At 68.8% G+C, this 55,203-nt stretch carries 59 protein-coding genes, 1 tRNA gene and 2 pseudogenes (2 of these 62 running past the window's edge); 33 read left to right on the forward strand and 29 right to left on the reverse strand.

Features of this window, described 5'->3' with window-relative positions:
• From JI752_RS13725 to JI752_RS13735, 3 genes are all read right to left on the reverse strand, one after another.
• Window positions 1-180, reverse strand: partial view of a pseudouridine synthase gene (locus JI752_RS13725; RefSeq protein ID WP_216964994.1) — the 5' portion only. It extends 354 nt beyond the left edge of the window; the window shows 180 of its 534 coding nt (coding positions 1-180); the start codon lies at window positions 178-180; the stop codon falls past the left edge of the window.
• A 106-nt stretch (window positions 181-286) separates the two neighbouring features.
• A complete protein-coding gene (locus JI752_RS13730; RefSeq protein WP_216964997.1) occupies window positions 287-1,138 on the reverse strand; it encodes a methyltransferase in 852 nt (283 codons plus the stop codon).
• A gap of 76 nt (window positions 1,139-1,214) precedes the next feature.
• Window positions 1,215-2,186 carry a LysR substrate-binding domain-containing protein gene (locus tag JI752_RS13735; protein WP_216964999.1) on the reverse strand — a complete coding sequence of 324 codons (972 nt, stop codon included), beginning with the start codon at window positions 2,184-2,186 and terminating at the stop codon, window positions 1,215-1,217.
• Window positions 2,187-2,350: 164 nt separating this feature from the next.
• On the opposite strand from JI752_RS13735, the gene JI752_RS13740 reads away from it, so the two are divergent.
• From JI752_RS13740 to JI752_RS13810, 15 genes are all read left to right on the forward strand, one after another.
• On the forward strand, window positions 2,351-2,563 hold the full coding sequence (locus JI752_RS13740; RefSeq protein ID WP_216965001.1) for a hypothetical protein: 213 nt from the start codon (window positions 2,351-2,353) through the stop codon (window positions 2,561-2,563).
• Window positions 2,564-2,924: 361 nt separating this feature from the next.
• On the forward strand, window positions 2,925-5,039 hold the full coding sequence (locus JI752_RS13745) for a TonB-dependent siderophore receptor (protein WP_216965004.1): 2,115 nt from the start codon (window positions 2,925-2,927) through the stop codon (window positions 5,037-5,039).
• A gap of 14 nt (window positions 5,040-5,053) precedes the next feature.
• Window positions 5,054-5,332 (forward strand): hypothetical protein, encoded by a 279-nt coding sequence (locus JI752_RS13750; protein ID WP_216965006.1) that lies wholly within the window; start codon window positions 5,054-5,056, stop codon window positions 5,330-5,332.
• Window positions 5,332-5,595 (forward strand): hypothetical protein, encoded by a 264-nt coding sequence (locus JI752_RS13755; protein ID WP_216965008.1) that lies wholly within the window; start codon window positions 5,332-5,334, stop codon window positions 5,593-5,595. The genes JI752_RS13750 and JI752_RS13755 overlap by 1 nt, the downstream gene beginning before the upstream one ends.
• 21 nt (window positions 5,596-5,616) lie before the next feature.
• The gene (locus tag JI752_RS13760; RefSeq protein WP_216965010.1) at window positions 5,617-7,224 is read left to right on the forward strand and encodes a PepSY-associated TM helix domain-containing protein; all 1,608 of its coding nucleotides are present in this window, start codon (window positions 5,617-5,619) and stop codon (window positions 7,222-7,224) included.
• 65 nt (window positions 7,225-7,289) lie between these two features.
• Complete coding sequence (locus tag JI752_RS13765) at window positions 7,290-8,114, forward strand: AraC family transcriptional regulator (protein WP_216965012.1); 825 nt, start codon at window positions 7,290-7,292, stop codon at window positions 8,112-8,114.
• A 237-nt stretch (window positions 8,115-8,351) separates the two neighbouring features.
• Window positions 8,352-9,320 (forward strand): DMT family transporter, encoded by a 969-nt coding sequence (locus tag JI752_RS13770; protein ID WP_216965014.1) that lies wholly within the window; start codon window positions 8,352-8,354, stop codon window positions 9,318-9,320.
• Between the two features lie 118 nt (window positions 9,321-9,438).
• A complete protein-coding gene (locus JI752_RS13775) occupies window positions 9,439-10,473 on the forward strand; it encodes a DUF4344 domain-containing metallopeptidase (RefSeq protein WP_216965016.1) in 1,035 nt (344 codons plus the stop codon).
• Between the two features lie 100 nt (window positions 10,474-10,573).
• A complete protein-coding gene (locus JI752_RS13780; protein ID WP_216965018.1) occupies window positions 10,574-10,912 on the forward strand; it encodes a YciI family protein in 339 nt (112 codons plus the stop codon).
• A 63-nt stretch (window positions 10,913-10,975) separates the two neighbouring features.
• On the forward strand, window positions 10,976-11,302 hold the full coding sequence (locus JI752_RS13785; protein WP_216965020.1) for a ribonuclease E inhibitor RraB: 327 nt from the start codon (window positions 10,976-10,978) through the stop codon (window positions 11,300-11,302).
• Window positions 11,303-11,327: 25 nt separating this feature from the next.
• Window positions 11,328-12,050 (forward strand): hypothetical protein, encoded by a 723-nt coding sequence (locus JI752_RS13790; RefSeq protein WP_216965022.1) that lies wholly within the window; start codon window positions 11,328-11,330, stop codon window positions 12,048-12,050.
• A 250-nt stretch (window positions 12,051-12,300) separates the two neighbouring features.
• Complete coding sequence (locus JI752_RS13795; protein ID WP_216965024.1) at window positions 12,301-12,558, forward strand: hypothetical protein; 258 nt, start codon at window positions 12,301-12,303, stop codon at window positions 12,556-12,558.
• A gap of 135 nt (window positions 12,559-12,693) precedes the next feature.
• Window positions 12,694-13,143, forward strand: coding sequence for a hypothetical protein (locus tag JI752_RS13800; RefSeq protein WP_216965026.1), 450 nt, complete (start codon window positions 12,694-12,696; stop codon window positions 13,141-13,143).
• A gap of 38 nt (window positions 13,144-13,181) precedes the next feature.
• Window positions 13,182-13,571 carry a DUF6869 domain-containing protein gene (locus JI752_RS13805; protein WP_216965028.1) on the forward strand — a complete coding sequence of 130 codons (390 nt, stop codon included), beginning with the start codon at window positions 13,182-13,184 and terminating at the stop codon, window positions 13,569-13,571.
• Between the two features lie 51 nt (window positions 13,572-13,622).
• The gene (locus JI752_RS13810) at window positions 13,623-14,144 is read left to right on the forward strand and encodes a demethoxyubiquinone hydroxylase family protein (RefSeq protein WP_216965030.1); all 522 of its coding nucleotides are present in this window, start codon (window positions 13,623-13,625) and stop codon (window positions 14,142-14,144) included.
• A 40-nt stretch (window positions 14,145-14,184) separates the two neighbouring features.
• Here JI752_RS13810 and JI752_RS13815 read toward each other — a convergent pair whose 3' ends face one another.
• The 3 genes from JI752_RS13815 to JI752_RS13825 all read right to left on the reverse strand — a co-directional run bounded on the left by JI752_RS13815 (window position 14,185) and on the right by JI752_RS13825 (window position 19,060).
• Complete coding sequence (locus JI752_RS13815; protein WP_345777356.1) at window positions 14,185-15,351, reverse strand: oxidoreductase; 1,167 nt, start codon at window positions 15,349-15,351, stop codon at window positions 14,185-14,187.
• A 461-nt stretch (window positions 15,352-15,812) separates the two neighbouring features.
• On the reverse strand, window positions 15,813-18,038 hold the full coding sequence (locus tag JI752_RS13820; RefSeq protein WP_216965032.1) for an NADP-dependent isocitrate dehydrogenase: 2,226 nt from the start codon (window positions 18,036-18,038) through the stop codon (window positions 15,813-15,815).
• A 314-nt stretch (window positions 18,039-18,352) separates the two neighbouring features.
• Entirely contained in the window at window positions 18,353-19,060 is a 708-nt protein-coding gene (locus JI752_RS13825; protein ID WP_216965034.1) for a UPF0149 family protein, read from the reverse strand.
• Between the two features lie 96 nt (window positions 19,061-19,156).
• On the opposite strand from JI752_RS13825, the gene JI752_RS13830 reads away from it, so the two are divergent.
• Complete coding sequence (locus tag JI752_RS13830; RefSeq protein ID WP_216965394.1) at window positions 19,157-19,549, forward strand: YchJ family metal-binding protein; 393 nt, start codon at window positions 19,157-19,159, stop codon at window positions 19,547-19,549.
• Window positions 19,550-19,628: 79 nt separating this feature from the next.
• Here JI752_RS13830 and JI752_RS13835 read toward each other — a convergent pair whose 3' ends face one another.
• The 3 genes from JI752_RS13835 to queF form a co-directional block, all read right to left on the reverse strand.
• Complete coding sequence (locus tag JI752_RS13835; RefSeq protein WP_216965036.1) at window positions 19,629-20,126, reverse strand: hypothetical protein; 498 nt, start codon at window positions 20,124-20,126, stop codon at window positions 19,629-19,631.
• A gap of 44 nt (window positions 20,127-20,170) precedes the next feature.
• A complete protein-coding gene (locus JI752_RS13840) occupies window positions 20,171-20,482 on the reverse strand; it encodes a LysM peptidoglycan-binding domain-containing protein (protein ID WP_216965038.1) in 312 nt (103 codons plus the stop codon).
• Window positions 20,483-20,582: 100 nt separating this feature from the next.
• A complete protein-coding gene (queF, locus tag JI752_RS13845; RefSeq protein ID WP_216965041.1) occupies window positions 20,583-21,404 on the reverse strand; it encodes an NADPH-dependent 7-cyano-7-deazaguanine reductase QueF in 822 nt (273 codons plus the stop codon).
• A 222-nt stretch (window positions 21,405-21,626) separates the two neighbouring features.
• Here queF and JI752_RS13850 point away from each other — a divergent pair, with 222 nt between their 5' ends.
• The 3 genes from JI752_RS13850 (at window position 21,627) to JI752_RS13860 (ending at window position 23,817) form a co-directional block, all read left to right on the forward strand.
• Window positions 21,627-22,184 (forward strand): diffusible signal factor-reguated Ax21 faimly protein, encoded by a 558-nt coding sequence (locus JI752_RS13850; protein WP_216965043.1) that lies wholly within the window; start codon window positions 21,627-21,629, stop codon window positions 22,182-22,184.
• Window positions 22,185-22,395: 211 nt separating this feature from the next.
• Window positions 22,396-23,046 (forward strand): hypothetical protein, encoded by a 651-nt coding sequence (locus tag JI752_RS13855; protein ID WP_216965045.1) that lies wholly within the window; start codon window positions 22,396-22,398, stop codon window positions 23,044-23,046.
• Window positions 23,047-23,178: 132 nt separating this feature from the next.
• Window positions 23,179-23,817, forward strand: coding sequence for an outer membrane beta-barrel protein (locus JI752_RS13860; RefSeq protein WP_216965047.1), 639 nt, complete (start codon window positions 23,179-23,181; stop codon window positions 23,815-23,817).
• Between the two features lie 75 nt (window positions 23,818-23,892).
• Here the strand turns inward: JI752_RS13860 and JI752_RS13865 are convergent, their stop codons facing one another.
• The 5 genes from JI752_RS13865 to JI752_RS13885 form a co-directional block, all read right to left on the reverse strand.
• Complete coding sequence (locus JI752_RS13865) at window positions 23,893-24,921, reverse strand: NAD(P)H-dependent glycerol-3-phosphate dehydrogenase (protein WP_216965049.1); 1,029 nt, start codon at window positions 24,919-24,921, stop codon at window positions 23,893-23,895.
• Between the two features lie 13 nt (window positions 24,922-24,934).
• Window positions 24,935-25,447, reverse strand: a complete 513-nt coding sequence (gene secB / locus JI752_RS13870; RefSeq protein WP_216965050.1) for a protein-export chaperone SecB — start codon at window positions 25,445-25,447, stop codon at window positions 24,935-24,937.
• Between the two features lie 195 nt (window positions 25,448-25,642).
• Window positions 25,643-26,080 carry a rhodanese-like domain-containing protein gene (locus tag JI752_RS13875; protein ID WP_216965052.1) on the reverse strand — a complete coding sequence of 146 codons (438 nt, stop codon included), beginning with the start codon at window positions 26,078-26,080 and terminating at the stop codon, window positions 25,643-25,645.
• Window positions 26,081-26,158: 78 nt separating this feature from the next.
• The gene (locus JI752_RS13880) at window positions 26,159-26,587 is read right to left on the reverse strand and encodes a hypothetical protein (protein WP_254200782.1); all 429 of its coding nucleotides are present in this window, start codon (window positions 26,585-26,587) and stop codon (window positions 26,159-26,161) included.
• Between the two features lie 27 nt (window positions 26,588-26,614).
• Window positions 26,615-27,136, reverse strand: coding sequence for a YiiD C-terminal domain-containing protein (locus JI752_RS13885; RefSeq protein WP_216965054.1), 522 nt, complete (start codon window positions 27,134-27,136; stop codon window positions 26,615-26,617).
• 85 nt (window positions 27,137-27,221) lie between these two features.
• Here JI752_RS13885 and JI752_RS13890 point away from each other — a divergent pair, with 85 nt between their 5' ends.
• From JI752_RS13890 to JI752_RS13900, 3 genes are read left to right on the forward strand one after another with little or no spacing between them, the layout of a single operon-like run.
• Window positions 27,222-27,959: a uroporphyrinogen-III synthase gene (locus JI752_RS13890; RefSeq protein WP_345777357.1), complete on the forward strand. Its 738-nt coding sequence runs from the start codon at window positions 27,222-27,224 to the stop codon at window positions 27,957-27,959.
• A gap of 49 nt (window positions 27,960-28,008) precedes the next feature.
• Window positions 28,009-28,989 carry a uroporphyrinogen-III C-methyltransferase gene (locus JI752_RS13895; protein ID WP_345777358.1) on the forward strand — a complete coding sequence of 327 codons (981 nt, stop codon included), beginning with the start codon at window positions 28,009-28,011 and terminating at the stop codon, window positions 28,987-28,989.
• Window positions 28,990-29,038: 49 nt separating this feature from the next.
• Window positions 29,039-30,289, forward strand: coding sequence for a heme biosynthesis HemY N-terminal domain-containing protein (locus JI752_RS13900; protein ID WP_216965057.1), 1,251 nt, complete (start codon window positions 29,039-29,041; stop codon window positions 30,287-30,289).
• Window positions 30,290-30,829: 540 nt separating this feature from the next.
• On the opposite strand, the gene JI752_RS13905 is transcribed toward JI752_RS13900, so the two are convergent.
• Together JI752_RS13905 and JI752_RS13910 are read right to left on the reverse strand one after the other, a co-directional pair.
• Window positions 30,830-31,387, reverse strand: coding sequence for a hypothetical protein (locus tag JI752_RS13905; RefSeq protein ID WP_216965059.1), 558 nt, complete (start codon window positions 31,385-31,387; stop codon window positions 30,830-30,832).
• Window positions 31,388-31,657: 270 nt separating this feature from the next.
• Window positions 31,658-32,950 (reverse strand): acetyl-CoA C-acetyltransferase, encoded by a 1,293-nt coding sequence (locus tag JI752_RS13910; RefSeq protein WP_216965401.1) that lies wholly within the window; start codon window positions 32,948-32,950, stop codon window positions 31,658-31,660.
• Between the two features lie 112 nt (window positions 32,951-33,062).
• Between JI752_RS13910 and JI752_RS13915 the strand changes: the two genes are divergently transcribed.
• Entirely contained in the window at window positions 33,063-33,980 is a 918-nt protein-coding gene (locus JI752_RS13915) for a hypothetical protein (protein ID WP_216965061.1), read from the forward strand.
• Window positions 33,981-34,236: 256 nt separating this feature from the next.
• Window positions 34,237-34,863: a DUF938 domain-containing protein gene (locus JI752_RS13920; RefSeq protein WP_216965063.1), complete on the forward strand. Its 627-nt coding sequence runs from the start codon at window positions 34,237-34,239 to the stop codon at window positions 34,861-34,863.
• Window positions 34,864-34,870: 7 nt separating this feature from the next.
• Here JI752_RS13920 and JI752_RS13925 read toward each other — a convergent pair whose 3' ends face one another.
• The 7 genes and pseudogenes from JI752_RS13925 to bioB all read right to left on the reverse strand — a co-directional run bounded on the left by JI752_RS13925 (window position 34,871) and on the right by bioB (window position 41,070).
• Window positions 34,871-35,473, reverse strand: a complete 603-nt coding sequence (locus JI752_RS13925; RefSeq protein ID WP_254200784.1) for an HAD family hydrolase — start codon at window positions 35,471-35,473, stop codon at window positions 34,871-34,873.
• Window positions 35,474-35,553: 80 nt separating this feature from the next.
• The gene (locus tag JI752_RS13930) at window positions 35,554-36,546 is read right to left on the reverse strand and encodes a multidrug resistance efflux transporter family protein (RefSeq protein WP_216965065.1); all 993 of its coding nucleotides are present in this window, start codon (window positions 36,544-36,546) and stop codon (window positions 35,554-35,556) included.
• The gene (gene bioC, locus JI752_RS13935) at window positions 36,543-37,463 is read right to left on the reverse strand and encodes a malonyl-ACP O-methyltransferase BioC (protein ID WP_216965067.1); all 921 of its coding nucleotides are present in this window, start codon (window positions 37,461-37,463) and stop codon (window positions 36,543-36,545) included. The genes JI752_RS13930 and bioC overlap by 4 nt, the downstream gene beginning before the upstream one ends.
• A 113-nt stretch (window positions 37,464-37,576) precedes the next feature.
• Window positions 37,577-38,338, reverse strand: a pseudogene (gene bioH / locus JI752_RS13940) (pimeloyl-ACP methyl ester esterase BioH); the annotation flags it as partial.
• 51 nt (window positions 38,339-38,389) lie between these two features.
• Window positions 38,390-38,797 carry an ACT domain-containing protein gene (locus tag JI752_RS13945; RefSeq protein ID WP_216965071.1) on the reverse strand — a complete coding sequence of 136 codons (408 nt, stop codon included), beginning with the start codon at window positions 38,795-38,797 and terminating at the stop codon, window positions 38,390-38,392.
• A complete protein-coding gene (gene bioF / locus JI752_RS13950; RefSeq protein WP_216965073.1) occupies window positions 38,794-40,017 on the reverse strand; it encodes an 8-amino-7-oxononanoate synthase in 1,224 nt (407 codons plus the stop codon). The genes JI752_RS13945 and bioF overlap by 4 nt, the downstream gene beginning before the upstream one ends.
• 18 nt (window positions 40,018-40,035) lie before the next feature.
• Window positions 40,036-41,070, reverse strand: a complete 1,035-nt coding sequence (gene bioB, locus JI752_RS13955; RefSeq protein ID WP_216965075.1) for a biotin synthase BioB — start codon at window positions 41,068-41,070, stop codon at window positions 40,036-40,038.
• A gap of 130 nt (window positions 41,071-41,200) precedes the next feature.
• Between bioB and JI752_RS13960 the strand changes: the two genes are divergently transcribed.
• Window positions 41,201-41,860 (forward strand): ComF family protein, encoded by a 660-nt coding sequence (locus JI752_RS13960; protein WP_216965405.1) that lies wholly within the window; start codon window positions 41,201-41,203, stop codon window positions 41,858-41,860.
• 190 nt (window positions 41,861-42,050) lie between these two features.
• On the opposite strand, the gene JI752_RS13965 is transcribed toward JI752_RS13960, so the two are convergent.
• On the reverse strand, window positions 42,051-42,545 hold the full coding sequence (locus JI752_RS13965) for a Rid family hydrolase (RefSeq protein WP_216965077.1): 495 nt from the start codon (window positions 42,543-42,545) through the stop codon (window positions 42,051-42,053).
• Window positions 42,546-42,757: 212 nt separating this feature from the next.
• Here JI752_RS13965 and JI752_RS13970 point away from each other — a divergent pair, with 212 nt between their 5' ends.
• Window positions 42,758-43,309 carry a DUF308 domain-containing protein gene (locus tag JI752_RS13970; protein ID WP_216965079.1) on the forward strand — a complete coding sequence of 184 codons (552 nt, stop codon included), beginning with the start codon at window positions 42,758-42,760 and terminating at the stop codon, window positions 43,307-43,309.
• Between the two features lie 3 nt (window positions 43,310-43,312).
• Here JI752_RS13970 and ubiA read toward each other — a convergent pair whose 3' ends face one another.
• Window positions 43,313-44,221 (reverse strand): 4-hydroxybenzoate octaprenyltransferase, encoded by a 909-nt coding sequence (gene ubiA / locus JI752_RS13975; RefSeq protein ID WP_216965081.1) that lies wholly within the window; start codon window positions 44,219-44,221, stop codon window positions 43,313-43,315.
• A gap of 160 nt (window positions 44,222-44,381) precedes the next feature.
• Here ubiA and JI752_RS13980 point away from each other — a divergent pair.
• The 6 genes and pseudogenes from JI752_RS13980 to JI752_RS14005 all read left to right on the forward strand — a co-directional run bounded on the left by JI752_RS13980 (window position 44,382) and on the right by JI752_RS14005 (window position 49,673).
• A tRNA-Arg gene (locus tag JI752_RS13980) sits at window positions 44,382-44,458 on the forward strand.
• A gap of 112 nt (window positions 44,459-44,570) precedes the next feature.
• The gene (locus tag JI752_RS13985) at window positions 44,571-45,086 is read left to right on the forward strand and encodes a c-type cytochrome (protein ID WP_216965083.1); all 516 of its coding nucleotides are present in this window, start codon (window positions 44,571-44,573) and stop codon (window positions 45,084-45,086) included.
• Between the two features lie 171 nt (window positions 45,087-45,257).
• Window positions 45,258-46,949, forward strand: a complete 1,692-nt coding sequence (locus JI752_RS13990) for an ExeM/NucH family extracellular endonuclease (RefSeq protein ID WP_216965085.1) — start codon at window positions 45,258-45,260, stop codon at window positions 46,947-46,949.
• 54 nt (window positions 46,950-47,003) lie between these two features.
• Window positions 47,004-47,663, forward strand: a pseudogene (locus JI752_RS13995) (alpha/beta fold hydrolase); the annotation flags it as partial.
• 119 nt (window positions 47,664-47,782) lie between these two features.
• A complete protein-coding gene (gene zapE / locus JI752_RS14000) occupies window positions 47,783-48,988 on the forward strand; it encodes a cell division protein ZapE (protein ID WP_216965089.1) in 1,206 nt (401 codons plus the stop codon).
• 58 nt (window positions 48,989-49,046) lie between these two features.
• Window positions 49,047-49,673, forward strand: coding sequence for a DUF2569 domain-containing protein (locus JI752_RS14005; RefSeq protein ID WP_216965091.1), 627 nt, complete (start codon window positions 49,047-49,049; stop codon window positions 49,671-49,673).
• Between the two features lie 6 nt (window positions 49,674-49,679).
• Here the strand turns inward: JI752_RS14005 and JI752_RS14010 are convergent, their stop codons facing one another.
• The 3 genes from JI752_RS14010 to tssI form a co-directional block, all read right to left on the reverse strand.
• Window positions 49,680-51,029 (reverse strand): amino acid permease, encoded by a 1,350-nt coding sequence (locus tag JI752_RS14010; RefSeq protein ID WP_216965093.1) that lies wholly within the window; start codon window positions 51,027-51,029, stop codon window positions 49,680-49,682.
• A gap of 320 nt (window positions 51,030-51,349) precedes the next feature.
• Complete coding sequence (locus JI752_RS14015; RefSeq protein WP_216965095.1) at window positions 51,350-51,658, reverse strand: hypothetical protein; 309 nt, start codon at window positions 51,656-51,658, stop codon at window positions 51,350-51,352.
• Entirely contained in the window at window positions 51,636-54,149 is a 2,514-nt protein-coding gene (gene tssI / locus JI752_RS14020; RefSeq protein ID WP_216965097.1) for a type VI secretion system tip protein TssI/VgrG, read from the reverse strand. Before tssI ends, JI752_RS14015 begins: the two co-directional genes overlap by 23 nt.
• Before the next feature lie 186 nt (window positions 54,150-54,335).
• Between tssI and JI752_RS14025 the strand changes: the two genes are divergently transcribed.
• Complete coding sequence (locus JI752_RS14025) at window positions 54,336-54,932, forward strand: hypothetical protein (protein ID WP_216965099.1); 597 nt, start codon at window positions 54,336-54,338, stop codon at window positions 54,930-54,932.
• Here JI752_RS14025 and JI752_RS14030 read toward each other — a convergent pair.
• Window positions 54,899-55,203, reverse strand: partial view of a glycosyltransferase family 39 protein gene (locus tag JI752_RS14030; RefSeq protein WP_216965101.1) — the 3' end only. It continues 1,204 nt past the right edge of the window; the window shows 305 of its 1,509 coding nt (coding positions 1,205-1,509); its start codon lies off the right edge, out of view — the gene reads right to left on this strand; the stop codon is at window positions 54,899-54,901. The two genes, JI752_RS14025 and JI752_RS14030, sit on opposite strands and share 34 nt — an antisense overlap.

The raw sequence follows: 55,203 nt of genomic DNA on the forward strand, positions 1-55,203 counted from the left end.
GCGATGCGCGAGCGTGCCGTCGTCGGTGAGCAGCAACAGCCCCTCGCTGTCGTGGTCGAGGCGACCGGCCGCGTACACATCCGGCGGCAGGCCGAACTCGGCCAGCGTGCGCCGCGGCGGCGTGCTGCGGTCGGTGAACTGGCACAGCACGCCGTAGGGTTTGTTGAAGGCGATGAGCATGGAAAGCCGGGATTCGGGAATCGAGATTCGGGATTCGTAAAAGCAGGCTTGCCGCGAGGGGGATCCGCTCTTGCGAATCCCCATTCCCGAATCCCGAATCCCGTTTTTACGGCTTCACAAACCGCAACGTCATCCGGTCGCTCTCGCCGATCGCCTTGTACTTCGCATCGTCCTTGGCGTCGTGCTGGTTGGTCGGCGGCAGCGTCCACACGCCGTTGGGATGGTCGGCGGTGTCCTTCGGGTTCGCGTTGATCTCGCTCTTCGCGTCGAGCTTGAAGCCGGCCTTCTGCGCCAGTTCGATCACCAATGCTTCGGTGAGATAGCCGGAGGTCTTCATCTTCTCCAGGTCCGTGCCCGGCTTGGCGCGGTGGTCGACCAGGCCGAGCGTGCCGCCCGGCTTGAGCACGTCGAAGAACGCCTTGAAGTACGCGTCCGCCGTGCCGTCGTCGACCCAGTTGTGGGCGTTGCGGAAGGTGAGCACGACATCGGCCGAACCGGCCGGGCCGAAGTTCGGTGCCTTGGGATCGAAGTTGCGGACTTCCGGTTTGCCGTACACCTGCGTGTTGGCGAAGCGCTCGCCCATCGCCTTGCTCTGGCGGTAGCGGTACTGCGGCTGGTTCGGGATCGCGGGGTCGTACATGGCCGCGACGTACTGGCCGCTGTCCTTCAGGTAGGGCGCGAGGATTTCGGTGTACCAGCCGCCGCCGGGGGTGATCTCCACGACGGTCTGGTTCGGCTTCACGCCGAAGAAGCTCAGCGTCTGCGCCGGATGGCGGTACTGATCGCGCAGCACGTTCTTCGGATCGCGCGTGGTCGAGGCCAGTGCGGCCTGCAGGGCCGGATCGACGGCGGCGCTCGCGGCGGCCTTCGCTGCGGGCTTGGCTTTGGGCTGCGCGGCCATGCCGGCGTGCGCGACGAGCAGGGCGGGAACGAGTGCGGCGAGAAGCAGGCGTTTCATGCGGATCTCCATGCGGTGGACGGGGGCGACCGGTGAACGGGGCGCCAGACTACCGCCAACGCCGTGGCCGCCACCATCAACGGACGGCACGGGGGCGGCGTTTGGGCGGGGCGGGCTTGCGCGACGCCGGTTTGCGCGCGGGCTTGGCGACGCGTGGCGTCATCGCGTCGCTGGTCGCGTATTGCGCGGCTTCTTCCAGGAGCCAGTCGCGGAACAACGCCAGACCGCGGTGATCGCGCGAACGCGACGGGTACACGAGGTAGTGGGCGAACTCGGTCTTCAGCCGCTCGTCGAACAGCTCCACCAGCCGCCCGGCCTCCACCAGCGGCCGTGCCAGCGTCACGCGGCCGAGCACGATGCCCATGCCTTCGGCGGCGGCACGGTGCAGGTTTTCCGAGTCGTCGAAAATCGCCACGAACCGCGCCGGCGGTGTGCCGCCGTAGCGCGCGAACCACTCGCTCCAGCGCCCGCCGGGCGCGCCGAGCAGCGGGAACTCGCTCAGGTTCGCCAGGGTCGGGCGGCCGAGGCGTTCGATCAGCGCCGGGCTCGCGGTCGGGGTCATCCAGTCGTCGAACAGGTGCACCGCTTCCAGCCCCGGCCACTTGCCCGGGCCGAAACGGATGCCGGCGTCGATGACGGTTTCGCGCGCGAAGTCGATGGGATCGACGTTGGATTGCAGGCTGATCTCCAGCTGCGGATGCGTGGCGAGGAAGCGCGGCAGGCGCGGCACCAGCCAGCTGGAAGCGAAGGAAGGCATCAGCGTGAGGGTGAGCGCGTCGTCGCGGCGCACGCGGCGCGGCGCGAGCGCCTGTTCGATCGCCTCCAGGTGCGGCGCGATGCGGTCGTACAGCGCCTGGCCGTGCTCGGTGAGTTTCACGCCGCGCGCGCCGCGCACGAAGAGACGACGGTCGAGGCGTTCCTCGATCGCACGGATCTGATGGCTCAAAGCGCTGACGGTGAGGTGCATCGACTCGGCCGCGCGGGTGAGGTTCCCTGCGCGCGCGGCGGCGATGAATCCCAGCAACGCCTGCAACGGCGGACGACTCATTCGACCTCCTCCCGGGAACCCTGCGCGGGGCTTCAATCCTTGAGCCAGATTCAACGCTGGCTTGCAGAACCGTCGCTTTTTCAGGCCCTGGCGCGGGCGTATCTTGCAACTCAATCAAGGAAGTTGTCCACGCCAGGCAGGCCATCGCACACCGGGAGTACGCCATGAACGTCTTTACCAATCTGCTGTTCCCGCAGGACAACCACGCCGAGCCCCGCGCCTTTGACGAGGGCGACGATCGGTATTCCACCGGTTACGGCAACCGCATCGCTTCGGCGCGCTTCTTCGGCCATCTCGGCCACGCGAAGGCGGCGCGCGGCGAGAAGCCGGCAGTGTTGCCGTTCGACGCCGGTCTCGCGCTGGGCGGCTGCCGCTGACGCGCCTTTTCCGGCGTACGGCGGGAGTGATTCGTCCAATGCATCCTGCCGCGTGAATGCCTCCGCTGATCCGCTCGCTCAACAAAGTCCACCAGATCCGCTCGAACCTTCCCGATCGCCCTGACCTTCCGCGGGCCGGCAAGGTTCATAGCCCAGTCCCCCAGCAGTCCGTTTCCTTCCCCCAACGCCGCCCCCCGGGCGGCGTTTTTTTGTCTCCTACCAGCGCCCGAGACAACGGCTCGATTGTTCGCGCGGGGTGAAGGCCCTACAATCGCGAACGATTCTCATTTTGCTGGCCACCGGTGTCTTTCCACCGGCGCTCCATGGACGGGGTCCAGCTCCCAGACGCCACAGGTCGCCGATGCGCCCCTTCCGCTCCTCCGTCCGGTCGCTGCCGGTCTCGATCCGCCACGTCCTCGCCCTCGCGCTGCTGGCCGGCGCGGCCACGCCCGCCCTCGCCCAGGACGCTACCGATCTGGACGCCGTCCAGGTGCGCGCGCCGATCGCCCGCAGCGCCGGCACGGCCACCAAGACCGACACCCCGATCCGCGAGATCCCGCAGTCGATCTCCGTCGTCACCGACCAGCAGATGAAGGACCGCGCGATCCACGGCATCGAGGAGGCCGTGTGGTACACGGCCGGCGCGCAGGGCGGCGGCTACGGCGGCGATCCGCGCAGCGACTGGCTCCTGCTGCGCGGCTTCACGCCGGCGCGCTACATGGACGGCCTGTCGTTGGCGGAAGGCTCCGGCACCGGCATCACCCGCGTCGAGCCCTACGGCCTGGAGCGCGTGGAAGTGCTGAAGGGCCCGGCGTCGGTCGCCTACGGCGCGATGCCGCCCGGCGGCATGCTCAACTACGTCAGCAAGCGCCCGACGCAGGAAACCCTGCGCGAAGTGGAAGTGCAGGTCGGCAACTACGATCTGTTCCAGGTCGCCGCCGACTTCGGCGGCAAGCTCACCGACGACGGCGTGTGGACCTACCGCCTGACCGCGCTGGCGCGCAACAGCGACGACGTGACCGACTACGTCCACGACGACCGTTACTTCATCGCCCCGGCGCTGACGTGGAAGCCGGACGAAGCCAACTCGCTCACGCTGCTCGCGCGCTACCAGAAGAACGACACCGTCGCCGGCGCCGGCTTCCTGCCGCAGGAAGGCACGCTGCTGCCGAACCCGAACGGCAAGATCCCGCAGAACCGTTTCACCGGCGAGCCGGGCTTCAACGACTACGACAAGACGATGACGTCGTTCGGCTGGGAGTACTTCCACGACTTCGGCGGCGGCACCACCTTTCGCCAGAACCTGCGCTATGGCGTGACCGAGATCGACCCGAGCACGTCGGTCGGTGCGTTCGGCCTGCTCGCCGACCAGCGCACGCTGTTCCGCTACCTGTGGAAGACCGAGGAAGAGAGCAAGACCTTCGGCGTCGATAACCAGCTGCTGTTCCATTTCGACACGGGTGCGGTCGAGCACACGCTGCTCACCGGCCTGGACTTCCGCCGCGCACGCAACGACTACGCGTCCGCCTTCACCTTCGCCGGTGCGCCGACGCTCGACATCTTCAATCCGGTCTACGGCGCGCCGATCGTCGAACCCGACTACACCTCGCGCACGCGCCAGGAGCAGTCGCAGTTCGGCCTGTACGCGCAGGACCAGATGAAGCTGGACCGCTGGGTGGTCACGCTGGGCGCGCGCCAGGACTGGGTCGGCACCGATACGCATGAAGTAATCGGGGGCGCGCAATCGCACCAGAGCGACGACAAGTTCTCCGGCCGCGTCGGCGTGAATTACCTGTTCGACAACGGCCTGGCGCCGTACATCGGCTGGTCGCAGTCGTTCCAGCCGACGGTGGGCACGGACTTCAACGGTCGCGCCTTTGTGCCGACGACCGGCGAGCAGACCGAGGTCGGCATCAAGTATCAGCCGGACAACAACCGCATCCTCGCCACGCTGGCGGTGTACGAGCTGTTGCAGGAGAACACGCTGGTCGTCGATCCGAACCACACCTTCTTCCAGATCCAGCAGGGCGAGATCAAGGTGCGCGGCGTCGAACTGGAAGGCCGCTGGAACATCGGCAACGGCCTGAGCGTGTTCGGTGCCTACACCTACGCCGATTCGGAAGTGACCAAGACCACCGACCCGCTGTCGCTGGGTGCGGAAATCCCGCTGCAGCCCAAGAACGTCGCCTCGCTCGGCGCGGACTACACCATCACCGCCGGCACGCTCGCGGGCCTGGGCTTCGGCGCGGGCGTGCGCTACACGGGCGAGCATTACGGCGACGCGTACAACCTTTACCAGACGCCGTCGTACACGCTGTTCGACGCCTCGGTGCACTACGACATCGGTGCGTGGCGCCTGCAGCTCAACGCCGCGAACGTGGGCGACAAGGAATACATCGCCACCTGCAACAGCGCGGCCTGGTGCTACTACGGCTACCCGCGCACCGTCACCGCCACCGCGCGCTTCCAGTGGTGAGTTGAGGCCGCGCCATGATCGCCACGCTCGCCGCCATCATCGCTTCGCTGCTTTCGGCGGCGGCGCTGTACGCCGCATCGCCGCACTGCCGCTGGCCGTCGTGGCGGCAGCGCGGACGGCGCGGCAACACGATTGGCGCGGTGCTGGCCGTGCTGGCGCTGGCGTTGTGGATCGCGCAGCTCGGCGTCGGCGCCGGGTTGTGCGCGATGCTCGGTACGTGGATGGGCGGGCTGATGGCGCTGCCGTACCTTGCCTGGCGCACCGCGCCGCAGAGCAACGGAGGATCGCACTGATGTGGGCGCGCGCATTCGCCGGCATCGTGCCGGGCTTCCTGCTGTCGGCAGGGCTCGTCGGGCTGTTCTCCTTCGCGCTGCCGGGCCCCTGGCAGGGCACGTTGGTGGCGGGGATCATCGCGTTCTTCGTGGTGTGGATGGCGGTGATGGGCGCGAGCTTCCAGTTCGCCAACGGCAAGCGTGCGTGGGCGTGGCTCAGCGGCCTGGCCGTAGCGACGCTGGGCGCGCTGTGGCTGCTGCAATGGCTGGGCGTGCTTGAGTAAGCACGATCAAGTGAGGCCGCGATGAAGATCTCCTCCAACACGCTGCGCACCTTCACCACGTTGCATACGTGGGTGGGCCTGGTCGCGGGCTTCGCACTGTTCGTCGCGTTCTATGCCGGCGCGATCACCATCTTCCACCACGACCTGCAGGCGTGGCAGTCGCCGCATGGCGTGAACGCGAAAGCGCAGACGCTGGACGATGCGCAGCGCCTGCTCGACGAAACGCTCGAGCGCCATCCCGAATCACGCAAGCACGTGGGCATGGTGTTCCCGGGCGAGGAATACCCGATCACCGCCACCTACTGGCAGGACGCGAAGGGCGCGTGGCGTTACGCCACCACCGAGCATCCCGAAGGGCTGAATGAAATGCCCGGCGGCGCGCTGTCGGAGCTGGTGAACGCGCTGCACTACTCGCTCGGCATCCCCGTCGCCGGCACGTACCTGATGGGCATCGTCAGCCTGCTCTACGGCCTGGCGCTGATCTCCGGCGTGATCATCCACCTGCCCAAGCTCGTCGAGGACCTGTTCGCGCTGCGCCCGGGCCGCAACCTCAAGCGCATGTGGCAGGACGCACACAACGTCATCGGCGTGCTCAGCCTGCCGATGCACATCATGTTCGCCGTCACCGGCGCGATGCTGTGCCTGGCGATGATCGCGATGTTCGCGCTGAACCCGCTGATCTACCGCGGCCAGCTCATGTCCGCGCTGGGCCCGGCGATGGACACCGCGCCCGTCGTCGCGCCGGCGAATCGCGAACAGGCGCTCGGTTCGCTGGCGATGTGGCGCGAGCGTTCCATCGCGATCGCGAACGAGCAAGGCGTCGCATCCTTCGAACCGGCCTACCTCAAGCTCAGCAACGTGGGCGATGCGAACGCGACGATCGAAATCACCGGCGCATCGCCCGGCTCGCTCGGTCCGCTGGGCGCGGTCGCGATGAACGCCAACACCGGCGCGAAGCTCGCCACCCAGCTCCCCGGCCAGCGCGACGCGAACCACGCCACGCTGTCGTCGGCCTATGCGCTGCATTTCGGCGAATACGGCAACCACTGGGTGCAATGGCTGTACTTCCTGCTCGGACTGGGCGGCGCGTTCCTGTTCTATTCCGGCAACCTGTTGTGGATCGAATCGCGCCGCAAGCGCCGCCAGGCCGAACAGGGCCGCGCGCAGCTGTGGATGGCGCGCGCCACGGTCGGCGTGTGCATCGGCGTGTGCGTGGCGATCTCCGTCGCGTTCATCGCCACGCAGCTGTTGCAGGCGCCGGCGTTCGCGGCCGTCGAACTCGGCTTCGGCGTGAATTTCGCCTGCTTCGTCGCCTGGGGCCTGTGCGCATTGTGGGCCGCGCTGCGTCCGCCGATCCGCGCCGCGCAGGAGCTGCTGTGGGCCGCCGCGGTGACGACCGCGCTGATTCCCGTCGCGCACGGCGCCGTCACCGGCGCGTGGTGGTGGGCCAGCGCCGCCGCCGGGCAATGGGCGCTGTTCGCCATCGACGCGGGCGCGATCGCGATGGCGGTCGGTTTCGCGTGGCTGGCGCGGGTCACGGCACGACGCATGCGCGAAGGTGAGGCGAACAGCGTGTGGTCGGCGTCGCCGGCGCCGGTGGCGTCGAGGGTGCAGGCGCCGCAGGCGTAGGCCGTCACGGGCCGTTCGCGTCGGGCCGGCGCGGCGCCTCACGCGACGCGTGGCATGATCGGGCCATGCAGGGCGTGCCCGAACAATTCGACCACCCGCTCGACGTGGCGCAGTTCCGGCGCCCGGCGCATCGCGCGGGCGTGGAGTTGTATCGCGCGCACATCGTGCGCCACACCTTCGATCCGCACACGCACGAGGCCTACGGGCTCGGCGCGATCGAATCGGGCGTGGAGCGCTTCCGTTACCGCGGCAGCGACCATCTGGCACCTGCGGATTCGCGGGTGATGATGAATCCCGACGTGCTGCACACCGGACGCGCCGAGACCGTCGGCGGCTGGCGTTACCGCATGGCGTACATCGACGCCGACGTGGTGGAGGAAGTGACCGGCCGACGCGGTCTGTGGTTCGCCGATGCGGTGGACCACGACGCGGCCCGCGCGCGTCGCGTCACCGCGTTGCTGGATGCGTTGTGGTGCGCGGATGAGCCGCTCGCCTTCGACGGCCTGCTGCTTTCGCTGCTCGACGGTTTCGATGACCAGGCGCGCGCTGCCCGGCCGTTGCGAACGCATGCGGCGCCGCGGTTCGCGGGCGTCGTCGACTACCTGCGCGACAACCTGGCGCAACGGGTCACGCTGGATGAGCTGGCGGCGGTGGCGGGCCTGAGCCCGTTCCATTTCCTGCGCGCCTTCCGCGATCAGTACGACGCCACGCCGCAGCAGATGCTGATGGCGCTGCGGCTGTTCGAGGCCAAGCAGCGCCTCGCGCGCGGAGACGCACCGGCACGCGTCGCGGCCGAGGTCGGCCTGAGCGACCAGGCGCATCTGACGCGCGCGTTCGCGCGGCGCTACGGGGTGACGCCGGCGCGGTATCAGCGGCAGGTGCGTTCGTAAGCCGAAGCCGTTGAGCCCCTCTCCCGTTTGCGGGAGAGGGGTTGGGGTGAGGGCAGAACAACGTAAGGGCGATCCGGCGAATCGGCCCCGTCAGCACCGCATGTTCGCCACTACCGCTCCGCCTGCCCTCATCCGGCCTGCAGCCACCTTCTCCCGCGCGCGGGAGAAGGGGTTCAGTCCGCAGCCACCGCAATCCCGTTCAAGACACCCCACGCAAGGCGCCCCACGCTACACCCCATGTGGACCGGAACCCTCTACGCACTCGCCGCTGGCCTCATGTGGGGCCTCGTCTTCGTCGGGCCGCTGCTGCTGCCGGAGTACCCGGCCACGTTGCAGTCGGTCGGGCGCTACCTCGCCTTCGGCCTGATCGCATTGCCGCTGGCGTGGATGGACCGCGCCGCGCTGCGGCGTCTGTCGCGCGCGGACTGGACCGAAGCGCTCAAGCTCGCCGCCATCGGCAACCTGCTCTATTACGTCTGCCTGGCCAGCGCGATCCAGCGCGCAGGCGCGCCGCTGCCGACGATGATCATCGGCACGTTGCCCGTGGTGATCGCCATCAGCGCCAACCTGCGCGACCACCGCCGCGACGGTCGCCTGCCGTGGCGCCGCCTGGCGCCCTCGCTGCTGCTGATCGCCCTCGGCATCGCCTGCGTGAATCGCGTGGAGCTGCAGGCCCTGAGCGCGCAGCCCGATGCCGACCCCATGCGCTACCTGCAAGGCGCGCTGCTGGCGGTGATCGCCGTGGCCTGCTGGACCTGGTACCCGCTGCGCAACGCCGACTGGCTGCGCGCGCATCCCGACCGCAACCCGCGTACCTGGGCCACCGCGCAGGGCATCGCGACGCTGCCGCTGGCGCTGGTGGGCTACGTGCTGCTGTGGGCGGGCATGGCCGCCTTCGGTAGCGAATTCCCGATGCCCTTCGGCCCGCGCCCGTGGTTCTTCATCGGGCTGATGGCGGCGATCGGCCTGTTCGCCTCGTGGATCGGCACGCTGTGCTGGAACGCCGCCAGCCAGCGCCTGCCCACCGCATTGGCCGGCCAGCTGATCGTCTTCGAGACGCTCGCCGCGCTGGCCTACGCCTTCATCCTGCGCGGGCGCATGCCCGAGCCGCTGACGCTGACCGGCATCGGCCTGCTGATCGCCGGCGTGCTCTGGGCCGTGCGCATCCGACCCGAACCCGCCGTGTCCGAGGGCCACGCCGCCTGACGGCCCTCGCGCGCGGCGTGAAGGCCGCGCGGTTCCGCCATCACGCGCGAGCCGTTACGATCCCCGCGTGGCGCCCGCGAAGGCCGGCGCCGTCTGCGAAACGCGCACGGGGAAGCGCATGTCCACGAGACTCCTGATCGTATTGCTGTCGCTGGCACTGGGCGTGGTGAGCGGCGCGTTCGGCTATTCACTCATCAACGGCAAGCGCCAGGCCGCGGCCTTGGCCGCCGCCCGCGAGGAAGGCCGCAAGGAAGCCGAAAAGGCCCTGACCGACGACATGGCCGTGCTGAAGCCGGTGACCTTCGCCAAGTCCGCCGACGAGTCCAAGGCCGGCGGCGTGCAGTTCGGCTACGAGTACGTGAAGCCCAAGACCGCCGAGCTGGAGCCGTTCTACAAGATGGCCCACGACGGCGACATGCTGCGCCACATTCCCGAAGTGCAGGCCATCGACGGCATGCTGATGCTGCCGCGCCCGATCAACTACGTCACCGCCGAGTGCGGCGAGGTCAACGCCTTCTACTCGCCCGAACGCGGCGAAGTGGTGATGTGCTACGAGACGATGAAGATGCTGCTCGAGCGCGGCCGCGACCTCGCCACGCAGAACAAGCTCGACGAAGGCTATGCGCAGCGCTACCTCGATGCGAACTTCCGTTTCATCCTGCTGCACGAAACCGGCCACGCGCTGATCACGCTGTTGCAGATACCGATCACCGGCCGCGAGGAAGACGCCGTCGACCAGCTCGCGACCACGCTGATGCTGCGCTTCGCCGGCCTCAACGAATCCACGAACACGGTGACCGAAAACCTGCGCATGGCGTCGAACTGGTTCCTCGCGCGCAGCACGGGCGAGTACAACCTGGACGCCTACGCCGACGAACACGCGCTGGGCGAGCAGCGCTACTTCAACCTGCAATGCCTGCTGTACGGCAGCGATCCGGCGCGTTACCTGAGCATCGTCACCGACGGCGACCTGCCCGAAACGCGTGCCAAGGGCTGCCCCGAGGAATCGCGCCGCATCAGCCGCTCGTGGCTGCGCCTGCTGCTGCCTTACGTGGCGCCGAAGTACGAAATGACGGAAGAAAAGGCGAACCGGCTGTTCGAGCAGCGCGACGAGGAGCGGGCGCGGAATACGGATTCCTCGTATATCCGGTGAGTGCTGACGGCAACGCGACCGGCTCTGTGCATGGCTGTATGGGCGACGAGATTGACGGCCGTGTCCACTGTCCGCCATCAAACCTGGGAGAACAGCGCCAATGCCGCGATACCTGATCTCGTTCGACGACGGCACGATGACGATCCCCGACGAGGACCTCCCCGCCGTGTCCGAGGCTTCGCACGCCGTGGTGCGTGAGGCCAAGGCGGCCGGCGTCTGGATCTTCGGCGCTGGCATCCAGACCCAGCGGGCGAGCATCGTCGCTGCCGATGGCGTTGTCTCCGACGGCCCCTACCCGGAGACCAAGGCCGTCATCGGCGGCTTCTCGATCATCGAGGTCCCCTCCCGCGACGAAGCGCTGACGTGGGCCGCCAGGTTCGCCGCGTCCTGCCGCTGCGCCCAGGAAGTGCGCGAGATCATGTACGACGCGGAGTCGTGATTCCGGCGTTGCCGGATCGGGTTACGATCGCGACCCTGCAAGCCGGATCTCAAGGAGCGAGTCGTGGATCGTGATTTCAATGCCTTTCCCGCCGACGAGGACGGCGATGCCCTCTGGCTCCTGGCAACGAAAGGCGTCGACCTGTCCAGGCGCAGGGAGATCGACTTCTCCGTGCTGATGCCATCGCCCCAGTCGGCGATCGACCTTGCGGTCGAGCTTTTGCGTTGCGAGGAGAAGGTCAGCTGCACGCATGACCCGGACAACGTCGAATTCCCCATGGACGTGCAGGTTCATCCGAAGCTGGTGCCCATTCACGCCGCCATCAATCAATGGCAGGCGGAGCTGCTGGAGATGGCGACGCCATTCGGCGGTTGGGGATTCGAGGCGTAACAGCCGCTTCATGTCGGACGCATCCATGCAGACATCGCCGGCCGCAAGCGCGAAGGTTCCCGCGTGGCCTCGAGTGTTCCTGGCGCTTCTCCAGGAAGCAAATCCCGACTACCGGCTCAATCGCAACGCCCGCGGACGCTTCACGGAATGCCTCCGCCCGCTCGGGCCGGTTTCGTACTCGCAGAACACGGTGTGCATCCGGGGGCAGTACAGCCACGGCTTCGCCGTGACGTTGACCGATCAGGTCAACGCGCACCTCAACAGTCCTTTCTGGGCGGGTGCCCGCTTCGATCATAACCACACGATCTTCTGCGCGTTCGAAAAGGACCTGGGTGCGACCGTGCGGGGCGCAGGCCGCCAGGCGGGACTGCATTCCACTCATGCGCGACGTTCCGGCGCGGACGCCATCGTTCGTCAATGCACGGCCAATGCCGAGCAACACCTCGCCCCGCACTATCTCGCGCAGTTGCAGCGCGGGGCGCCATTGCTGATGGGCATTCTCGAGCTGCTCATGGCCAACCCTGGCCTGCTCGACGACCAGGACTTCCTCAGTGCCCATGCCCATCCCTTGTCGGACAGCCGGGACCTGTCATGGCGTCATTTCGCAAGCCCGCCCGATGAGTGGACGCGGTTCGGCGTCGATCTGCCGAAGGTTCTGGCTGCTTCCTGCAAGTCGAAGTTCGCGCCGCACCTGGCTCAGTTCGAAACCATCTATGGCCGTCTCCAGCGCATTGCCAGCGTGGTCTGACACGCCTGCGAACGACTGCCCACGACCAGGACCGCGCCAGCCGCGCTTGCGCGCCAGCCACTCTTTCGCAACTTCGCGCGAGTCCGCTTCCGCTTCCCGCTACAGGCCGATGCACAAACGCACGGACCGACGTGTAAAGCACGACTAACCGCGGTCTGCCTGGCCCGTCGATCGAAGGCGGCGCGTTGTAGGGACTGACCTGCGGCGCCACGTTCGGCACGCTGCGTCACCATCTCAGGAGGAGAACGAAGTGGCGACGAAGAAGCTTCCCAGGATTCCGCGTCTTGCCCAGTTCCAGGTCGTCGTGCACGGTCTGGCCGGCGGTCCCATCGTCATGCTGGTTTACGATCCGGGAACCAAGACGTTCAAGGTCGTGAAGATCCCCGATCCGCGCCTCAGGCTGGCCGCCAGCCTGCGCGTGCTCGCCGCCGCAGCTGATCTGGACAGCAAGATGGCGACACAGATCGTCGATGTGATCCGGCCCGCACTCGAACGCCACCTGCCATGAACGACCGTTGCGGATGACGCACAACGCGCAGTCAGCGCACGCGGCGCACGCATTCGGCTGGTCGCCGCCCCGACTTGAAACCGCCCCGTACGCCCTCCAGACTCGTCGCGGGACGATCAGGGGACAGGGAAGCACATGCTCATCCTCGTATCGCCATGGAAGCGCCCAGGGGGATGGATCATGCGAAACGCAGTGCTTCTTGTGCTTTTGGCCGTCCTGCCGGTCGCATTCGCAGCAGAGCCGCCCGCAACCAGCCGGGTGCTGCAGCTTCCATCAGGCGCCAAGGTCCGCGTCTATGGCATCGGGCGCATCGCCTTCGGTGATGGCAGCCATCCGCCGTCGCTCCTCCTGAGGTACGAGACGAACCTGGAGACGAAGGATTCGGATGCACTTCGGAAGGAAGTGCTGCAGGTCTGGCAGCTGTTGCGCCCGCTGGCGGACAAGGCGGGCGACAACTACGCCATGGTGATGGCGAATGAGCCGATCCGCGGTGTGATCTCCCAAACAAGACGGTTCACATACGGGTTCGAGAGGGCGCCCGGTGGCACCTGGCGCATGCGCGAGCCGAGGAAGCGCTCGAAGTGACCGATCGAGCGAAGACCACGCGGGAGGCCTCCTTCTGCATGCGCAATGACGACTCCATGTCGATCGAACAATGGGCCGATGCGTACATCGAGGCGTATGGCTTGCAGGACGTGTTAACTCCCGACAGTCCTCTATGGTGGGTCTTCGAGCGCTCACTGTTGCCGCTTAGACCGGAGGCTGCTGAGGAGATATGGACCTTTGTCCTGGCCGTATTAGTCAGGTCTCCGCCGCAAAAGGTTCTCGGGACTCTGGCGGCCGGTCCGCTGGAGGATCTGATCGCTTATGAAGGTGACAGGTTCATAGAGCGCATCGAGCAGCACGCACGACACGATCCGGCGTTTCGCCATCTACTGGGCGGCGTCTGGCAGAACCAGGCCTCACCGGAGATTTGGGAACGCGTCGAGGTTGCGCGGGGCATCCCGTGGTGATGTCCACTCCCTCTCCGAAGAAAACGCATCCATCTGCCTACCGGAGGAACAGTGGACCGAACTGACCTGGGAAGTCGCATCCTCAAGGTCAATCACGCCGGTGAGTTCGGCGCCATTTCGATCTATACGGGCCAGATCGCAATGGCCCGCCTCTTCGCGCGGGACATGGTGCCGGAGCTGGTCGAGTTTCGATCGCATGAGCGCGGTCACCGGGAGATCTTCAGGGCCGAACTGGAGAGAAGGGGACGTCCGCGTTGCAGGAGTTACTGGCTGTGCGGACTGGGAGGCCTCACGTTGGGCCTGCTGACCGGTCTGCTGGGGCGCGCGGCCATATCGGCGACAACGGTTGCGGTGGAGAGCGTCGTGCTTGCCCACCTCGAGAAGCAACTTGCCGACCTTCAAGGCCTGGATGCGCCTGCCGTCACTGCGATCGCCTCCATCGTGGCCGAAGAGCGCGCGCACCGCGACCTGGCCGCAGCGCAGGTCGTCGAGGGCAATCTGATCTACCGAATTCTGGAGCCGCTCGTTTCAGCCTCGACCGAGGCGGTCATCTGGGCCGGGATGAAGCTGTAGACGGAGCGGACGTGGAGCGCTCGGGCGCGGGTCGTCGTTCCTAGGATGGAACCTTCGGTGAAACGGCGCATCCGCTCGATGCCGAGGCGATCGCCGCTTCAATGACGGCCATGCCCCGTATGGCCTCGTCCGGCGGAACGGGATTCGGGCCGTTGCCCGCGATGGCGTCCCCGAGTTCCACATAGAACCGCGATTGGTCGCCCGACAGGGCGGGTTGCGTCTGGATCGGGCCGTCATCGCGTCGCCATTGCAGCGGGTCGTCATCGATTCCCCATTGCGGGTCGCCGGGTCGCAGTCCCGCAATCAACTGCTGCTCCTGACGATCGGGCCGCACCTTGATCATCGATCCGCGCGTGCCATGCACGACGAAGCGCGGCCCGGGAATCGCAGCCAGCATCCCCACCTGCAGGACCGCCCTGACCGGGCCGAAACCCAGCACGACGTGCGCCCAGTCTTCCGTCGTCGCACCGCTGCGTTGTGTCGCGAACATCGCCTGCACGGTGTCGGGCCATCCGAACAAGGCCAGCGCCTGGTCGACCAGATGAGGCCCGAGATCCCACCACAATCCCGTCGCGGGCCCGGGTCGCTCGCGCCAGCGATCGCGCACCTGCGGACGAAACCGTTCGATGCGCGATTCGAAATGGCGCACCTCGCCGATGAGGCCTTCGCGCATGGCCTTGCGTACGGAAAGGAAATCGCTGTCCCAGCGGCGATTGTGGAATGCGCAAAGGAGTCGGCCGTGCGCCTGCGCCGTCGCGCTCAGCTCGACGGCTTCCGACAGGCTCGGCGTGAGCGGCTTGTCGACGACGACATGCTTGCCCGCACGAAGCGCGGCCTGCGCAAGCGGGAAATGCGTGTCGTTGGGCGTGGCGATCACGACCAGATCCACGTCGGGGGCGACGACCGCCCGCATGGCATCGCCTTCGACCGCGATGCCGGGCAGCTCGGCGTGCACCTGCTCGGGTCTGCTCGAGGCGATCCGCGCCAATGACAGGCCGGGCACGGCCTGGATCAGCGGCGCGTGGAACGTTCGCGCGGCATAGCCGTACCCGATCAGGGCGACGCGTGTGGCAGCGGAAGCGCTGTTCATACCGGTCTCATCCTGCCTGTCCTTCCGGTGCCGACGATACCAAGCGCAGTTACCGGCAGCATCGACGGCAATCAGCGAACCTCCCGGAACTTCAGTCTCCTCCGACGAAGTGCTCACGCACTACTTGCGCCTCGTGCGTGTCATCCGCGGCATGCGCCGCGATGCAGGGGCGGGAGCACCTGTGCCATGCTCGCGCCGTCACAACCAATCAGGAGGACGCGGCCATGGCCAAGGGTCTGGACAAGAAGAAAGAGCAGAAGAAAAAGCCCGCCAAGACGATGAAAGAGAAGAAGGCGGCGAAGAACGAGAAGAAGAGCACGCGCGGCTTCATGCCGACCTGATCGGACTGAGGTTGCTGCTCGTGTGCCTGGACGGCTGAGCGCGAAGCGGAAGCGTCGGCACGGATGAGCGCCTCCCCCTGCTTGCAGGGGGAGGCTGGGAGGGGTTGTGAGGCGCGTCAGCGCCGAGTTCGCCGCGTTGCGGCTTCTCGCCCCCTCCCCAACCCTCCCCTGCAAGCGGGGGAGGGAGCAAGAGCCGCGTCGCCAACCCTCAAGGAGAGGGCTACACCAAAGCCGCGCTTACAGCGCCGCCAGCGCCGCGTTGAGCGTCTGGCTCGGGCGCATCGCCTTGGAGAGCAACGCCATGTCGGGGTGGTAGTAGCCGCCGATGTCCACCGGCTTGCCCTGCACCGCGGCCAGTTCGCCGACGATCTTCGCTTCGTTGGCTTCCAGCGTATCGGCCAGCGTGGCGAAACGCGCCTTCAGTTCCGCATCCACCGACTGGTCGGCGAGCGCGCGCGCCCAATACATCGCCAGATAGAAGTGGCTGCCGCGGTTGTCGATGCCGCCGACCTTGCGCGAGGGCGACTTGTCGTTGTCGAGGAACTTCGCGTTCGCCTCGTCCAGCGTGTCGGCCAGCACCTTCGCACGTGCGTTGCCGGTGTGGTTGGACAGGTGTTCGAGCGACGCGGCCAGCGCGAGGAACTCGCCCAGCGAATCCCAGCGCAGGTAGTTCTCTTCGACGAACTGCTGCACGTGCTTGGGCGCCGAGCCGCCCGCGCCGGTTTCGAACAAACCGCCGCCGGCCATCAGCGGCACGATCGACAGCATCTTGGCGCTGGTGCCCAGCTCCATGATCGGGAACAGGTCGGTGAGGTAGTCGCGCAGCACGTTTCCGGTGACCGAGATCGTGTCCTTGCCCTCGCGCGTGCGCGCGAGCGAAAGCTTCATCGCGTCGACCGGCGAGAGGATGCGGATGTCGAGGCCGGCGGTGTCGTGATCCTTCAGGTAACGCTCGACCTTGGCGATGAGGTTGGCGTCGTGCGCGCGCTGCGGATCCAGCCAGAACACGGCCGGCGTGTTCGACAGGCGCGCGCGGTTCACGGCGAGCTTCACCCAGTCCTGGATCGGCGCGTCCTTGGTCTGGCACATGCGCCAGATGTCGCCGGCTTCGACCTTGTGCTCCATCAGCACGGTGCCGGCGTCGTCGAGCACGCGCACGGTGCCGTCGGCGGGAATCTGGAAGGTCTTGTCGTGGCTGCCGTATTCCTCGGCCTTCTGCGCCATCAGGCCGACGTTGGGCACCGAGCCCATCGTCGCCGGATCGAACGCGCCGTTGGCGCGGCAGTCGTCGATGACGGCCTGGTAGATGCCGGCGTAGCAGCGGTCGGGGATGATCGCCTTGGTGTCCTGCAGCTTGCCGTCGGTGTTCCACATGCGACCGGAGTCGCGGATCATCGCGGGCATCGAGGCGTCGACGATCACGTCGCTGGGCACGTGCAGGTTGGTGATGCCCTTGTCGGAATTCACCATCGCCAGCGCCGGACGGCGCGTGTATTCGGCGACGATGTCGGCCTCGATGGCCGCGACGGTTTCCGGCGGCAGCGAAGGCAGGCGCGCGTAGAGGTCGCCGATGCCGTTGTTGGCGTCGAAGCCGGCCTTGGCGAGCACGTCGGCGTGCTTGGCCAGCGTGTCGCGGTAGAAGCGCTTGACGACGATGCCGAACATGATCGGATCGGACACCTTCATCATCGTCGCCTTCAGGTGCAACGAGAACAGCACGCCGCGGGTCAGCGCGTCGTCGATCTGCGCATCCACGAAACGCGACAGCGCCTTGGCGCTCATCGACGAGGCGTCGATGACCTCACCGGCCTGCACCTTGATGTTGGTCTTGAGCATGTTGCGGCGGCCGTCGCTGCCGGTGAACTCGATCGAGACCGTGCCGGCCTTGTCGATCACCCTGGACTGCTCGCTGCCGTAGAAATCGCCGCCGTCCATGTGCGCGACGTGCGAGGTCGATTCGCCGCTCCACGCGCCCATGCGGTGGGGGTGCTTGCGCGCGTAGTTCTTCACCGACAGCGGCGCGCGACGGTCCGAATTGCCTTCGCGCAGCACCGGGTTCACCGCGCTGCCCTTGACGCGGTCGTAGCGTGCCTTGATGTCGCTTTCCTGCTCGCCCTTGGGTTCTTCCGGGTAGTCCGGCAGCGCGTAGCCCTGCGCCTGCAGCTCGGCGATGGCGGCCTTGAGTTGCGGCACCGAGGCGGAGATGTTGGGCAGCTTGATGATGTTCGCGTCCGGCGTGGTCGCCAGCTGGCCGAGTTCGGTCAGGTCGTCGGCGACCTTCTGGTCATCCTTCAGCACGTTGGGGAACTGCGACAGGATGCGGCCGGCCAGCGAGATGTCGCGCGTTTCCACCGCGATGCCCGCCGGCGCGGTGTACGCCTCGATGATCGGAAGCAGCGACTGCGTGGCCAGGAACGGCGCTTCGTCGGTCAGCGTGTAGAGGATCTTGGGCGTATTGGGCATGTCGGCGGGACTCGCAGGCAGAAGACGTGGGAAGGCCGGTGTGGACGCGGCGCGGGATGGCGCTCGGCGCGGCCTGTTCGACGCGCGCCGCATGGGCGCGCAACCCCGGCATTGTCGCGGTTTAGCGCGGCGCGGCAAAGCGTGCGGGCGAAACGCTGAAGGCCGCGGGGCGCGTGTGGCACGTTCGTGCTACCGCACGCGAGGGTATGGCGGTTTGCGTAGCCCGGGTAAGCGCAGCGCACCCGGGATTTGCGTTGCCGGAGCCTGGACCCGGGTGCGCGGCGCTTACCCGGGCTACGGAAGCGTTGCGATGCTCAGACCGCGCCGCAGCACTTCTTGTACTTCTTTCCGCTGCCGCAGGGGCAGGGCGCGTTGCGGTCGGGCGTGGCTTCGCGGCGGATCGGTTCGCGCGGCGTGAGCGCGTCGATGCGCAGGTGATGCAGGTCGGCCAGCATGCCCGGCAGCGAGGCGATGACTTCCAGGCGCTCGCGGTAACTCACCGGTTCGCCCGGCTGCTCCGGGTCTTCACCGACGATCTCGCCGCTGGCCAGGCGATCGAAACGCAGGAAGATCTCGTCGACCCACTCGTGCTCGTCCAGCCACTTGTCCCAGGCGATCTCGCTCAGTTCGACACCGCGGAAGAAGCCGAAGGCCCAGTCGCGGCCGACGTCGAGTTCGTCGTCCTGCTCCTCGTCCGGGTTCTCCGGCAGCCACAGCAGCGGCGCGAGGTGGTCGGGCAGGTCATCGTCGCCGTGGCGCACGCGCTGGTTGACCATGTTCCAGTGGCCCTGCAGCAGCGCTTCGACCTGCTCGCGCTCCTCTTCGTCCTTCCAGCGCGGCGGCGTGCCCCATACGGCGCCCTGCCACTGCTCGAAGGGAATCGTCTCCGGGCCGACGGCAAGCGCAGACAGGTAGCCGTCCAGCGCCTCCAGGTTGAACCCCTTGAACGGGACCGCGCGCTGCTCCAGCAGCTCGGCCAGGCGTTCGATCTGGTCGTCGTCGAGGTAGGCGGGGGCTTTCATCGGATGGGGCTCGGTATTCGCGGGGGCGCGTCATGGTAGTCGCAGTGGGGTGGGCTCGCCGAGAATTCACGCATGAGCCCCGCCAAGCCCGCCCCGATGCCGCCCTCCGCCCCGTGTCCCTGCGGTCGCGCAAAGCCCTACGGGCAGTGTTGCGGGCCACTCCACGCCGGCACCCCGGCGACCGACGCTGAGGCGCTGATGCGTTCGCGCTACACCGCCTACGTGCTGGGCGATGTGTCCTACCTGATGGCGAGCTGGCATCCGGACACGCGCCCCGACGATCTCGACCTGGGCGATGCGGGCGCGACGCGCTGGCTGGGTCTGGAAGTGAAGCGCCATGTCGCGGTGGATGCGATGCATGCGACGGTGGAGTTCGTCGCGCGCTCCAGGACCGGCGGCGCGCCGGCGGTGCGCATGCACGAGGTGAGCCGCTTCGTGCGCGAAGGCGACCACTGGTTCTACGTGGACGGCGAGTTTCCCGGCCGGTAGACAAGAAACGCGGACAAAAAAAGGGCGCGGTGGGGAGCCGCGCCCATGCGTCCCACCCGAAGGTGGGGGAGAGAGACGGTTACTTCACTTCGAAGTCGCGCGTCTGCACGACGACGCCGTCGAGCAGAACTTCGAGCTTGTACTTGCCGGTTGGGAAACCCTTCGGGCTGTTGATGCTGAAAACGGTGTTGCCGCCACCGGCGAAGTTGATGTCGGCGCTGTCTTCCTTCACGGTCTGGCCGTCCTGGAAGGTCCACTTCGCGCCGAGCTTGGCCGCTACCGCGGTCGCCGGATCGGAGGTGGCCGTGCCCACGGACGCGTTGATCGTGTCCTTCGGCTTGAACGTCGCGCTGGGCGTGGTGATCTTCTTGTCCGGGCCCACGGCCGGGCCGAGGTCCACGGTGGTGACCGAGACCGTCGCGGCCGGAGCAGGCGCGGGCGCCGGTGCAGCCGGTTCGGTGGTCGCCGGCGGCGTGCTCACGGCGACGGGTTCTTCCTTCTTCTTGCAGCCGACCAGGGCCACCGACGCGAGCAACGCGGCGGCGACGGCGGTGTGCAGGCGAGTGCGGATCATCATCGAAACATCTCCTGGGAATTTGCGGAGTCGAGCGTCGGGCCGGGTCACTCGCCGGCCGGCGGAATACGCAGCACCTGGCCGGGCTGGATGCGGTCGGGGTCGTCAAGCTGATCGCGGTTCGCTTCGAAGATCGCGTTCCACTTGCCGGCCTTGCCGTAGAACTGCTTGGCGATGTGCGAGAGCGTGTCGCCCTTCTGCACGGTGTACGTCTGCGCTTCGCCCGCCGTGGCAGACGTGATCTGCTCGGTGGAGCTGACCGTCGACTGGACGTCGCTGAAATCCGGTTTGATCTGTTCCGTGCTCTCGACGTTGCTCTGGACGTCGGAGAAATCGGCCTTCTTGTCCGGTGTGGTCACGAGGTGGGCTCTCCTGCCGTGTTGGCGCAGGCACCATCGCACGCATCCTGTTAAGGGTAGGTAACAGGGACGGACGAAAATTGCTGGTTGACGCGAAGTGCTACTGCCGTTCGTCGCGACCCGGCACCGGACGCGCGCTGCCCGGCGTGGCGCGCCAGGGATTGATGTCCAGTCCACCGCGACGCGTGTAGCGCGCCTCCACCGACAGACGCTGCGCACCTGCGCGCGCGAGCAGGTCGACGAACACGCGTTCGACGCATTGCTCGTGGAACTCGGCGTGATCGCGGAACGACACCAGGTAGCGCAGCAGTCCGGCGCGATCGAGTTTCGGCCCGTGGTAGGCGATGACGATGCGCGCCCAGTCGGGCTGTCCCGTGACGGGACAGTTGGACTTCAGCAGCGAGCTGGTGAGCGCTTCGGTGACGACGTTGCCGGCATCGGCCGACAGATGGTCGGCGTTCGGCGGACCGTAGTCGTCGACGTCGATGTCGAGTCCGTCGATGCAGTCCATGACCGCGTTGCCCGGCGAGGTCTCGTCGATCGGCGGCAGGCCGAACTCGACTTCCACGTCTGCGCCGGCCACGCGCGAGAGGTCGTCCACGATGCGCGCACGCACCGATTCGTCCGACGCGAAACGCGCCGAGTTGAACGAGTTGAGATAGAGCTTGAGCGACTTGGATTCGATCAGGTTCGGCGAGGTCGCCGGCACGGTGATCGTCGCCGTGCCCACGCGCGGCTTGCCGCGCTGGTCGAGCCAGCTCAGTTCGTAGGCATTCCATCGGTCCACGCCTTCGAAGGGCAGCGCGCCCGTGCTGATGCCGATGTGGTCGCGGCCGAGGGTCCGGGCGATGGGGAACAGCAGGCTGGCGTCGTACTCGCGCGGGTAGTCGACGTGACGCCCGAGGGGGAGATCGTGGGTCATGCGGCGATTTTAACCGGCGACGGGCGTGCGCCCGAGGATGGTTCGCTTTGCCGAAGTGGCGGCAGGACCGCCCGGTTCGGGCGAAGTTCCTGCACCTGTCAGTTTAGTATTCAGGTTAAATTTGAGTTAGGTCCGGATACTCCAACGCCACCGGAGCCCATTCGACGCTTCCCCCGGAGCGGGGCGACCGGATTCCAAGACCCATAAAGAGGCTGAGACCTTATGAAGCGTTCCCTGCTTGCCCTGACCCTGCTGGCTGCCCTGCCGTTCGCCGCTTCCGCTGCCGAAGGCGTGTCGTACAACTACATCGAAGGCGGCTACATCGCCAACAACGGCGACAACCGTCCCGATGCCGACGGCTGGTCCGTGGGCGGTGCCGGCGCCATCGCGCCGAACTTCCACGTGTTCGGCAACTACAGCAGCCAGGAGTTCGACCACAACTTCGGCGACCTCGACCGCTGGCGCCTGGGCGTGGGCTACAACCACGAGATCAACAGCAAGGTCGATCTGCTGACCCGCGTCGCCTACGAGAAGCAGGAGTTCGACGCGATCGACCTGGACGGCTGGAGCGTTGAAGCCGGCGTGCGCGCCTCGCTGACCCCGAACCTGGAAGGCTATGCGCTGGCCGGTTACGAGGACTACGACCACGGCGTCGACGGCGAGTTCTACGGCCGCCTCGGCGCGCAGGTGAAGTTCAACCAGATGTGGGGCGTCAACGGCGAAGTGAAGTTCGTCGACGGCTACACCGAGTACTTCGTCGGCCCGCGCATCAGCTTCTGATCCAACCGCGTTACCGCGACCGATCTCTCTCTCCCCCAAGTCGCGATTGAAGCCCGGCCTCGGCCGGGCTTTCTTTTGGGCGACGCTTCCCGGAAGCGTCACGAAGTGACCCCCATCGAAATCCTCTTGTGAGCGTTATCACGCTTCGCTATCGTGCGCGACGCCGCTGCAACGGCGGCAAGGACCACCACCACAAGGATCAGGGGATTTCATGAAGAAGCGTTTTGTCTTGGCTGCCGTCCTGGCGGCCACGCCGTTTGCTGCGTCCGCGACCGACAACGGCCTGAGCTACACCTACATCGAAGGCGGCTACAACCAGCTGCGCATCGACCATGACGACGAGCTGCTGGGCGACTTCGACGCCGATGGCGGCTACCTGCGCGGCTCCTTCGGGATCAGCCAGTCGGTCTACCTCTTCGGCAGCTATTCGCAGGGCGAAGACAACGACACGGTGACCTTCGAGGACGGCGATGAGACGTTCGACGTCAAGGTCGACGACGAAACCTCCCACACCGAGTTCGGCGTCGGCTTCCATTCGGCGATGGGCGAGAACGTCGACTTCATCGGCGAACTGGCGTACTTCCGCATGGAAGAGGACATCAAGATCTCGGCCGAAGGCGAGTCCGAGTCGTGGTCCGACCACGTCAACGGCGGCCGCGCCTCGGTCGGCATCCGCGGCGGCACCGATCGCGCCGAAGGCTGGGTCAAGCTCGGCTATCTCGACGCCAGCGACTTCAGCGGCAACTTCGTCGGCGGCGTGGGCGGTCAGTTCAAGTTCAACCGCACCTGGGGCCTGGTGGGCGAAGTCGAAGTCTTCGACGAGCTCTCGCGCTACATGATCGGCGTGCGCGCCAGCTTCTGAGCCGCGCCCCGCACGAACGAAAGACCCGGCTCCGGCCGGGTTTTTTTTTCGCCTGCGACCGGATCCGCGTTTGCCCGCGCGGCTTCCGTGCGAAAGTGTGGCCATACATCCGTTTTTCGCACTGGGGACATCATGAAGAAGGAACTCGCGCTGGCGCTCGCGCTGGCCGTGGCGCCGACCGCCGCGCTCGCAGACGGCCACAGCTACACCTATCTGGAAGCCGGCTACGCCCAACTCGAACAGGAACTGCCCGGCCTGGACGGCTTCGAGGTCGAAGACATCAAGGCAGGCGGGTTCTTCATCGGCGGCTCGGCGGCGGTGTCGCCGTCGCTCCACGTGTTCGGCGCGTACCGCAAGGGCGACGATGACGACCTCGTCGTCTCAGCGCCGGTGGTGGGGCCGATCGGCAGCGCCAGTATCGACATGTCGCAAGCGGTCCTGGGCATGGGCTATCACCATGGATTGAGCGAGCGCACCGACCTGGTGGCCGAGCTGAGCTGGCTCAACACCGAGATCGACGTGAAGGGCGACGACGAAGGCGCGCAGAAGGGCGACGACGTGCGCGCGGCGGTTGGCGTGCGACACAACATCGCCAACAACGTGGAAGTGTGGATCAAGGGCAACTACACCGACGGCGACGTCTACGACGGCGCTTTCAGCGCCAGCGCCGGCCTGCAGTACAAGCTCACCTCGACCTGGGGCCTGGTGGCCGAAGCCGAGGGTGGCGGCGACTCGGCGATGTTCGCGGTGGGCGCGCGCGCCAGCTTCTGAGCGCCGCGCTACCGAGCATGAAAAAAGCCCGGCGCAGGCCGGGCTTTTCTTTGGGTGCTCGGGACGCGGTCGCGATCAGGAGAACAGGTTGCGTGGGTACTCGGGCTTCTGTTCGCGCGCGAGCAGGAGCTTGAGGCCTTCGGCCGGCGTGATGTCCCCGTGCAGCACGGCCTGCACCGCGCTGGAGATCGGCAGCTCGATGCCATGACGCTCCGCCTGCCGCATGACTTCGTCGGCGGTCTGCACCGATTCGACCACCTGGCCGATCTCGCGCACGGCGTCCTCGATCGATTGGCCGCGGCCCAGCGCGAGGCCGAGCCGGCGGTTGCGCGAAAGATCGCCGGTGCAGGTCAGCACCAGGTCGCCCAGGCCCGCCAGGCCCATCAGCGTTTCGGCCTTGCCGCCGATGGCGTGGTTCAGGCGCAGCATCTCGTTGAGGCCGCGCGTGATCAGGCCGGCGCGGGCATTGAGGCCCAGCGCCATGCCGTCGGCGACGCCGGTGGCGACGGCCAGCACGTTCTTCATCGCGCCGCCGAGCTCGGCGCCGAGCATGTCGTTGCCGGTGTAGGCGCGGAAGGCGGGGCCGTGCAGCGCGTCGGCGACGGCCTGCGCGAACTGCGCATCGCTGCCGTGCACGGTCAATGCGGTGGGCAGGCCCTGCGCGACTTCCTTGGCGAAGGACGGGCCGGTGACGACGGCCAGCGGCACGTCGGGACCCAGCACCTCTTCGGCGACTTCATGCAGGAAACGGCCGCTGCCGGGCTCGAAACCCTTGGTCGCCCACGCCACGCCGGCGTGCGCCGGGCGATGCGGGGCCAGCTTGCGCAGGGTTTCGGCGAACGCGTGCGAAGGCACGACGACCAGCACGAGGTCGGCGTCCTTGAGGGCTTCGGCCAGGTCGGTGGTCGCGCGCAGCGACGCCGGCAGCGGAATGCCGGGCAGGTAGCGCGGGTTCTCGTGGCGCTGGTCGATGGCCGTGACGCCGTCGGCGTCGCGACCCCACAGCACGGTCGAATGACCGTGCCGTGCGATCAGGGCGGCCAGGGCGGTGCCCCAGGAGCCCGCTCCGAGGACTGCGACGTTCGGAAGAGTGGTCGCTTCCATGCCGCGGGCGCGATCAGGCGTTGCCGGCGGTCTCGGCGTCGGCCAGACCCGACTGCTGCTGCGATGCGCGCTGGCGCAGGCCTTCGGCGTACAGCGCGTCGAAGTTGATCGGCTGCAGGAAGAACGGCGGGAAGCCGCCGGACTGGATCAGGTCGCTGATCAGCTGGCGGGTGTACGGGTACAGGACGTTCGGGCAGTGCGTGCCGAGCATCGCGTCCAGGGTCTGCGCGTCGAAGCCGGCCAGGCCGAACACGCCGGCCTGCTTCACTTCGGCCACGTACAGGGTCTTCTCGTTGGCGGTGCAGGTCAGGGTGATGCCCAGGACCACTTCGAAGGCGTTCTCGTTGAGGCGCTGCACGCTCTGGTTGAGGTTCATCGAGAGCTGCGGCTGGGCCTGCTCGTTGAAGATCGCCGGGGCGCCCGGAACTTCGAAGGAGACGTCCTTGACGTAGATCTTCTCGACGGTGAACGCCGGGCCGTTGTTCTCGGCGGACGCGGCATTGCCGTTGACGTTTTCTTCGGACATCTCGTGACTCCAGGCGTTAAATATGCGGAAAGAATCGATTATGGCACGCAGGTCCAGCGTGCCCGGCTGTTCAGATTGCGCGGGCGGATGCGTCCACGGCAAGCCATGTGTGCAATCCCCTCGTCACGGTGTTGGGGCGCACGGTGGGCGATCAAGCCCGCACGTCGGCGAATCCACGAGAGGATGTCGCGCCGATCAGGCGCGGCCTTTCACCAGCGGCAGGTCGGCCTGCTGCCAGGCGCCGATGCCGCCGTCGAGCCAGTAGACCTGCTTGAAGCCGGCCTTCTTCAGGCGCTTGGCGGCGTCGGCCGAACCCTGGCCGGTGCGGCACACCACGACCACCGGAAGCTCCTTCGCATTGGCGAGCAGCTTGTTCTCCGGGTCGAACTGGCTGGGCTGCACCGACTTGCTGCCGGCGATGTGGCCCTTCTCGAAGTCGTTGCTGGCCGACAGGTCGATGACCAGCGCGTTCTCGCGGTTCATCAGGCCCGTCAGCTCGGCTGGGCGCAGCGCCTTGTAGCCGCGGAACAGGCGGGCCACTTCGGTGTAGAGGATCGCCAGCGTCAGGCCGACCAGCGCGAACGACAGGTAGGGGTGGCGTTCGGCGAAGGCCAGAAGTTCTTGGAAATTCACGGGATCACGCAGCGGTAGCGGGGGCGGGATTGTCGCCCAGGGGCGGCGGTGGCGCAAAAGGTGCGCCCGCCGGACGGCCTATTCGCCGTCCCAGAGGTCCGGCAGGCCGGTGACCAGCCACCAGTTCTTGGTGGCCTCGTCCCAGCGCCATTCCTCGCGATAGCGCACGGTGCGCTCGGCTTGGGTGTGGCGATTGACCACGCCGATCTCGATGTCGCGCATCGCCACGCCGCCCTTCTTGTCGGCGGTGCTGTTGCGCTCGCGATAGGCGGTGATCTGCACCTGCTCGTAGCGCTTGAGCTCCAGGTCGCTGACCGGGTGCGATTCGCGGTAGCCCGGTTCGATCAGGCCCAGTGCGCCCTCGAAGTCGCCCCAGCGGATCGCGCCGGACCAGGCGTACTGGTTGGCCTGGAGCTGGTCCATCTTGCCGCGACGGGCCAGCGCGTCGCCGGTGAAGGCGAGCAGCAGGGCCAGCACGGCCAGGAGCATGGGCTTGGTCAGGCGCATCGGATTCCCCCTCGAAGTGCCGCCATCCTAGCCGCTGGGCCGGTTCGCCGTCCGTGACTTGGCGATGGCGACATAGCGCGCGGTGAATTCGGTGGCGACGCCGCCCTCGGGCAGCAATGCGCGGGCGACCAGGCCGATGCGCGCACGGCCGCGCTCGCGCAGGGTGGCGACGAAACTCGGCCAGGCGGCGTCGGGGGCGAGTTCGGCCTCCACCTCCAGGTCGGCGAAGAGCGGGGCGACGTAGCGGATCTGGCTGTCGGCGACGAAGACGTCGGCTTCCAGCTCGGCTTCTTCGATGTGCAGCGCGACCAGCCCCCACGAGGCCAGCGTCATCATCGAGGCCAGGCTGCCGCCGAACGCGCAGCCTTTGTCGTTCACGTGCGTGGACAGCGGCGCGTGCAGGCGCAGGCAGCGGCCGTCGTAGGCGGCGACGGTCACGTTCATCGCCGCGACCGGCGGCATCGACTGGTAATGCCGGTGCAGGCGCAGCAGCGCTTGCGAATGGTCGTAGTCGGTTTCGGCAGCGTACGCGCGCCTATTGGAATTCATGCGGATATCGGGGGATGGACAACGAAGGTCGCGGGGCGGCGGCTATGCTGATGCGATGCCCGGCCACGCGACGCCCGGATGGTACGTGATCTCGCTGCGCGCGCGCGGCGAGCACGGTCCTGTCCGCAATGCGGCCGCTCGCGCCGGTGCCGGCCTCATCCCGATTTCGCCCTGGCGCCTGCATCTGCGCGAAGACGCGGCCACGCGCGAGCGCCTGCTGGCCGCACTCGCCGCACCGCGTGTGATCTTCACCAGCCCGGTCGCCGTGCGCGCCGCGCGGCGCCTGCAGGCGCTGCAGGAACGGCCGGGCCAGCGCTGGTTCGCGGTGGGCAGCGGCACCGCCGCGGCGCTGCGGCGTGCCGGTGTCGCCCGGGTGGACGCGCCCGCGCGCATGGACAGCGAAGGACTGCTGGCGCTGCCCGGGCTGGCGGACCTGCGCGATGCGCAGGTGGGATTCGTGACCGCGCCGGGTGGACGCGGCGTGCTCGTGCCGGCGCTGGAAGCGCGCGGCGCGCGCGTGCTGCGGGCCGACGTGTATGCGCGCGAAGCGGTCGCGCCATCGCCGCGCTCGCTCGCGCGGCTGGCGGCACTGGACGCGCCTGCGCGGCTGCTGCTGTCGAGCGGCGAGGCCTTGCAGCTCGTCATCGACGCGTTGCCCGAAGACCTGCGCCAGCGCCTGCGCCGCGCACAGGTGATCGCCGCCAGCGAGCGCTTGGCCGACTTTGCCCGCACGCACGGCTTCACCGACATCGTGCTCGCCGCCAGCGCCCGCCCGGCCGACCTGATCGCCACCGCGAAAAACGCCCCCGCGCCGGCCGCGTGACGCGCATCGCATCCGGTAGCATGGCGCGTCCCGCTTTGCCGATACCGCCGTGTCCGCTACCCCCGCTCCGACGACCTCGCCGCCCGCCCGCCGTTCCTACGGTTGGGTGCTGTGGATCATCGTCGCGCTGCTGCTTGCCGCCGGCGCCGCGTGGGGCTGGACCCAGTGGCAGACACGCAGCGAGCGCGCGCGTGCGGAGCAGGCCGACGCCGGCCAACGCCTGGACGCGCTGGAGGGTCGCATCGATACGATCCGCCGCGATCAGCGTTCGCAGCTGCAGCGCCTGCAGCAGGCCGACGCGACCAACCGCGTGCTGCGCGATGAAGTGCTCGGCATCGGCCAGCGTTCGGCACTGATCGAAGACACCGTTTCCAAACTCGCCGATCCCGATCGCCACGGCGAACAAGCCCTGCGCCTGGACGAAGCCGAACTCCTGCTCGGCATGGCGCAGCAGCGCCTGCTCATCGCCGGCGACCTGGACGGCGCGCGCCGCGCCTATGTGCTGGCCGGCAACGTGCTCGACGGCATCGACGACCCCGCCTACCTCAGCCTGCGCCAGACATTGCAGCAGGAACGCGCCGGCCTCGACGCGCTTGGCACCGAGCCGCGCGTGCGCGCGATGGCCGAACTCGACGCGTTCGCGCGCACGATCAGCGCCGCGCCCGTGGAGCCGCAGACGACCACCGCGACCGACGCGCCGTGGTGGCGCCGCGCGTTCGCCACGCTCGTCGACGTGAACCCCAGCGATCGCACCGTCGCCGTGCAACCGTCCGATCGCATCGCCGCGGTGGCCGGTCTCCAGCTGGAAATTTCGCTTGCGCGTGCGGCGGCGGAGCGTCGCGACGAAGCCGGTTTCCGCGCCGCGCTGCAACGCGCCGACGGCTGGCTCACGCGCCTGTGGCCGCCATCGAAGACGCTCGACAGCCAGCGTGCGCAACTGCGCGAGATCGGTGCGCGCGAACTTTCACTCACGCTTCCGACACTGGGAAGCACACTGCACCAACTGCGCCAGTTGCGCGCGGCGGATTGAACCGCTTCCCTGCGCGCGCCTGGCAGGGCGGGAACGACAAGGAGCCGCGATGAACCTGTTCCGCAACGTGCTGTTCTGGATCGTGCTGGCGCTGGTGGGTGCGCTGATCGCGCAGCTGCTGGTACAGGATCCCGGCTACGTGCTCGTTCGCTACGGCGGAAACGACTACACCACCAACGTGCCCAAGGCGATCGCGCTGCTGCTGCTGGCGCTGGCCGTGCTGTGGGTGCTGTGGAAGCTGGCGAGCCTGCCGTTCGTGGCGATGCGCCGGCACCGCCGGCGTCAGTCGCGCGCGCGCCTCATCGACGGCTTCGACGCCGTGCATCGCGGCGAATGGAGCCGCGCGGAAAAGCTGCTCGAGCAGGCGGCACAGGAGCGCGACGCGTTGGCCGTCGGCCGCATCGGCGCGGCGCGTGCGGCGTGGGCGCGCGGCGATGAAGCCGCGGCGCGCGCGCATCTGACAGCGATCGGCACGGACCATCCGGCCTCGCGCGCGATTGCCGATGCCGAATTCGCCCTGACGCAGAACCGCGCCGCCGACGCGCTGTCGATCCTGGATGCGCCTTCGGCCACGCCGCTGCCGCCGCGCGGCCTGGTGTTGCGCGGCGAAGCGCTCGCCGCGCTGGGACGCAGCGGCGAGGCCTACGGCACGCTCGGCGCATTGCGCCAGCAGCAGGCGTTGTCGAACGAACGCCTCTCCACGCTGGAAGCGCAGTGGGCCGCCGCATCGCTGCGCGAAGCCGCCGATGCGAACGTGCTGGCCGATCGCTGGGAAGCGCTGCCCAAGCCGCTGCGCAGCGACCCGGCCGCGGTCGCCGCCTACGCCGAACGCGCCGCCGCGCTGCGTTGGGACGAAGCGGCCGCCAAGAGCGTCGAACAGGCGCTGGACGCGCGCTGGGACGAGTCACTGACCGCGCTGTACGGGCGTTTGCCGGTGGGCCGTCTCGATGCGCGCCGTGCCGTGGCCGAGCGCTGGTTGCAGGCGCATCCGGCCAGCCCTGCATTGCTGCTTACCCTGGCGCGGCTTGCGCGCGCCCAGGGCCAGTGGCCGCAGGCGGAGCAGTACCTGCATCGCGCGCTGGCGCAGGGCGCCAACAGCGAGGCATGGGAAGAACTCGGCAGCGGTTTCGCCCAGGCCGGCGAGGAGAAGCTGGCGCGCCTGTGCTACGCCAACGCGCTCGCCGCCGCGCGCGGCGAGGCGACGCAGCCGCTGCCGGGACGCGACCTGCGTCAGACCATCTTCGATGAGGCGGTGGTGGAAGAGCGCGACGAGCACGGGGTGCCGCGCTTGCGCGGGTAAGGCGCACGCGAGTCGAGTCACCTGCTGGCTGCCCAGACCAGAATCGTCATCCCGGCGAAGGCCGGGACCCTGGCCCGTAGCGCACGGGCACTCCCTGTGCGGCGACCCACTTCACCGTCATCTCGGCGAAGGCCTGTCCTGAGCTGGTCGAAGGGCCGGGATCCAGGCCCGCAGCGCGCGGGCACTCCGATGACGGCGAACCTTGTCTCCGTCATTCCAGCGAAAGCTGGAATCCATTTTGATTTGGCTTTCTCAGGCTTCTCAAAGAAGGAGCAATAGCAAAGCTTCCGATCGGCTACGCCGCTCGGGTCACTTTTCTTTGCTTGCCCAAAGAAAAGTAACCAAAAGAAAGGGCCTTCCATTTGCCCAAACCAATCCCACGACCGGACAGCGAGTAGGCGCGTTCGCGATTCGCCATCCATGGCTCAGCGCTCACCGCCGCACATCCATGTGCGGCGCCCTTCGGGGCTAGTGACCTGAAAGGCTGTTCGACGGCAACAGCAACAGCAACAGCAACCGCCTGAGAAGGTCGCGTCAGCCTCACCGCGTCCGATAGAACGCCGGCAACGTCGCCAGGAACTCGGTGCCCGCACCGCGGAAGCGCGTGTAGTTCTCGCCGATGCGCGTCACCACCAGCACGCGCGATCCGACGATGCCGCATACCAGGCTCGCCAGCAGCATCGCCACGCCGATCATCGAAACCACCGGCGCATCGCCCGATACGCCGTAGCCGATCAGACCGACGCCGAGCAGCGTGCCCGCGATCGCGCCGATCGTGCTCACCCGCCGCCGCATCCGATGCCGCTCGCACAGGCCGATCGTCACCGGCGTGCGCCGCCGCACGATCAGTGCGATGACGAGGTAGATCAGCAGATTGATGAAGATCACCAGATACAGCGCCGGGTGATGCCAGTAGAAGCGCGCGTGCTGCATCGGCTCGGCGGCCGGTTCGTTGCACTTGATGCAGCGCCCCGGCAGCGTGCAGCCCGGACGCACCACCAGTTCCTTGCCATCGCGCCAGCAATCGCCGCCGACCTCGGCGGACAGCGCCTCGCGCAGCCGCGTCGTGGGCGGCTGGTACGGGTTCAACGTCGCCATCTATTTCCCCTTCCCCTGCAGTGCCAGCGCACGCGCCCGCTGGGAGCGTTCGCGGGCCGAATCGCTGCCGATGTCCCCACACCGGCTGGCCCGCGCGCCGATCCTAGGGCCGAAAGGCCAGATTCTGCAAACTTCGTCGCAGTCTCAGGCGGGCCGCGCCGGGGGTCGGGCAGGGCGCAAGCCGGAATGCCCCGACTTGCGGTCGGCCCATCGAACCTTGCGAGATAGGAGCCGGAGCCGGCGCGTCGTACCGCTCCGGCCGCGCGCGGTTCAGCGCTCCAGGATCGCGACCACGCCCATGCCGCCGGCGGTGCAGATCGACACCAGGCAGCGGCCGCCGCCGCGCTGCTTCAGTTCCTTCGCGGCGGTGGCGACGATGCGCGCGCCGGTCGCGGCGAACGGATGGCCCGCCGCCAGCGAGGAGCCATTCGGGTTGATCTTCGACACATCGATGCGGCCCATTGGGGCATCCAGGCCGAGGCGGTTGCGGCAGTATTCCTCGCTCTCCCACGCGCGCAACGTGCACAGCACCTGCGCGGCGAAGGCCTCGTGGATCTCGTAGAAGTCGAAGTCCTGCAGCGTCAGCCCGTTGCGCTTGAGCATCTCCGGCACGGCGATGGTCGGCGCCATCAGCAGGCCTTCGCCGTGCACGAAATCCACCGCCGCCACGTGCGCGTCGCGCAGGTAGCACAGCGGTTCGATGCCGTGCGAACGCGCCCATTCGTCGGAGGCCAGCAGGCACGCCGATGCGCCGTCGGTGAGCGGCGTGGAGTTGCCGGCCGTGAGCGTGCCGCGGCCGGAGGTCTTGTCGAACGCGGGCTTGAGCGAAGCCAGCTTCTCCAGCGTGCTGTCGGCGCGCAGGATGTTGTCGCGCGCCACGCCGCGGAAGCTGACGACCAGATCGTTGAAGAACCCGCGCTCGTAGGCGGCGGCGAGCTTGAGGTGCGAAGACAGTGCCCACTCGTCCTGCGAATCGCGCGAGATGTTCCACTGCTTGGCCATGTCCTCGCAGTGCTCGCCCATCGACTTGCCGGTGCGCGGCTCGGCCACGCCCGGGAACTCGGGCTTGAGCTCGCGGAAATGGAAGCCCTTGAACGCGGCCAGCTTGTCGCGCGGCGTCTTCGCGCGCGCGGCTTCCAGCAGGCGGCGGCGCAGCTTCTGGCCGTAAACGATCGGCACGTCGGAAGTGGTGTCCGAACCGCCGCCCACGCCGACGTCGATCTGCCCGGCGGCGATCTTGTTGCCGATGTGGACGATCGAATCCAGCGAGGTGCCGCACGCGCGCTGCAGGGTGATGCCCGGCGTCAGCGGCGACAGGCCCGAGGACAGCGTGGCCTCGCGGCCGAGGTTCCAGTCGCTGGAGTGCTTGATGACCGCACCCATCGCGACCTCGCCCAGCTGCTGGCCGTGCAGGCCGAACTTTTCGACCAGCGCGCCGAGCGTGCGCACCGACATGCCCAGGTTGCCGACGTCCGAGTAGGCCGTGTTCTGGCGGCAGAACGGGATTCGGACGCCACCGAGCACGGCAACGGGACGGGCAGGACGCATCGGCACACCTCGCAGAGCAAAGGGGGAGTCGCCAAGGCCTTTACGACCGGGCGGGCATAATGGCCCGAAGTGTAGCGCCGCCTCCCGATTGCGACCACACGCCACCGTATCGACGATACTGGAAGCCATGACTTCAGCGCAGACCGTTCCGCCCGCTCCGCCCGCCGCCCTGCACGTCCTGGGGGCGTTGGCCCTGGAGCTGCGCGGCGACGCGCCCGTCGCCCGCCAGGCGCTGGCGCAGAACGAGGTCGGCGCCCTGGCGGAGCTGATCGCCCGCGATCTGGCCGGCTTCGTGCCGGAAGCCGCGTCGCTCGACCTGATCACCGTCGGCGCCCATTACGACCCCGTCGAACTGCTGCGCCCGGGCTGGCCGCTGCACCGCGAACTCGACCAGCTCGCCGCCCGCGCACCGCGCGCCGGCGTCGCGCCGGAGGCGGGGCGGGTCATCGCGTTCGGCGCGCACGAGGCGCAACTGCCGGGGGCGCTCACGCCCTCACCGGACCATCTGGGCGGCCCGTTCCGGCTGGTGCCGTTCGTGCTGGGCGGCAGCGAGGCCGTCACCGCGCGCGTGGGCGAGGCCTTCGAGCGCGAACTGCTGGAGCGCGGCATGGCCGGCGCGGCCACGGCGCTGGCGGCGCAGCAGGCGTTCGGCGTGCAGGTTGAACATGCGCGCTACCTCACCGTGCACGACCTGGCCGCGATGATGGCCATGCAGTACGACCACGCCGGCCTGGCGCCGCTGTGGCCGCTGCTGGAAACGGCGTTGCTGCAGCCGGAGGGCGAGCACTGGCTCGACGCCGTGCCCGAGCCGCTGGTGCACTACGCCGACGGCGAGGCGCGCATCGCGATGTTCGAGCCGCGCGCGTGGAAATCGCGCTACGCCACCGAAGCGCCCTGCGACACGCCGGAGTGCTGCAGCAAACTGGAAGCGCAGCATCGCCATTTCCAGGCGCGTCAGCGCCAGATCGCCGCGGTGCTGGGCGCGCATGGGATTCCGGTGAACTTCGTGCATTGCACGGATGAGGGGCGCTCGGCGTTGGTGTGAGGTGGCGCAGTGCGTTGGTGTTCGCGCGCGTGGTGCGTTTCTCTGCCGTCATCCCGGCGCAGGCCGGGACCCAGGCCGTCACGCCATCCAGCACATCACGTCATTCCCGCCTTCGCGGGAATGACGGGGGAGTGGTTCGCCGGAGAGGGAGTGCCCGCGCGCTGAGTGCCTGGATCCCGGCCTGCGCCGGGATGACGGCGTACCTTGCGGTGACGGCGCTGACCGTGTTCCTTGCGCAATGCGCCATCATCCTCCCATGACCGACCGCCCCTACGCCCCCGCCTGTGATCGCAACCGCGATCCCATCCTTGAGGTGCTGCGCGCGCACTTCGCCGATCGCCACGACGTGCTCGAGATCGGCAGCGGCACCGGCCAACACGCCGTGCATTTCGCCGCCGCGATGCCGTGGCTGCGCTGGCAGTGCAGCGATCGCGCGGAGAACCTGCCGGGCATGGCCCTGTGGCTCGACGAGGCCGCATTGCCGAACACGCCCACGCCGGTCGAACTCGATGTCGACGCAGGCCCCTGGCCGCGTTCGCAAACGCGCGACGGCCGCTTCGATGCGGTCTTCAGCGCGAACACGCTGCACATCATGGGCTGGCCGCAGGTCGAGGCGTTCTTCGACGGACTCGATGCCACGCTGGCCGACGACGCGACGCTGGTCGTCTACGGCCCGTTCAACTACGGCGGCCAGTACACCAGCGACAGCAACCGCGACTTCGACGGCTGGCTGAAGGCGCGCGATCCCGTTTCGGCCATCCGCGACTTCGAAGCGGTTGACGCACTGGCCGCGCGCATCGGCCTGCGTTTGCTGGACGACATCGCGATGCCCGCCAACAACCGCAGCCTGGTGTGGCGGCGCGACTCCGGCCGTCGCGTCTGAGCCGGGCTCAGACTTCCTGCCCGCGGTACCAGCGCCGATGCGCGAGTGCGAGCAGCTCGCGGTCCTCGCGCGTGTCGCCATAGGCGTAGACGGTCTTGAAGCGGGCGAGGTCATAACGCTCGCGCACGCGCCGCGCCTTCTCCTCGCCCGCGCACTGCGCACCGGCGTAGCGGCCGGTCATCACGCCGTCGCGCGATTCCAGCGACGAGCACATCAGCTCCACGCCGTGCTGCGCGCACCAGTGCGACAGGTACAGATCGAAAGCGCCCGACACCACGACGACGGTGTCGCCCTGTTCGCGATGCCATTGCAGGCGCGTCATCGCCTCTGGCCGCAACGCGGCGGGGATGATCTCGCGCGCGAACCGTTCGCCGGCGTCGCTTAGTTCGTGTTGCGACCGTCCGCGAAATGCGTAGGCGACGATGCACGCGCGCGTGATGCGGCCGTTCACCAGGCCCAGCTTGTAGCCGATCACCAGCGGCGCCAGCAGCACACGTCCGATCGCCAGCCGCCGCGGCGTCACCGCGAAACGCATGAAGTCGGGGAACAGTTCGCGGTCGGTAAGCGTGCCGTCGAAGTCGAACAGGGCGAGGTTCATCGCGTCGTGCATGGCGTGCGGGCAAGCGCGGGAGCTTACGGGGTTCGCGCGGGCGGCGGACGGGATCGCGATGCGCGAAGTTCCCATCGCACCTACGCCCCGCGATCTCCCGACAGTTCTTCCGTCGCACGCCGATCGCCCGCGCTGGCGCGGGCGGCGACGATGCTGAAGACCACGATGCCCAGCACCACCAGCACCGCGCCGCCGAGCGCGCGGCCCTGCGGCCATGCCTCGCCCAGCCACAGCACGCCGATCAGGGTGGCGAACAGGATTTCCGCCGCCTGCATCGCTTCGGCTGCCGCGAGCGCGGTCGGGTTGTTGCGCACCATGCCGGTGGCCTGGAAGAACAGCACCGTCGCGACCACTCCCGCGCCCAGCGCCACGCCGGCGGCGAACGTCACCTGCCCCAGCGGCGGCGGCCCGACGTGGACCAGCGTCGCGGCGGCGACGGCCCACCACATCGGCTGGCTCGCCAGCGTCATGCCGAACACGCGCTGCGTCGCGTTGAGTTCCACGCCGCTGCGCTCCAGGTGCAGCAGCAAGCCGCGATTGCCGAGCGGGTAGGCGAACGCCGACACCGCCACCAGCACCAGCGCGATCCAGCCCGCGCGGTCGAGCGAACCGCCGCCGTGGCCGAACTGCAACAACAACACGCCCGCGACCACCAGCGCACCGGTCGCCAGCGCCGGCAGCGGGATGCGCGCGCGCTCGTCGCGGTAGAGGAACGGCGCGCACAACATCCCCGCGATCACCGTGAGCTGGAACGTGCCGGCAATCAGCCACGACGGGCCGCTGGCGGCGGCGTAGCTCAGGCACAGGTAGAACAGGACGAAGCCGACGCCGCTCCACAACAGCCAAGGCCCGGGATGGGCGCGTATCGCGCGCCACACCGGCGCCACGCCGCCCTGCCAGGGCATCACCGGCAGCAGCAAGGGCAGCGTGATCAGGTAACGCAGGCACGCGGTCCACGCCCAGTGGCCGCCTTCCACTGCCGCCGCGCGATTGAGCACGTAGGTGCAGGTGAAGAAGAACGCCGAAGCCAGTGCGATGGCGACCGCCGCCAGCGCGGTGCGTCGTGCGTTCACGAGCGCTTCCGCACCGGGATGCCGTGCGCCGGAACGCGCACTTCGTCCACGCCCCCGACCCGGATCGGCGTGCCCGGCTGCGGGCCCCAGGCATGGGCGTAGATCACTTCCCACGTCGCCGGCAGGCGGCCATCGCGACGCCAGGGCTCGTACCCCTCCGCCGCGCGCGCGAAACGCGCGCGCCCGGTGAGGCTGCGCCGGCGCGAGGTCATCGCGTTGGTCGCGCCGAGCGTGCGCAACTCGCGCATCAGGCTGCCCAGGTCCTCGTGGCCGAGCACGAACTCGTCGCGATCCAGCACCGGATTCTTGAAGCCCGCCGCGATCAGCGCATCGCCGAACTGCGCGATGGAGGCGAACGGACTGACGTGCGGCGCGTTGTCGGCGTGGGCGAAGGCGTCGCGCAATTCGTGCAGCGTGTCCGGGCCGAAGGTGGACACCAGCAGCAGGCCATCGGGCTTGAGCACGCGGCGGAAGCCGGCGAACACGGCCGGCAGGTCCTCGACCCACTGCAGACACAGGTTGGAGAAGAGGATGTCGACGCTGGCATCGCGCAGCGGCAGCGCGCGTGCATCGGCGCACAGCCAGTCGGGGCGACGCGCGACGCCCGGCAGGAAGGCCGGCAGCCAGCCGCCTGCGTGCGTGCGTGCCTCGCGCAGCATCGGCGCGGCGAGGTCCACGCCGATCACCTGCGCCTTCGGCCAGCGCTTCTGCATGGCGGCGACCGAGTGCCCCGGGCCGCAACCGACATCGACGACCAGCTGCGGCGGTGCGCGGTTCAGCGCGGGATCGTCGAGGTAGTCCAGCTGTTCCATCAGGCGCGAGGCGACTTCGCGTTGCAGCGCCGATGCATCGTCGTAGTGGTGGGCGGCGCGCGAGAAAGCGCGGCGGACCTGGCGGTGGTCGAACATGTCGGTCATGGATTCGAGCCCCTTCCGCCGCTTGCGGGGGAAGGTTGGGATGGGGGAATCGCAGCGGAAGCGTGGTCGGCGAAGCCGCCCTCACCCCGGCCCTCTCCCGCGTGCGGGAGCGGGGGAAGGGCCTGCATGAAGGTGTCGATCTCGCGCGCCACTTCGTCGGCCGCGCCGAGGAACGGCGCGTGGCCTGCACTGGCGATCACGACGCTGCGTGCACCCGGCGCCATCGATGCGGCGGCGGGCATGGCGCCGGAGGGAATCAGGCGGTCGCGGCGGCCGGAGATCCACAGGCTCGGCACGCGCAGCTGTGGCAGTTCGTCGCGCAGGTCCAGGCGGTCGAGCAGGAGCAGGCCTTCCTGGAGCGCGCGCGGCGCGGGCTCGCCGCGCTCGAAGGCCTGCGCCTTCAGGCTGCGCAGTTCTTCCTGCGCGTAGCTGGAGCCCAGGGCCTCCAGTGCGAGGAAGCCTTCCAGCGTGCCGCGGAAATCACGCTCGAGCGCTCGGCCGAAATCGCGGAACAGGTTGGGCGTCACGCCGTGCGGCCAGTTGTCCTGCGTCACGAAGCGCGGCGAGGAGGCGATCATCACCAGCCCGCGCACTTCTTCGGGGAAATCCAGCGCGGCGCGCAGCGCGAACTGCCCGCCCAGCGACCAGCCGAGCCAGACCGCGTCGGGCACGCGCGCGACCAGCTGCGCGGCGAGCGCTTCGGGCACCAGCGGCGTGGTGTCGTCGCGTGCGCGGCCGTGGCCGGGCAGGTCGATCAGGTGGAGCGTGTAGCGGTCCTGGAGGCGTTCGACCAGCGGCGCGAACAGGCCGCCGTGCATGGCCCAGCCGTGGAGGAGTGCCAGCGCGGGACCCTGCCCGCGCGTTTCGATGTACATGGGGTGCAGCCGATGGGGGATGGGGGAAGCGGTGTTTCCGCGGGCGGTCTCTCAGGCGCCGCCGCCGTCCCGGGCAAGGCCGGCCAGCACCGCCAGTGCGTCGTCGCGGCGATCGGCCGCGACCAGCAGGTGATCGTGGTGGAAGCCGGCGAGCACATTGCAGGGAATGCCGTGCCGCGCCAGCGCGGTGGCGAAGGCGGCGGTCAGACCGACCGCATCCAGCGCCGAATGCACGCCCAGGGTGAGCCAGGCGGCGCGGAAATCGTACGGCAGCCCGCGCGTGTCGGCGACCTCGCAGGGCAGCACGTAGGTGATGCCTTCGTCCTCGCGCACCATGCCGTGCGCGAGCGCGGCCAGTGCGGGGTCGGGTGCCGGGCGCGCGACGAAGGCGTATTCGCCCTCACGCGCCGTCGCGGTCAGCGAGGCGAGCAGGCGCGCGAGGTCGCGCTCCCCGCTCATCGCCCCAGCGCGACCTGGCGCGGGGCCGGGTCGGTCAGCCCCAGGCGGATGCGATCGCGCGCCTTCGCCAGCGTCTCGACCAGGCCGTCGACATCGGCCACGCCGTGCAGCGCCGAAAGCGTGACGCGCAGGCGCGCGCGGCCTTCGGGCACGGTCGGCGGGCGGATCGCGGCGACCCAGTAGCCGGCCTGTTCGAGCGAGGCGGCCAGCGTGAGCGCGGTGGCATCGTCGCCGCAGATCACCGGCTGGATCGGCGTCTGCGAATCCATCAGCTCCAGGCCGGCGCGCTGGGCGCGTTCGCGGAACCGGCCGACGAGTTCGTCCAGCTTGCCGCGGCGCCAGTGTTCCGAGCGCGCCAGCTTCACCGCCGCCAGCGAGGCGGCGGCCTGCGCCGGCGGCAGCGCGGTGGTGTAGATGTAGCTGCGCGCGGTTTCGGTGAGATGGCCGATGAGGTCGGCATCGCCGGCCACGACCGCGCCGTAACCGCCCAGCGCCTTGCCCAGCGTCGCCAGTTGCAGCGGCACGTCGGCCACGCCGAGCTTGTTGGCCGCCACGCTGCCGCGACCGTCCGGACCGACCACGCCGATGCCGTGCGCGTCGTCCACGTACAGCAGCGCCTTCTGCACGCGCGCCACCAGGGCCAGTTCGCGCAGCGGGGCGATGTCGCCGTCCATGCTGAACACGCCGTCGGTGGCCAGCATCGCCAGGCCCTCGGGCATGCTGCGCAACTGGCGGATGGCGCCTTCGGCATCGCCATGCGGATAGCGGCGCAGGCGGCAGCCGGCCAGGCGCGCGGCGTCGATCAGGCTGGCGTGGTTGAGGCGGTCCTGGACGCAGACGTCGTCGTCGCCCAGCAAGGCCTGCACCACGGCCAGGTTCGCCAGGTAGCCGCTGCCGAACAGCAGCGCGCGCGGCGTGCCGAGCCATTCGGCGATCTCGCGCTCCAGCGCGTCGTGGATCTGATGATGGCCGCAGACCAGGTGCGAGCCGACGCCGCCCGCGCCTTCGCGCGAGGCGGCGTCCTGCAACGCGCCGACCACGGCGAAATGCTGCGACAGGCCGAGGTAATCGTTGCCGCAGAAATTCAGCAGGGAACGGCCATCGACCAGGCAACGCGCGCCGTCGCGCAGCGATACGGTGCGGCGAACGCGCACGCGCGAGGCGGCCTCGCGTTCGCTTCGCGCGGTCTGGATGCGCTCACGCCAGCCCGGCCGGCTCATGAGCGCACCGACGAGGCATCACGCGGCGCAGCTGTGCGCCGCTTCGACGATGTCGGCATGGACAGTCTCCCCCTGTTCAACGACGGGCATCGGACGCAAGCCCAGTCGGGCAAACAATGCCATATCGCGTTCGGTGTCGGGATTACCGGTCGTCAGCAATTTCTCGCCGTAGAAGATGGAATTTGCGCCGGCGAGGAAGCACAGCGCCTGCAATTCGTCGCTCATCGACTCGCGGCCCGCGGACAGGCGCACCATCGAACGCGGCATCAAGACGCGTGCAACTGCGACGGTTCGCACAAATTCGAAGGGGTCCAGCAGCTCCGTGCCCGCCAACGGCGTGCCTTCCACCTGCACGAGGCGGTTGATCGGCACCGAATCCGGGTGCGCCGGCAGGTTCGCCAGCGTCTGCAGCAGGCCGGCGCGCTGGTCACGGTGTTCGCCCATGCCGACGATGCCGCCGCAGCAGGTCTTCATGCCTGCGTCGCGCACGTGCGAGAGCGTGTCCAGGCGGTCCTGCATCTCGCGCGTGTGGATGACCTGGTTGTAGAACTCCGGCGCGGTGTCGAGGTTGTGGTTGTAGTAGTCCAACCCCGCGTCCTTGAGCGCGCGCGCCTGGTCAGACGACAGCATGCCCAGCGTGGCGCAGGTCTCCAGGCCCAGCGCCTTCACTTCCGAGATCATGGCGGCGACCTTCGGGATGTCGCGGTCCTTCGGCGAACGCCAGGCCGCGCCCATGCAGAAGCGGCTGGCGCCGGCGGCCTTGGCCTGGCGGGCCTTCTCCAGCACCGCCTCGGTGCTCATCAGCTTCGTCGCTTCCACGCCGGTGTGGTAACGCGCGGCCTGCGGACAGTAGCCGCAGTCCTCCGGGCAACCGCCGGTCTTGATCGACAACAGGGTGCTGACCTGGACCTGCGCCGGGTCGAAGTTCGCCCGGTGGACGCTGGCGGCCAGGTGCAACAGCTCCGGGAACGGCAGGTCGAACAGCGCGCGGACCTCGGCGCGGGACCAGTCGTGGCGCGGCTCGACGGCGGGGGTCTGGCTGACAGCGGTCATGGGGGAATTCCGACGGTTTCGGCGTGACAGGTCGGGCAGTCTGGAAACCATGCCGAACCCTGTCAACCAAACGACTGCGCATGGAGTTTACGGACGCTGGCGTCGTGCGACCGAACGCCTTGCGAACCGACTGCTGCCGCCGTCCTGCCTGATTTGCCGCGAACGTGCCACCAACGGCATTCAACTGTGCGAACCGTGCGCACAATCGTTGCCCGAGAACGCCGCGTCCTGCGGCCGTTGCGGCCTGCCGTTACCCGTCGAACACACGCTGTGCGGCGATTGCCTGCGACGCCCACCGCCACAGGCCGCGACGCGGGCGGTCTTCCTCTACCGCCCGCCGCTGGACCGCCTGCTGCCACGGGCGAAGTTCCACGCCGACCTCGCCAGCCTGCGCCTGCTGGCCGCGCTGATGGCGTCGCGCGTGGGCACGGCGGACCGCCCGCAGGCGCTGGTGCCGGTGCCGCTGCACCGGGGACGCCTGCGTCGACGCGGCTTCGACCAGGCACTCGAGCTGGCCCGGCCGCTGTCCCGGCACCTCAGCCTGCCGCTGCGCGACGACCTGCTGCGACGCGGTCGCGCGACGTCGGCGCAGACACGGCTGGACGCAGCTGCCCGTCGCCGCAACGTGCGCGGGGCGTTCGAGGTGCGGCACGGGGTCGCGCTGCCGGCGCATGTCGCGCTGGTGGATGACGTCATGACCACCGGCGCGACGGTGCGCGCCGCAGCGACCGCGTTGCTGCGCGCAGGCGTGGCGCGGGTGGATGTGTGGGTGTGCGCGCGGGTGCCGTGAGCGCGCTTTTCCCTTCTCCCCTTGTGGGAGAAGGTGCCCCCGAAGGGGGCGGAAGAGGGGGCGCGCGCAGCGCGTGCTCTTCAGCCGCCCCACCCCTCTCCCTGGCGGCCTTCGGCGGCCTGTCCTTCTCAGCCCTGTACTCCCTTCGGTCGCCGCAAGGGGGAGAGGGTCTGCTGTTGTGGTCTTGCGTCTACGGCTTCACCGGAATATCCGCCTTCGCCCGCGCGCCCGAGCCGATGATCGCCTCGGCCCGGATCTCCATCGGCGCGCCCTTGGAGAACAGCGCCGTCGTGCCAACGGCGGTCCAGGCCGGGTAGTGGTCCTTGAAGAACTCGCGATGCACCTTCAGCACCGGCTCCACGCGCGTGCGGAATTCGTCGTGGTCGCGCGCGACGTGGAAGCTCTGCAGCTCCACCACGTCGGCCATCGTCGTGCCGGCCTTTTCCAGGTGCGCTTGTAGCTGCTGGAAGGCCCAGCGGATCTTCGCTTCGTCGGTCTCGCCCTCGCTGGCGGGAATGCCCGAGACGATGACCCGGTCGCCCACGCGCAACACCGGCGTGTAGTGCAGGCCGTGGTACGAGCCCTCCCAGCCGGCAGGGGCGAGGTGTTCGCGCGTCGGCGCGGTCTGCGCCAGGACGGGGGCGGCGAGGCAGAGCAGGGACAGCGACAGGCACAGGCGACGCATAGCGGACTCCGGCGCGGGCGAAGTGCCGATTCCAGCACAGCGCACCCGCCGCCGCGCGGGTCGAACGGGCCGCTGGGCGCATTTGCGCGCGGAATGTCGGCAAACGCACAACGACCGCGCACACGCAGCGTTCACGCCGCGGCGACCGGGCGGGCTTCACGCTCCCTTCGCGCCGGCGCGAGCCGGTCCTTCATCCCGTCACGGAGGTCGTCATGAGCGCAGGACTGTTCGCAAGCCTGGGACGCAGCTGGTGGGTGCTGGTGCTGTACGGCGTGGTCGCGGTGGTGTTCGGGATCGGCGCCTTCCTGTGGCCGGGCAAGACAGCGGTGGCGATCGCCTGGGCGTTCGGCGTGATGGCGATCGCCGAGGGTGTGCTCAGCCTGATCGCACTGTTCAGTCGCGACATTGCCGTCTCGAAGGGCTGGCTTGCGCTGTACGCGCTGCTGTCGCTGATCTTCGGCGTGCTCGCCGTGAGCAATCCGGTGGCGACGGCGGGCCTGTTGCTGCTGTTCCTGGCCGCGTGGCTGGTGGTGGCGGGGATCTACCGCATCGTGCTGGCGATCCGCATCCGCAAGGAAGTCACCGGCGAATGGATGATCGCGCTGAGCGGGCTGCTGGCCATCGCGCTGGGTGCGCTGTTCGTGGCGCGGCCTGCCGCCGGGCTGGTGACGGTGGCGCTGTGGATCGGCGTGGCGGCGCTGTTCTACGGGGTGCTGCAGATCATCGCGGGCTTCCGCCTGCGCCGGCTGGCGAAGGCGCTCTGAGCGTTACGGCGCCGGCGCGCGCGTCGCGAAATCGACCGCGATGCCGGCGAAGACCGCCAGCCCCACCCAGTGGTTGTGCAGGAACGCGCGGAAGCACGCCGTGCGTTCGCGCGTGCGCGCGATGACGAATTCGTAGGCCACCAGCGCCACGGCCGCCGCGAACCCGATCCAGTAATAAGTGCCCATGCCGGCGCGCTGCCCGACCAGGACCAGCGCGATGAAGAACAGCGCGTAGAGCACGCCCTGCGCGATCAGGTCCATGTCGCCGAACAGGATCGCCGTGGACTTGCTGCCCATGCGCAGGTCGTCCTCGCGGTCGACCATCGCGTACCAGGTGTCGTAGGCCGTGGACCACACGATGTTGGCCACGTACAGCAGCCACGCCACCGCCGGCACTTCGCCCTGCACCGCGGCGAAGCCCATCGGGATGCCCCAGCCGAAGGCCAGCCCCAGGTAGACCTGCGGCAGGTGCGTGTAGCGCTTGAGATAGGGGTAACTCGCGGCCAGCAGCACGCCGATGAAGCTCATCAGGATCGTCAGCCGGTTCATCGTCAGCACCAGCGCGAACGCCGCCAGCATCAGCACGGCGAACAGCACCAGCGCCTCGCGGCCGCGCACCGCGCCGGTCGCCAGCGGCCGGCCCTTGGTGCGCTCCACATGCGGATCCAGCCAGCGGTCGGCGTAGTCGTTGATGACGCAGCCGGCCGAACGCGTCAGCCACACGCCGGCGCTGAAGACGAACAACGTCCACAGCGGCGGCACGCCGCCGGCCGCCAGCCACAGCCCCCACCAGGTGGGCCACAGCAGCAGCAGCCAGCCGATCGGACGGTCGCCGCGCACCAGCTGCCAGTACAGCGCCAGTCGCGTCTTCCACGGCGGGACCATCGGGGTTTCGAAGCGTTCGTAACTCATTTCACGCAGGACATTTGCAGGAGCGGGGGCGATCGGCGCCGGCACCGCGGGGGAACTGAGAAGCCGTGGCAGCACGCCAGCGCGCTTTGTCGCTAGAATGCCAGCCCCGTGTGATGCGGCGTGATCATCCGATCAGGCCAATCGCCGGGATCTCAGCCAGGCGCCCGTAGCTCAGCCGGATAGAGTAGTGGCTTCCGAAGCCATTGGTCGGGGGTTCGAATCCCTCCGGGCGCGCCATTCCCCCATCTTCGGGTGCGGGAGCGGGCTTTATACTGGCGCGCGGCCGCCCACCGGCGGCCGTTTGTCGATGGCTTCGCGTGCCCAGGCGGGCGCGCCATAGGGTGGGTTTGTGCGCAATTACGACCTCGAATTCCTGAAGAAATTCTCGATGGTGATCGGCTTCCTGATGCTGGTCACGCTGGGCCTGATCGTCGCGGCGATCGTCGTCCACGGCCAGATCCCGCAAGAGGTCAACCCGGACGCCGTCAAGCGCACCGAGCAGCGCATCGCCCCGGTCGGCGCGGTCTACGCCGGCACCACCGGCGCCGCCGCCCAGCAGGCCGCTTCCGCCGCCGCTGCGGCCAAGGCCGCCTCGCAGGTCGCCTACGGCGGCACGACCGACGGCTCGGTGATCTTCAACAACCTGTGCACCGGCTGCCACACCTCCGGCGCCGGCGGCGCCCCGACGCTGGACAAGGCCCACTGGGCCGAGCGTCTGCCCAAGGGCGTGGATACCCTGCACAAGCACGCGATCGAAGGCTTCACCGGCACGGCCGGCGTGATGCCGCCGAAGGGCGGCAACCCGGCACTGACCGACGAGCAGGTCATCGCCACGGTCGACTGGATGCTGGCGAACCTCAAGTAAGCCGGTCCTTCGGGTCTGTTTCGATCAACGCCGCCTTCGGGCGGCGTTGTCGTTTCTGATCTTCGATGCGCTGAGCGCTTCGGCCCCTCCCCCTGCAATAGACAGGAGAGGGAGCAGCACCCGTCACGATCCGCTCGCGATAATGCGCGCCTTTCCTCCGGCGAGCCCGCCATGCCCCTTACCGCCTTCCCGCTGCGACCGGTCCTGCTGCTGGCGCCCTGCCTCCTGGTCGCCTGCTCGACGACGCCCGTGGCGCGCGACGTCCTGCCCATCGGCGCCGTGCAGGGTCACGAGGCACGCAGCGCGCTCGTGGGCCAGACCGTCACCGTCGACGGCGTCGTGAACGCACTCGGCGACGGCGGCTGGTACCTGCAGGACGGCGGCGACGGCGACGACGCCACGTCCGACGGCCTCTTCGTCCGGGACAACAGCACGGCCGTGACGCCGGGCGACGTCGTCCGTGTACGCGGCACCGTCGCCGAACTCGATGCCGGACGCGGCACGCGCACCGCGCTGGTGGATGCGCGCGTGCACCGCACCGGCCACTCACTCCTGCCTCCCGTCGCCATCGACACCGCCCCGGCGGACTGGGAGCGCCTGGAAGGCATGCACGTGGCGTTCCGCGCGCCCGCACCGTTGGCCGACAGCGGCGACCTGGCGAAGAACGGTCGCGTCCTGATCAGCATCGGCGAGCGCCCGTGGCAGCCGACCGAACGCCACGCGCCGGGCAGCGACGCCTACCGCGCCCTCGTCGCGGACAACGCGCGCCGGAGCCTGTGGCTGCGAACGGCCGACATCCAGTGGCCGCAAGGCCTGGCGCAGGCGCGCACCGGCAGCGTCATCGAAGGCCTCACCGGCGTGATCGACCAGGACGAGAAGGGCTACGTGCTGCGCCCCACCGACACGCCGGCGCTGCAACCGGCCGCGCGTCCGCAGGCGCCGGCCGTTCCCGGCACGCTGCGCATCGCCGCGCTCAATCTGGAAAACCTGTTCAACGGCGACGGCCGCGGTGGCGGATTTCCGACCCAGCGCGGCGCGCGTTCGGCGCAGGAGCTGCAGGCGCAGCTGGCCAAGCACGTGGCGGTGATCGACGGCCTGAACGCCGATGTCGTCGCGCTGATGGAACTGGAGAACGACGGCTACGGCGCGGACTCGAGCATCGCCGCGCTGGTCGCCGCGCTCGATGCCGGCGGCGACACCTGGCGCTTCGTCGACGCCGGTGCGGGCCCGGGCGACAACCCGATCCGCGTCGGCCTGATCTACCACGCCGACCGCGTGCGCCCCATCGGCAAGCCGAAGGTGCTGGAAGGCCGCCCGTTCGGTCCGGAAAGCCGCGTGCCGCTGGCCCAGGCGTTCGTCCCGCTGAAGGCCGGCAAGCCGCGCGGCCCGGCGTTCGTCGTCGTCGCCAACCATTTCAAGTCCAAGGGTTGCAGCAACGCCAATGGCGAGGACCGCGACCAGCGCGACGGCGCCGGTTGCTACGACGCAACGCGCACCGAGTCCGCGCGTCGCCTCGCCGCGTGGCTGGCCACCGACCCGACCGGCCACGGCGCGAACACCCTCATCGTCGGCGACCTCAACGCCTACGCCCAGGAGCGCCCCGTCCGCACGCTGCGCGAGGCGGGCTGGCGCGACGCCTTCGACGTGGCCGGCGTCGAGCGCCCGTACTCCTACGTCTACGACGGCCAGCTCGGCCGACTCGATCACGCGCTGCTGAGCCCGGCGTTTGCGCAACGCCTGCGCGGCGCGGCGGAATGGCACGTCAACGCTGACGAGCCGGACGCCTCGGGCTACCGCGCCGGCGGCGTCGGGCCGTGGCGCAGTTCCGACCACGACCCGCTCGTGCTCGGCTTCGACCTCTAGCCGCGAACGCGCGCGGCAACGGGCTCTGAATCCCCCACCCCGTATCATGGCCGCATGAACCAGCCCGCCTTCCCGACCGACGCCACCACCACGCTGATGCTCCACGGCCCGGCCGGCGCGCTGGAGACCATCGTCGAAGCCGCCGAAGCGCCCGTGCGCGACGCGGTGGCGATCGTCTGCCATCCGCTGCCCACCGACGGCGGCACCATGCACAACAAGGTCGTGACCATGGCCGCGCGCGCGCTGCGCGAGTCGGGCATCGCGACGGTGCGCTTCAACTTCCGTGGCACCGGCGCGTCGGAAGGCAGCTTCGACCAGGGCCGCGGCGAAGCCGACGACCTGCGCGCCGTCGCCGCCTGGGTGCGCGAGCAGCGCCCCGGTGCGCGGTTGTGGCTGGCCGGCTTCAGCTTCGGCTCGTACATCACGCTCAAGTGCGCCAACGAACTGCACCCGGCGATGGTGATCTCCATCGCCCCGCCCGCGGCCGGGCGCAGCTGGGACTTCAGCACCATCGTGCCGCCGCAGTGCCCGTGGCTGGTGATCCAGGGCGAGAACGACGAGATCGTCGATCCGCACGCGGTGTATGCGTGGATCGATTCGCTCAAGCTCGCCCAGCCACCGGAGCTGGTGAAGATGCCCGAGACCAGCCACTTCTTCCATCGCCGCCTGATGGACCTGCGCGGCGCGATCAAGAACGGCATCAAGCCTTACCTGTCGCCCCCGATGGACGTCGCGGCCGAAGGCCGCTCCGAAGTCCCTCTCCCGCCTGGCGGGAGAGGGGGGGACCGTTCGCAGGGCGAACGGTGGGGTGAGGGCGAAGACACCGGTAACGCATGAACGCCCGCATCGAAACGGACGCCGCACGCGCGTCCGCGCCTTCGGCCGTCTACGCCGCCGGCGTCGCACGCGGCGACTGGAACGAAGACCCCGCGCAACGCCCCGCGCTGCGCGAACTCGACCGCATCCACGCCGCGTTGCTCGCGCCGCCCAAGCGCGGGCTGTTCGACGCGCTGCTGGGAAGGAAGCCCGAACCTCCGCGCGGCCTGTATCTGTGGGGCGGCGTCGGTCGCGGCAAGACGTTCCTGATCGATCTGTTCTTCGATGCGCTGCCCATGACGGATGTTGCGGCTGCAAGCCGCACCGACGCCCCTCTCACGCCCGGAGAGGGCGACCGTTCGCAGGGCGAACGGTGGGGTGAGGGAGCGGGTAAAAAGCGCCGCACCCACTTCCATCGCTTCATGCGCGAAGTGCACGCCCAGCTGCGCACGCACGCCGGCCAGAGCGATCCGCTGGCGTCCATCGCGCGCGAATGGGGCCGCGACCTGCGCGTGCTGGTGCTCGACGAATTCTTCGTCAACGACATCGGCGACGCGATGCTGCTCGGTCGCCTGCTTGAACGCCTGTTCGCCGAAGGCGTGACGCTGGTGACCACCTCCAACACCGAGCCCAAGAACCTCTACAAGGACGGCCTGCAGCGCGCCAGCTTCCTGCCGGCGATCGCGCAGATCGAGCAGCACTGCAAGGTGCTGTACCTGGACAGCGCGCAGGACTACCGCCTGCGCGCGCTGACGCGCTCGCCGGTGTACCGCGCGCCGCTGGACGCAACGTCCGACGAATGGCTGCGCGAACGCTGGAAGGAGCTCACGGCGACCTGCCCGCACGAGGACGGTCCGCTGGTGATCGACGGCCGCGAAATCCCCGTGCGCGCGCTGGCCGAAGGCCACGCCTGGTTCGACTTCGCCGCGCTGTGCGAAGGCCCGCGCGCCGCCAGCGACTACATCGAGATCGCCACCGAGTGCCACACCGTGCTGGTCGGCGGCATCCCGCTGTTCGACGGTCGCAACGACGACCCGGCGCGTCGCTTCGTGCACCTGATCGACGAACTGTACGACCGCCACGTCAACCTGGTCTGCACCGCCGCCGCCGCGCCGTCGTCGCTGTACGTCGGCAACAAGCTGGCGCATGCGTTCGAGCGCACGGCCTCGCGCCTGATCGAGATGCAGTCGGCGCAGTACCTGGCGCGGGAGCACCGCGGCTGACGCCACGCCCCGATCGCGCTATCGTCGATGGGCGATCGTGATCCTTAAGGGGAAGGGCATGTCGGACAATCCGTACCAGGCGCCGCAGTCTTCGCGCGGCGGCCTCACGCTGGGCGAGCAACCGCTGGTGTTCGCGCAGACGCCGCAGCAACGCAACGCCGGGCCGACCGGGCTGGGCGGCTGGCTGATCGTCATCGCCATCAAGCTGGTGATGTCGGTGATCGTGAACTTCATGGTGCTGCGCACGCAGCACATCCCGGCCTTCAGCAACGGCGTGTGGGAGCAGATCACCACGCCGGGCAGCGGGCTCTACGATCCGCTGCTGGGGCCGGTGTTCCTGTACGAGGCGATCGGCAACGGCGTGTTCCTCGCCGCCAGCCTGGCGCTGCTGGCGATGTACTTCATGAAGACGCCGTCGTTCCCGCGCTGGATGATCGTGCTGCTGGTGGGCAACGTGGCGTTCCTGGGGCTGGACGTGTACCTGACGATGCAGATCCCGCACCTGCGCGACGGCGCGATGGGCGGCGTGCGACAGGTCATCGGCGCCTGCGTGGCCGTGCTGATCTGGGTGCCGTACCTGCTCGTGTCCAAGCGCGTGCGCAACACCTTCGGCCGGACGCCGCCGCCGGTGCCGCGACGCGAGCCGCACTGGGAAACGCGCGCCGACGAGCCCGCGACGCCCTGATCCGGCCTACACCACCGAACGCCGCGCGCTGCGACCACGCAGCGCGGCGAGCACCGCGTAGATCACCACCAGCGCCGTCAGCGACAGCGCGATCGCCAGCCATTCCTGCGCGCTGAGCGTGGCGAGGATGGCGGCCATCGTCAGCACGGCGATGGCGGGAATCAGCCCGCCCGCCGGCAGCACCAGCGGTTCGCCCACGCCGCGCAGGCCGATGCGCTGCACGCGCCAGGCCGACACCGCGACCGCCGCGAACACCAGGCAGATCGCGCCGCCGGAGATCAACGCCATCGTCTCGAAACTGCCCGCCACCGCCAGCGCCGTGGCGATGCCCGCGTGCGCGAGCAGCCCGAGCACCGGCACGCGATGGCGCGCATCGACCACGCCGAACATGCGCGGAAGGAAGCCGTCGCGCCCCAGTGCGAACAGCAGACGCGAGGACGAGAAGAGGTTGCCCATCAAAAATCCGAGCATCGACACGCAGGCCGTCGCCAGCAGCAGCGCTCGCGCGGGCGCCCAGATCGCCCCGCCCGCATCGGCCACCGGTGCCGCGCTGCCGGCCAGGTCCGCACCGAGCGCGCCCTGGCACACCGCCTGGATGCCGATGTAGAGCAGCACCACGATGACGATCGCGCCCAGCGTCGCGCGCGGCACATGGCGAGCCGGGTCGCGTACTTCGCCGGTGGGCACCAGCGCGGTCTCCATGCCCGCATAGGCGAACACCACCAGCACCAGCGACGACCCCAGCGCCGCCCAGGACGGCACGTCGTCGATGCGCAGGCTGATCTGCGACCCGTCGAGGAAGAACATCCCCACCGCGGCGAGCACGAACAGCGGCGTCAGCTTAAGCGTGGCGAGCGCGACGATCATCCGCGCGCCCAGCTTCACCCCGAACGCGTTGAGCGCGAACAGCAGGCCGTAGACCGCGGCGATCAACAGCGCGCGTGGCGCGGCCGGCGCGAGTGCGGGAAACGCGTGCGCCAGTTGTCCCGCCAATGCCGCCGCGACGCCCGCGCTGGAGGTGACGTTGCAGATCCACATCAACGCCCCGGTGAGGAAGCCGGCGAACGGCCCGAAGCCCGCGCCGACATAGGTGTACGGCCCGCCCGTCGCCGCGGCGCGCGAGCCCACCGCGGCGAAGCAGAGCGCGATCGGCACGATGGCCACCGCGCCCACCACGAAGGCCAGCGGCGCCGCCGGCCCCATTCGCGCGAGCATCAGCGCCGGCAGCATGAAGATGCCGGCGCCGACGATGATGTTGATGATGGACGCGCCGAGCTGGAACGGCCCCAGCGCACGCACGAGCGCGGCGTCGCCGCGCAGGGGGACTCGGGAGGGCGAACCGGCGTCCTCGGTCATGCGGCGTCCGCGGGGCGAAGATGGGCCGAGCGTGGCATACCGGTGCGCGGTCGTCACCTACGTTCTTGCGGGGTCTGCGGCCGGCGACGCATGTTTGCGCTAACACCGATGCCGATGCACCGAAGCGCCCGATGAGGCCTCGCCAGCCAGGCGAGGGCCGGGTCCAGGCCGTCATTCCTTCCGCCGTGTCACGTCATTCCAGCGAAAGCTGGAACCCATTTTTATCTGCCTCCGGCACGCGTCGCGCCTGCTTTCGCCCTACGCATGGAGCGCAATCGCTTGCGTCCATCCAACCTCGTGCGAGCCCTTCGAACGCCTACTTAGATCGCCTGCAACAAGCGCCAGACCACGGCGCGGCCGTCCAGCGGCGGTAACGTTTCGCCCTCGGCGAATGTGCGCTCGACCCGTCGTTCGTCTTCGCAACGCCAGCGCCCGGCGGTCGGGCAGGGTGTGTCGGTGGGCGTGGAGAAGGGCACCGGTTCCTGCCACACCCAGGTCACGGCCTCGCCTTCGTGCGCTGGCAACGGCTGGAGCGCTTGCACGCGACAACGCACCTCGTGGTCGTCGCGCATCCACCACAACCCGGCGCGCGCTGCGGGCTGCCCGCTATCGCCGCCGATGACGGCCACGGGCGACTGGTCGGGCTCCCACGTCCACACGGTGCGGCCTTGCGACGGTTCCGAGTCGAGCGCCGGCAGCGTGTCCCCGGGCAGGAAGTAACGGCGCTCGTCGTGCAGCACCGGAGTGGACCACCAGCCACTGCGCGGGCAGGTTCCGCCGGCGGCGACAGGCGCGGGCGTCGCTTCGCCTTGCAATGCCAGGCGCGCCGCTTCGGGTGAACGCTGCGGCTGGCTGCGTGCGTAGTCGGCCAGATCTTTGGGATAGACGATCTCGTTGCGGTAGCTGGTGTCGTCGATGTTGTAGAGGTATGAGAGCGCGGCGGCTTCCGTCCTCGAACAGCAGCCGATACGGCGCGCGGGCGATGGGTTGGAGATCGTCGTAGTGGTAGTTGAGCTCGATGGGATCGCCGAGCAGGGCTTCGCGTGGCGTTCCCAGCATCTGCAGCGCGTTGCCCTCGCCGTGGCTTTGGAACGCCACGGGGCCCTTGAGCACGTGCTGCAACCCTTCCAGCGTCACGCCATCGCGATTGATGGTGATGGTGCCGCCCGGACCGCGCAGGACGAACGTTTGCGATGCGGACAGCTCGAGAACCTGCGTGCGGTGCGTGATGCGCTCGCCGGCTTCGATGTCGATTCGTCCGGACACCTTGTGTTCGTAATGCCCGCCCGTCTCGGCCCTGCGATCGGTGGCGGTCTTCTCGGTGCGGACATTGCCGACGTCTTCGATCAGGTCCTTCGCCACGGTGAGCTGGCGACTTCTTCCAATGCCGATCACGTGGTCGCGACCCAGCGTTTCGCGCCGGTCCTGGCCGATGCTCAGGGTCTCGTCGTTGCCGACGGTCTCCTTGCGATCGTGGCCGATGGCGATCGTTTCGTCGTTGCCGACGTCTTCGCTGCGGTCGTGACCGATCTTCGTTGTCTCGTCATGTTCGACGACGATGTTCTGGTCCTTCTGCGCGTGGACGAAGATCTCTTCCTGCCCGGCTTCATCCTCGAAACGCAGCTCGTTGTAGCCCTCGCCCTTGTGGGTTTGCGTCTTGAACGTGGTGCGCGTCTTGTGGCGCGGGAGCTCGTAGGGCGGGCGGTTGGCGGCGTGGTACGCGCGGCCGGTGACGATGGGCTGGTCGGGGTCGCCTTCGAGGAATTCGACGATGACCTCGTGGCCGACGCGGGGCAGCGCCATGAAGCCATACAGGGTGCCGGCCCACCCCTGCGACACCCGGATCCAGCAGGTGGCGTTCGCGCGCGGTCCCTGGCGGTCCCAGGGGAACCAGACCTGCACGCGGCCGTGTTCGTCGCAGTGGATTTCCTCTTTGTCCGGACCGACGACGTGGGCGATCTGCGGGCCGTCCACCACGGGACGCGGTGCGGGCTCCGGCTTCCAGTCGTAGTGGGCGGGGGCGACAGTGGCCTGGTAGGAATAGCGGTTGCCGTGTTCGGCGCCGGCCGCGTCGGCTTCCTGGCTAACCGCTTGTTCACCGAAGTGGTGCATCGAGACCACGCGCCAGCGGTCGTTGAACTTCGCGTTCGGATGGCCGGTCAGGGCGAAGGCCAGGCCTGGCCACAGCCGGGCATCGTCGCCCTCGATGCGGGCATGCTCGGCGGCGTTTCTCAGCCCTGAAAGCTTGGCGCGCGTGAACGGCTTTCCGGCCTCGTCGCGCTTGTAGCGGGCGGCGTAGTCGTAATGCTCGTAATCACCGACGGCGCTTTCCGCCGTCCAAGCCTTCGCTTCGTGCTGGAGGTCGTAGCGCGGATTGTGGAACGTGTACTCGCGCTGGGTGATGCGCGTGGGCGCGAGCTGGCGGCGATGAGCGAAGTGCCAAAGATGCGGGCCGGGTGCGTCACCCGCCGGGGCCGGCTGATAGAGGACGGGGCCGTCGAGGATCGGCGCGCTGTCGATGCGATCGCTCAGCACGACCGTCGCCCGGCCGTCGCAGGCCTGGTTCCAATGAACGATGCCTTCCTCGGTGGCGAGGCGGTGGAAGAATACGGAGTCGGCTTCGCGGTACTGCACGCAGTACTGACGCAGCTCGTGAACCCCTGAGAAGGCCGTGCGCGTATCGAGCAACCGATGCTCCTTGAGCAGCGTCGCAAGTACCTCGGGTGCGCTGACCTGCTGGAATATGCGACTGCCGTAACGAAGCCCAAGCCGCGCCAGCGGCGACTCGACGACCGCCCGGTAACGTGTGGCGTGGAAGCCCGACTCGTCCTGCTCGAATGCGGTGACCAGGCCGACCACGGAGCGCTCCACGACGCCATCGCGCGCGATGGCGAAGGTCGCCTCGCGATCCAGCAGCATCGTCGCGTCGACGGAGCCGTTGAAGCTGGACAGCTCCACCTCAAGGCGGAAGGGTTGCGAAACCCCTTCGGAAAGTGCGAACCGGACGACGTCGAACGCGACATCACCGGCTTCAAACGAGAACGAAACTTCCGAATTCCGAGCCATGACAGACCATCCAATGGTTTGAAGCCCGTCAAGTTCGGTCGTGCCTGCGAGCACCGTCCATACGACTATTTCGTGAGGGGTGGGGACGGGGCGCGGTGCCGGCATTGGGGCGGAGTCCGGAAGGAGTGCGCTCGAGACCGGGGCCTGGACGTCGCCACGGCGCCGTGCACGCCGCCGTCGCGACGTTCAGCCAGGCCCCTCTACGATCCTTCCGTCGATGACCACCAAAGCGAACCGTCCATGGCACGTGCCCGACGCCACATTCTTGTGCCCCTCCTCATCGGCCTGGTGACGGCGCCTGTCGCCGCGCAGGACCTCAGCGACTGGGGCTTCGATCCCGGCGCGCTGCTCGCCGACGGTCGCGAGCTGCTGTTGCGCGCGCCGGATGCGAGCGTGGACGGGCTGTTCCAGGCGGTGCATGCCAGTGCGAACTCGCCGCAGGATTCGCGCACGCTGTGCGCGCTGTTCGATCCGAACGCGGAGCGCAGCCTGGAGGGCTACAACCGCATCGCCTCACAGCTGAGCGAACAAAGCCGCCTGCGTTTCGCCGATGCGGCGACCGACTTCTTCATCACCGCCGCGCAGAGCCCGCGCCAACCCTACGACGCCGGCACCGCGATGCAGTCGCTCAAGGCCGCGGGCGTGCGCGCGGCGCTGCTCAACGACGGCTTCCTCGCCGGACTCAATGGCGGGGATCACGATGCACGCTGCCGTTCGGTCGGCTGGCTGATGGACGCGATGCAATCGCGACCCGTGGCCGAACGCGCATCCGTGATGCGGCTGCTGCTGAGCCAGGGCTTGGATTACCTCGCGCCGGGCGCGTCCTCACCGCGCTGACGCCGCGGTTCGACGCGGAACATCACACGCCGCTCGAACGGCTCGCCCAGCGGGATCGCACGATAGCCGTAGGCTTGGATGCGCTCGCGCACCGTCTTCCAGTCGGCCTGCTTGCAGATCCAGACGACGCCGGCTTCGTGCTCGGCGAGCTCCACGGCCAGCGGCTCGTCGTAAGGCGGGTTGAAGCGCGGCTGCTGGAGTGCATCCAGGGAGATCTTCTCGATCTCGGCCCCTAACGCCAGGTGCAGCCCGTAGCGCGCCATGTCCTCGA

This window comes from Lysobacter sp. MMG2, assembly GCF_016735495.2.
Lineage (GTDB): Bacteria > Pseudomonadota > Gammaproteobacteria > Xanthomonadales > Xanthomonadaceae > Lysobacter_J.

Coding starts and splice junctions, on each gene's coding strand:
- JI752_RS13730 (WP_216964997.1), bottom strand. CDS start 1,138: ATGAAACGCCTGCTTCTCGCCGCACTCGTTCCCGCCCTGCTCGTCGCG.
- JI752_RS13735 (WP_216964999.1), bottom strand. CDS start 2,186: ATGAGTCGTCCGCCGTTGCAGGCGTTGCTGGGATTCATCGCCGCCGCG.
- JI752_RS13740 (WP_216965001.1), top strand. CDS start 2,351: ATGAACGTCTTTACCAATCTGCTGTTCCCGCAGGACAACCACGCCGAG.
- JI752_RS13745 (WP_216965004.1), top strand. CDS start 2,925: ATGCGCCCCTTCCGCTCCTCCGTCCGGTCGCTGCCGGTCTCGATCCGC.
- JI752_RS13750 (WP_216965006.1), top strand. CDS start 5,054: ATGATCGCCACGCTCGCCGCCATCATCGCTTCGCTGCTTTCGGCGGCG.
- JI752_RS13755 (WP_216965008.1), top strand. CDS start 5,332: ATGTGGGCGCGCGCATTCGCCGGCATCGTGCCGGGCTTCCTGCTGTCG.
- JI752_RS13760 (WP_216965010.1), top strand. CDS start 5,617: ATGAAGATCTCCTCCAACACGCTGCGCACCTTCACCACGTTGCATACG.
- JI752_RS13765 (WP_216965012.1), top strand. CDS start 7,290: ATGCAGGGCGTGCCCGAACAATTCGACCACCCGCTCGACGTGGCGCAG.
- JI752_RS13770 (WP_216965014.1), top strand. CDS start 8,352: ATGTGGACCGGAACCCTCTACGCACTCGCCGCTGGCCTCATGTGGGGC.
- JI752_RS13775 (WP_216965016.1), top strand. CDS start 9,439: ATGTCCACGAGACTCCTGATCGTATTGCTGTCGCTGGCACTGGGCGTG.
- JI752_RS13780 (WP_216965018.1), top strand. CDS start 10,574: ATGCCGCGATACCTGATCTCGTTCGACGACGGCACGATGACGATCCCC.
- JI752_RS13790 (WP_216965022.1), top strand. CDS start 11,328: ATGCAGACATCGCCGGCCGCAAGCGCGAAGGTTCCCGCGTGGCCTCGA.
- JI752_RS13800 (WP_216965026.1), top strand. CDS start 12,694: ATGCTCATCCTCGTATCGCCATGGAAGCGCCCAGGGGGATGGATCATG.
- JI752_RS13805 (WP_216965028.1), top strand. CDS start 13,182: ATGCGCAATGACGACTCCATGTCGATCGAACAATGGGCCGATGCGTAC.
- JI752_RS13820 (WP_216965032.1), bottom strand. CDS start 18,038: ATGCCCAATACGCCCAAGATCCTCTACACGCTGACCGACGAAGCGCCG.
- JI752_RS13825 (WP_216965034.1), bottom strand. CDS start 19,060: ATGAAAGCCCCCGCCTACCTCGACGACGACCAGATCGAACGCCTGGCC.
- JI752_RS13830 (WP_216965394.1), top strand. CDS start 19,157: ATGCCGCCCTCCGCCCCGTGTCCCTGCGGTCGCGCAAAGCCCTACGGG.
- JI752_RS13835 (WP_216965036.1), bottom strand. CDS start 20,126: ATGATGATCCGCACTCGCCTGCACACCGCCGTCGCCGCCGCGTTGCTC.
- queF (WP_216965041.1), bottom strand. CDS start 21,404: ATGACCCACGATCTCCCCCTCGGGCGTCACGTCGACTACCCGCGCGAG.
- JI752_RS13850 (WP_216965043.1), top strand. CDS start 21,627: ATGAAGCGTTCCCTGCTTGCCCTGACCCTGCTGGCTGCCCTGCCGTTC.
- JI752_RS13855 (WP_216965045.1), top strand. CDS start 22,396: ATGAAGAAGCGTTTTGTCTTGGCTGCCGTCCTGGCGGCCACGCCGTTT.
- JI752_RS13860 (WP_216965047.1), top strand. CDS start 23,179: ATGAAGAAGGAACTCGCGCTGGCGCTCGCGCTGGCCGTGGCGCCGACC.
- JI752_RS13865 (WP_216965049.1), bottom strand. CDS start 24,921: ATGGAAGCGACCACTCTTCCGAACGTCGCAGTCCTCGGAGCGGGCTCC.
- secB (WP_216965050.1), bottom strand. CDS start 25,447: ATGTCCGAAGAAAACGTCAACGGCAATGCCGCGTCCGCCGAGAACAAC.
- JI752_RS13880 (WP_254200782.1), bottom strand. CDS start 26,587: ATGCGCCTGACCAAGCCCATGCTCCTGGCCGTGCTGGCCCTGCTGCTC.
- JI752_RS13885 (WP_216965054.1), bottom strand. CDS start 27,136: ATGAATTCCAATAGGCGCGCGTACGCTGCCGAAACCGACTACGACCAT.
- JI752_RS13900 (WP_216965057.1), top strand. CDS start 29,039: ATGAACCTGTTCCGCAACGTGCTGTTCTGGATCGTGCTGGCGCTGGTG.
- JI752_RS13905 (WP_216965059.1), bottom strand. CDS start 31,387: ATGGCGACGTTGAACCCGTACCAGCCGCCCACGACGCGGCTGCGCGAG.
- JI752_RS13915 (WP_216965061.1), top strand. CDS start 33,063: ATGACTTCAGCGCAGACCGTTCCGCCCGCTCCGCCCGCCGCCCTGCAC.
- JI752_RS13920 (WP_216965063.1), top strand. CDS start 34,237: ATGACCGACCGCCCCTACGCCCCCGCCTGTGATCGCAACCGCGATCCC.
- JI752_RS13925 (WP_254200784.1), bottom strand. CDS start 35,473: ATGCACGACGCGATGAACCTCGCCCTGTTCGACTTCGACGGCACGCTT.
- bioC (WP_216965067.1), bottom strand. CDS start 37,463: ATGACCGACATGTTCGACCACCGCCAGGTCCGCCGCGCTTTCTCGCGC.
- JI752_RS13945 (WP_216965071.1), bottom strand. CDS start 38,797: ATGAGCGGGGAGCGCGACCTCGCGCGCCTGCTCGCCTCGCTGACCGCG.
- bioF (WP_216965073.1), bottom strand. CDS start 40,017: ATGAGCCGGCCGGGCTGGCGTGAGCGCATCCAGACCGCGCGAAGCGAA.
- bioB (WP_216965075.1), bottom strand. CDS start 41,070: ATGACCGCTGTCAGCCAGACCCCCGCCGTCGAGCCGCGCCACGACTGG.
- JI752_RS13965 (WP_216965077.1), bottom strand. CDS start 42,545: ATGCGTCGCCTGTGCCTGTCGCTGTCCCTGCTCTGCCTCGCCGCCCCC.
- JI752_RS13970 (WP_216965079.1), top strand. CDS start 42,758: ATGAGCGCAGGACTGTTCGCAAGCCTGGGACGCAGCTGGTGGGTGCTG.
- ubiA (WP_216965081.1), bottom strand. CDS start 44,221: ATGAGTTACGAACGCTTCGAAACCCCGATGGTCCCGCCGTGGAAGACG.
- JI752_RS13990 (WP_216965085.1), top strand. CDS start 45,258: ATGCCCCTTACCGCCTTCCCGCTGCGACCGGTCCTGCTGCTGGCGCCC.
- zapE (WP_216965089.1), top strand. CDS start 47,783: ATGAACGCCCGCATCGAAACGGACGCCGCACGCGCGTCCGCGCCTTCG.
- JI752_RS14005 (WP_216965091.1), top strand. CDS start 49,047: ATGTCGGACAATCCGTACCAGGCGCCGCAGTCTTCGCGCGGCGGCCTC.
- JI752_RS14010 (WP_216965093.1), bottom strand. CDS start 51,029: ATGACCGAGGACGCCGGTTCGCCCTCCCGAGTCCCCCTGCGCGGCGAC.
- JI752_RS14025 (WP_216965099.1), top strand. CDS start 54,336: ATGGCACGTGCCCGACGCCACATTCTTGTGCCCCTCCTCATCGGCCTG.